This is a genomic window from Streptomyces sp. NPDC002181 (genome assembly GCF_042890485.1).
Taxonomy (GTDB): domain Bacteria; phylum Actinomycetota; class Actinomycetes; order Streptomycetales; family Streptomycetaceae; genus Streptomyces.
The window spans coordinates 1-55,790 of the sequence record NZ_JBIASC010000013.1; the positions used below are offsets into that span (position 1 = coordinate 1).

Below are 55,790 nucleotides of genomic sequence, written 5' to 3' on the forward strand. Positions count from 1 at the left end.
CACGGCATCGAGACCGGCGAGCACGCGGCCACACTCACCGCGGGCGAACCCGGCATCCTCCACGGCTCCCGCAGCTACGTCCTCCAGGACGAGGAGGGCCAGATCACCGAGCCGTACTCCATCTCGGCCGGCCTGGACTACCCGGGCATCGGCCCGGAGCACTCGTACCTCAAGGACAGCGGCCGCGGCGAGTACCGCGCGGTCACCGACGACGCCGCGATGCGGGCCCTGCGCCTGCTCTCCCGTACGGAGGGCATCATCCCGGCGATCGAGTCGGCGCACGCGCTCGCGGGCGCCCTCGACCTCGGCAAGGAGCTCGGCAAGGACGGGCTGATCGTGGTCAACCTGTCCGGCCGCGGCGACAAGGACATGGACACCGCCGCCCGCTACTTCCACCTCTACGACACCGACGCCTCCGAGGGGGACACCAAGTGAGCGGCAACATCGAACTCCTCTCCGCCACCCTCGCCAAGGCGAAGTCCGAGGACCGCGCGGCCCTCGTCGCCTACCTCCCGGCCGGGTTCCCGACCGTGGACGGCGGCATCGAGGCCGTCAAGGCCGTCATCGCGGGCGGCGCGGACGTGGTCGAGGTCGGGCTCCCGCACAGCGACCCCGTCCTGGACGGCGCGATCATCCAGACCGCCGACGACATCGCCCTGCGCGGCGGGGTCAAGATCGCCGACGTGCTGCGCACCGTGCGCGAGGCGCACGCGGCCACCGGGGCGCCGGTGCTGGTGATGACGTACTGGAACCCGATCGACCGCTACGGCGTGGAGCGGTTCGCCACCGAACTCGCCGAGGCGGGCGGCGCGGGCTGCATCCTGCCCGACCTCCCCGTCCAGGAATCCGCACTGTGGCGCGAACACGCCGACAAGCACGGTCTGGCGACCGTCTTCGTCGTCGCTCCGAGCAGCAAGGACGAGCGCCTGGCGACCATCACGGCCGCCGGTTCCGGCTTCGTGTACGCCGCCTCGCTGATGGGCGTCACCGGTACGCGCGAGTCGGTCGGCAACGAGGCCCAGGAGCTGGTCCGCCGGACCCGGGCCACCACCGAGCTGCCGGTCTGCGTGGGGCTGGGCGTCTCCAACGCCGTCCAGGCCAAGGAGGTCGCGGGCTTCGCCGACGGGGTGATCGTCGGCTCGGCCTTCGTGAAGCTGCTGCTGGACGCGCCGGACCTGCCGGCCGGGCTGGCGGCCGTGAAGGCGCTCGCCGGCGAACTCGCGGAGGGCGTCCGCAGGGGCTGACGCCCGCCGGGGCCGGTGCGTTCGATCGGCGGCGCGAACCCCTGAGCGGGTTCTGTAGTCCGATCGGGTGGAAGTGGGAGCGGGGAGGCACGCGAGTGCCTCCCCGCTTCGTTTGGCCGAACGTGAGCGAGAAGAACGACGGTGCGAACCGCGAAGCGAAACGATCGGCCCGCGAGCGGCTCCAGGTGGAGCGCGAGCGCGAGAAGAAGAGGGAGAAGCGGCGGCGGACCCTCATCGTGGCGTCGGCGGTGGTCGGCGTCCTCGGCCTGGCGGCCGTCGTCGGCCTGATCGCGGCCAACACCAACAAGGGCGACACGTCCGAGGCCGCGGGTCCGGTGACCGCCCCCTCGGGGGCCACGGGCAAGGACGCGCTCGCCATCCAGGCCGGCAAGCCGGAGGCCAAGTCCACGCTGACGGTGTGGGAGGACTTCCGCTGCCCCGCGTGCAAGGCCTTCGAGACCAACTACCGGGACACGATCCACGAGCTGGAGGCCAAGGGCCTGCTCAAGGTCGACTACCACCTGGTCACCCTGATCGACGGGAACATGGGGGGCAGCGGCTCGCTGAAGGGCGCCAACGCGGCCGCCTGCGCCCAGGACGCCGGGAAGTTCACCGCGTACCACGACGTCCTGTTCGAGAACCAGCCGCAGGAGACGGACGACGCGTACGGGAACAACGCGAAGCTGCTGGAGCTGGCGGGCAAGGTGGACGGGCTGGTCACCCCCGAGTTCCGCAAGTGCGTCGAGGACGGGACGCACAACAGCTGGGTGAACAAGTCCTTCGAGGCCTTCCGCGCCGGTAAGTTCCGGGGCACCCCGGCCGTGCTGCTGAACGGCAAGGACATCTTCGCCGACCAGGCCAACCCGGTGACCCCGCAGAAGCTCAAGGAGCAGGTGGAGGCCGCGGCGAAGGGCAGCGGCGGGAACTCCCCGGCTTCGCCGTCCGCCTCGCCCTCGCCCTCGGCTTCGCACTCCGCCTCGCCGAGCGCCGCCGCGAAGGGGTCGAAGGCCTCGGGTTCCCTCTCGTCCTCCGCCTCCTCGCCGTCCGCGGCGAAGTCCTCCTCCACCGCGGCGGGCTCACGGGCCGGCTCGGCCGGGGTCGCGAAGGGGGCCGGCGAGGACTGATCCCCCCGTCTCGATTTGGCGCCAGGTTGCCGGGCGGGTTGCGGTCCGTACCGCCCGGCAGGGTAGCGTCGGCTCTGCCATGAACCTTGCCTATATCCCCAGCCCCTCGACCGGCGTGATCCATCTCGGACCGATCCCGCTGCGCGGCTACGCGTTCTGCATCATCATCGGCGTCTTCGTCGCCGTCTGGCTCGGCAACAAGCGGTGGATCGCGCGCGGCGGAAAGCCGGGCACGGTCGCGGACATCGCCGTGTGGGCCGTGCCGTTCGGTCTGGTCGGCGGTCGCCTCTACCACGTGATCACCGACTACCAGCTGTACTTCGGCGAGGGCCGCAACTGGGTCGACGCCTTCAAGATCTGGGAGGGCGGCCTCGGCATCTGGGGCGCGATCGCGCTCGGCGCGGTGGGCGCCTGGATCGGCTGCCGCCTGCGCGGCATCCCGCTGCCGGCCTGGGCGGACGCCCTGGCACCCGGTATCGCGCTGGCCCAGGCCTGCGGCCGCTGGGGCAACTGGTTCAACCAGGAGCTGTACGGTCGGGCCACCGACCTGCCCTGGGCGGTCGAGATCAGCGACGGCCCCAACCGGGTCGCCGGGACCTACCACCCGACCTTCCTGTACGAGTCGCTGTGGTGCCTCGGCGTCGCCGCGCTCGTGATCTGGGCGGACCGCCGCTTCAAGCTCGGACACGGCCGGGCGTTCGCCCTGTACGTCGCCGCGTACTGCGTGGGCCGCGGCTGGATCGAGTACATGCGGGTCGACGAGGCCCACCACATCCTCGGTGTCCGGCTGAACGTGTGGACCTCGATCGTGGTCTTCATCCTGGCCGTGGTCTACCTCGTGCTGTCGGCGAAGCTGCGGCCGGGCCGCGAGGAGGTCGTGGAGCCGGACCGCGGGCCCGCGGCGTCCGACCCCGCGACCAAGGACGAGCCGAAGGACCCCGCGGACGGGGACTCCGAGCCGAAGGCCGATGCCGATGCCGAGGACGCCGCCGAGGCAGGGGCAGGGGCAGCAGCAGAGCCGGAGGCCGGGACCGGGGCCAAGGCCGGGGCCAAGGCCGAGGACGCCACCGAGGACGCCACCGAGGACGCCGTGACGGCGGACGCGGAGGCTCCGAAGACCGCCAAGAAGCTCTGACCGGGTCTTCCGGACGGAACGGGAGGGGCGCCGCGCACACCGCGCGGCGCCCCTCCCGTCGTTCGTACGGGCCTCACGAGAGGACGGGGGACTCCCGCCGGGCCAGGGCCACGACCCGTTCCGCGCCCGCCAGCACCGCCGGGTCCACGAAGCGGCCGTCCGGCAGGGCCACCGCCCCGGGGCTGCGGCGGGCCGCCGCCACGATCTCCTGGGCGGCGGTGACCTCCGCCGGTCCGGGCAGGTAGGCCCGCTCGATCACCGGCAGCTGGCGCGGGTGGATCGCCGCCCGGCCGAGGAAACCCAGCGCCCGGCCGCGCGTACAGGAGACGGCCAGTGCCTCCAGGTCCCGGATGTCGGGGAAGACCGACTGGGCGGGCGGAGCCAGCCCGGCCGCCCGGGCCGCGATCACCACGCGGGAGCGCGGCCAGTCCAGTCCCGCCTCCGCGCTGATGCCCAGATCGGCCCCGAGGTCGGACTCGCCGAGGGAGAGCCCGCGCAGGGCGGGGTGCGCGCGGGCGATCTCGTACGCGCGCTCCACGCCCAGCGCCGACTCCAGCATGGCGTGCAGGGCGACCCCGCCCGTGCGGTCGGCCACCGCGGCGATCTGCTCCGGGGCCGTGATCTTCGGCAGCCGCAGCCCCGCGAGGCCGTGCAGCCCGGTCAGGGCGGTGAGGTCGGCGCCGGCCCAGGGGGAGTCCAGGGCGTTGACGCGGACGAACACCGGGACCGGGGGCCGCTCGGCCAGCCGCTCCGCGGTGGCGGCGCGGGCGTACTCCTTGCGGGAGGCCGACACCGCGTCCTCCAGGTCGACGATGACGGCGTCGGCCCCGGAGTGCAGGGCCTTGGCGACCACCTCAGGGCGGTCGCCGGGTACGTAGAGCCAGGTCAGGATCACAGGGCCCCCTCCATCCGGAGTGCGCTGATCTCGGTCTCGGACAGGCCGAGTTCGGTGAGTACGGCTTCGGTGTCCGCGCCGTGCGGGCGGCCGGCCCAGCGGATCCCGCCGGGGGTCTCGGACAGCCGGAACAGGACGTTCTGCATCCGGAGCGGGCCCAGTTCGGGGTCCTCGACCTCGGTGACGGTGTCCAGGGCCGCGAACTGCGGATCGGCCATGACGTCCCGTACGTCGTAGACCAGGGCCACGGCGGCCTCGGCCTCCTCGAAGGCGGCGACCACGTCGTCGGCCTTGTGGCGGCCGATCCAGCCGCCGACCGCCTCGTCGAGGACGGGCGCGTGGGCGGCCCGGCCGGAGCCGCTCGCGAACCAGGGCTCGGCGATCAGCTCGGGCCGCCCGACGAGCCGCATCACGCGCTCCGCGATGGACTGGGCCGAGGTGGAGACCGCCAGCCAGCGGCCGTCGGCGCTGCGGTAGGTGTTGCGGGGGGCGTTGTTGGTGGAGCGGTTGCCGGTGCGCGGCTGGACGTAGCCGAGCTGGTCGTACCAGAGCGGGTGCGGGCCCAGGACGGTCAGGATCGGCTCGATGATGGCCAGGTCCACCACCTGCCCGTGGCCGGTGCGCTCGCGCCCGGCGAGCGCGGTCATCACGGCGTACGCGGTGGTCAGCGCGGCGATGGAGTCGGCGAGGCCGAAGGGCGGCAGGGTCGGCGGGCCGTCGGGCTCCCCGGTGATCGCGGCGAAGCCGCTCATCGCCTCCGCGAGGGTGCCGAAGCCGGGGCGGCGGGCGTAGGGTCCCTGCTGGCCGAAGGCCGTGACGCGGGCCAGGACCAGCCGCGGGTTGGCGGCGGACAGCTCGGGCCAGCCCAGCCCCCACTTCTCCAGGGTGCCCGGGCGGAAGTTCTCGATGACCACGTCGGCGGTGGCGGCCAGCCGCAGCAGCGTCTCCCGCCCGCCCGGGGTGGACAGGTCGAGGGTCATCGTCCGCTTGTTCCGGCCGAGGAGCTTCCACCACAGACCGATGCCGTCCTTGGCGGGGCCGTGGCCGCGCGAGGGGTCCGGGCGCACCGGGTGCTCGACCTTGACCACCTCGGCGCCGAAATCGCCGAGCAGGGTGGCGGCGAGCGGCCCGGCGAAGAGGGTGGCGAGGTCCAGGACGCGCAGCCCGTCGAGCGGGCCGCCGGTGGCGGCCGCGCCGGGGGAGGGCCGTGTCGCGTCGGCAGGGGTCACGAGGCGGCTCCCGCGGCCGGTTCGCCCGCGAGGTCGTTCCGGGCACCGGCACCAGCACCGGCACCGGACGCGGACGCGGACGCGGTGAAGGCTTCGGTCTCGGTACGGGTCGGCATCGAGTCCTGTGCGCCGGGCCGCTGGACGGAGAGCGCGGCCGCCGCCGAGGCCCAGCGCAGCGCCTCCGGCATCGGGCGGCCCTCCCCGAGGGCCACCGCGAGCGCGCCCACGAAGGTGTCCCCGGCGGCCGTGGTGTCCACGGCCCGCACCGGGAGCGCCGGCACCGACAGCGGCTCCCGCCCCCGCGCCGCGTACAGCACCCCTGCCGCGCCCAGGGTGAGCACCACCTCCGGTACCTCGCGCAGCAGTGCCTCGGCGGCTCCCAGCGGGTCGGTGAAGCCGGTCAGCGCCGCCGCCTCGTGCTCGTTGGGCACCAGGAGGTCCACCAGCTCCAGCAGTTCGCGCGGCAGCGGACGGGCCGGGGCCGGGGTGAGGACCGTACGGACCCCCTGGGCGCGGGCGGCCGCCGCGCCCGCGAGGACGGCCTCCATGGGGAGTTCGAGCTGGAGCAGCAGGAGGTCGACGGCGCCGATCCGGGCCGCGTCGCCCGCCTCCAGCCCGGTGACGGAGCCGTTGGCGCCGGGGATGACGACGATGCTGTTGGCGCCCTCGTCGTCGACGGTGATGTGGGCGGTGCCGCTGGCGCCCTCGACGGTGCGCAGGGCCGCCGTCTCGACCCCGGCGGCGGTGAGCGCGGAGCGCAGCCGTACGCCGAACTCGTCGGTGCCGACCGCGCCGATCATCACCACCTCCCCGCCGCTGCGGGCGGCGGCGACGGCCTGGTTGGCGCCCTTGCCGCCGGGGACGGTGCGGAACGCGCGGCCGGTGACGGTCTCCCCGAGGCGGGGGGCCCGGGGGACGTAGGCGACGAGGTCCATGTTGGTACTGCCGAGCACGGCGATGGCCGTCATGGGCGGGCTGCCTCCTGTGCGGTGAGCTGGGCGAGGGTGTCGAAGCCGATGCCGTCGAAACCGGGGACGGTGGTGGCGAGACGGTTCTTGAGGGGGGCGGACCAGCGGTGCGGGACGCCGTCCGGGTCGAGGAGCGCGGCCAGCGAGCCGGCGGTGGCGCCGTTGGAGTCGGTGTCCCAGCCGCCGGAGACCGCGCCGCAGACGGAGCGGGTGAAGTCCCCCTCGGCGTGGGTGAGGGCGGCGGCGATCAGGGCGGTGTTGGGGACGGCGTGGACCCAGTGGTAGTGGCCGTACCGCTCGTGGAGGTCGTCGACGACGCGGTCGAAGTCGGTGTGGAGCCCGGCGGCGCCGACGGCGTGGCGGACGGCTTCGGCGAGGCGCGAGCGGGGCGGTACGACGGCCAGCCCGGCGCGGAGCGCGGTGTGGACGTCGGCCCGGCCGCCGGCGGCCTCGGCGATGGCGGCGGCGGTGAACAGGGCGGCGTAGAGGCCGTTGCCGGTGTGGGAGAGGGCGGCGTCCCGGTATGCCTGGGCGGCGGCGGCGGCCGGGTCGCCGGGGTGGGTCCAGCCGTGGACGTCGGCCCGGATCAGGGCGCCGATCCACTCGCGGAAGGGGTTGTGGTGGGTGGCGGTGGCCGGGGGCTCCAGCCCGTGGAGGAGGTTGCGGTAGGCCAGGCGCTCGGCGGTGAACGTGCGGCCGGCGGGCAGCTCGTCGAGCCAGAGCCGGCCGACGTCGGCGGTGGTGAAGCGCTTGCCGTGGCGCTGGAGCAGCCTGAGCCCGAGGAGGGGGTAGTTGAGGTCGTCGTCCTCGGGCATGCCGTCGATGTTCTCAGCGAGGGAGGTGCCGGCGGAACGCCGGTTCCAGGGGTGCGCGGCCAGGAGCTCCGTGGGGACGCCGCGCTCGGTGAACCAGGTGCGCGGCGGCCAGTTCCCGGCCGCCCGGCCGAGCGCCCGGATCGCGTGCAGCGGCAGCTTCTCCACGGGTTTGCCGAGCAGGCACCCGACGGCCCGCCCCACCCACGCCGCCTCCAGCCGGCGGCACAGCTCCGCATCGATGCCGGTTGCCGGTGCCGGTGCCGGTGCCGGTGCCGGTGCCGTGGCCTTGGCCGTTGCCGGTGCCGTTGCGTCGCCTGCCGGGGACGCGGGCCAGGTCGCGGTGATCGCGGGCCAGGAGGCCGGTTCCGTCGCGGCCGAGGGGACCGGGAGGGAGGCGAGTTCGTCCAGGAGGCGGAGGGCCAGGGCGCGCAGTCGCGGCGGGGCCGGGGCGGGGGAGGCGCCGGCCCGGGCGGGAGCCGGGTGGCCGCCCGCCGCCGCCCAGGCCCGCGCCACCGGCCCGGCGTCCCGGCCGTCCTCCGCAGCCTGCCGCAGCTCGTGGCCGACCAGGTCCTCCGGCTGCGCCCAGGTCAGCCGTACGGTCCCGGACGGCCCGCCGCCCGGGGCCCGTGCGGGCGCCGGCCCCGCGGGGGCGGCGGGGGCGGCGGACGGGACGGGGGTCACCGCGGGCCGGCGATCGAGGCGAAGGCCGCTTCGTGGGCCCGGCGGCGGTCCCGGTCCCGGGCGAAGACCTCGCGGGCCACCGCCGCCAGTGCCGTCGCCGGGGCGTGCAGGTCGAGGCGGCTGGCCTCGGCGACCTCCTTGGCCCAGGCGGGCGGGACCGCCGAGGCGCCCGCGAGGGCTCCGGCGATCGCCCCGGCCATGGTGGCGATGGAGTCGCAGTCCCGGCCGTAGTTGACGGCCCCGAGCACCGAGCCCTCGTACGCCCCGTCGGAGACGACCAGCATGCCGAGCGCGATCGGCAGCTCCTCGATCGCGTGCAGGCGGGAGGGGCGGCGGGCGCCGAGCGAGGGGGAGCGGTAGTCCGGGCCGACCGAGTCGTACGGGGCCACCGCCGCGCGCAGCGGGGCCAGGGCCGATTCGAAGTCCCGGTGGCGCGCGGCCGCTTCGCAGACCGCGGCGATCGCCTCCCGGGTGCCGTCCTTGGCCAGCGCCAGGGCCGCGTCCACCACCGAGGACGCCGTGGCCCCCGGCCGGCAGGCCGCCGCCACCGCGGCCGCGAAGACGCCCGCCGCCTCCCGCCCGTACGAGGACTGGTGCGCCCCGGCGATGTCCAGGGCCTCCGCGTACGCGCCCGCCGGATTGCCGGCGTTGACGATGCCGACCGGCGCCATGTACATCGCCGCCCCGCAGTTGACGATGTTGCCGCTGCCCGCCTCGCGGGGGTCGACGTGCCCGTAGTGCAGGCGGCTCACGATCCATTTCTCCGCGAGGAAGATGCGCTGCAAGGGCAGTGCCTCCGCCTCCAGTTCGGGGATCCAGCGGGGGTTCGTCATCAGGTCGGGCACCAGGTGCTCGGCGACCGCGTACGCGTCGAGGTGGTCCCGTACGGCCTCGTAGACCCGTACCAGCGCGTGCGTCATGAGGGTGTCGTCGGTGACGTGGCCGTCGCCCTTGTGGTACGGCGCGATGGGGCGGGCCGTACGCCAGTCCTCGTGCCAGGGGCCGACGATGCCGTGCACGCGGCCGCCGTGCCGCTGCGCGATCTGGTCCGGGGACCAGCCCTCCACCGGGCCGCCGAGCGCGTCGCCGACGGCGGCCCCGACGAGGCAGCCGGCCGCCCGGTCTTCGAGAGTGAGCGTCATGTCCGAATCATCCCTTGGGTGAGGTGAGTTCCGTACGAGCGAGCAGCGCGGCGAGTTCGACGAGGTCGGTCCCGGCGAGGCGGGGCAGGGCGCAGCCGGAGAGGGTGCGGCAGGCCTCGCGCCAGGCGGCGGGGATCGAGTCGCCTCCGCCGAGAGCGCCGGTGAGCGCGCCGGCGAGGGCGGGGGCGGAGTCCGCGACGCGCGACAGGCAGGCGGCGGCCGGTACGGCCTCGGCTGCCCGGCCGCGGGCGGCGGTGGCGAGGGCGAGGGCGACGGGGACGGTCTCGGCGGCGGCGATGCCGTAGCTGTAGACGTGGTCCACGATCTCGTGTTCGAGGGTGGGGACGATGGCGAAGGCCCCGCCCTCGGCGTGGACGCGGGCGAGTTTGACGGCGTGGCGCGCGTTGCGGCCGATCTCGGTGGCCTCGGGGAGCCGGTCGAGGGCGGCGTCCACGGCGGTGTCGGTGTCGGCGCCGGCGAGGGCGGCCGCGATGGCGGCGGCCATGGCGCGGGCGCCGTGGACCCCGTCGCCGTCCTGGGTGTAGCGGGCGTCGAACTCGGCGAGGTCGGCGGCGGCCGCCGGGTCGCCGGGGTGGACGACGGCCAGGACGCAGGCGCGCACGCAGGCGGCGTCGTCGAAGTAGTGCGGGTTGTCGTGGCCGGTGGCGGGCGGGCGCAGGCCGGCGGCGAGGTTGCCGAGGCCGGCCCGTACGGAGATGCGGGCGCGCAGGGGCAGTACGGCGGACTCCACCTCGGGGGCGCGTTCCGCCGCCGCGGCGATCTCGCTGGCCAGGGCGTTCCAGGCCAGGTCGATGGCGGCCCGCATCCGGCGGGACCGGCTGAGGTCGCTGAGCAGCGCGCCGGCCGCGGTGAGCACGGATTCGGCGGCGAAGGCGGCCCATTCGGCGTCGTCGGAGGGGCCGAGGCGCAGGGGCTCCGGGGGCTGGTTGAGGGCGATGGGGACGGGGAGGGTCGTGGTCTGGTTGTGCTCGGCGAAGGTGTCGAGCTCGCGGGTGAGGCGGCGGGTCCACTCGGGCATGCGGCTGGCGCGGTGCCGGGCGGCGGGCCATCCGGCGGCGTCGCCCGCGGCGAGTCCGAGCAGCACCCCTTCGATCCGCCGGACGTCGGAGGGGGGCTGCGGGCCCTGGCCCGGGGGGAGGGGGGTCACCGGGATTCCGGAGTGAGGAGGTCCGCGATGTCGAGGACGTGATAGCCGCGCATCGAGGGGAGGCAGCTGCCGCGGACCGGGCCGATGGCCTTGGCCCATTCCTCAGGGATCGCGCCCACGCCGGACAGGGCGCCGGACAGGGCGCCCGCCACGGCCGCCGTGGTGTCGGCGTCGCGGCCCATGTTCACCGCCGTCAGGACCGAGGCGACGAAGTCGCCGCCGCAGCTGGCGAAGGCCCCGAACGCCAGGCCGACGGCCTCGGGGGCCAGGTCCGTCCACGGGTAGCCGCCGATCACCACCGCGGAGCGCACGGCCCGTTCGCCGCGCGGGGCCGCCGTCACCGCGCGGCGCAGGGAGCGGGCCGTCCAGGAGTCGGACGGGATCACGGACAGGGCCGCGGAGATGACGGAGGCGGGCGAGCCGCCCGCCATCGCCGCCGCGACCCCGGCCGCGACCGCCTGGCCGCCGTAGATGCCCTCGCCGTCGTGGCTGACCGAGCCGTCGATGGCGACGAGCCGCGCGGCCTCCGCCGGGCGGCCCGCCGCGAAGACCCCGAAGGGGGCCGCCCGCATGGCCAGCCCGTCCGACCATGCGTGCCGGTGCTGGGCGGAGATGGGGGCGGCCAGGCCCCGGCGGAGGTTCTCCAGCGTGCCGCGCTCGCTGAAGCCCGCCCCGCGGAAGGGCCCCTCGTCGAGGTCGGCGATCCAGTGGTGCCAGGCCCGCTCGACGTGGGAGACGGTCAGCGCCGACCCGTGGCGGGCCAGCAGCAGCCCGGAGAAGATCGCGTACTCGGTGTCGTCGGTGCCCGCCGGATCGTCCGAGACGAAGCCTTCGATGCGGCCCCATTTCGCCCGGATCTCCGAGGGCTTCATGTTCTCGGCGGGGGCGCCGAGCGCGTCACCCGTCGCGAGGCCCAGAAGAGCGCCCCTGGCCCGTTCGAGGAGGACCTGCGGATTGCATGCAATCAGCTTCATCGGCTCCATGGCGCGCCTCTCCCACTGTGGATGGGGCTCATCATGAGCCCTTGGGGGATTTGTGCCATGTCATGTGGTTTGTCGGTTGTCGCGAAACACCCCGCCCAGGCCCCCGTCACCCGGTCGCCGACCCGCGAAACCCCAGGTAAGTACGGCCTTCCTTGCTGGCGGGCGAAGGAAATCGTGCGTAGTTTCGAGGTGTTCCGGGGGTGTGGGTGCCTGCGCGTCGCGCATGGCCTGGTTCCGCGTACCCGCTCGTACAAAAGGGGAGGAATCCGTCATGTCCATCATCGACATCGAAGCACCGCTGCACACCGCGCACCGCGACAACCACACCCACCGTGACGTCAACGGAGGATGGCTGCGGCCGGCCGTCTTCGGTGCGATGGACGGACTCGTCTCCAACCTCGCGCTGATGACCGGCGTGGCCGGCGGCGCCGTCGCCCCGCAGACCATCGTGATCACCGGGCTGGCCGGCCTCGCGGCCGGAGCCTTCTCGATGGCGGCCGGGGAGTACACCTCCGTCGCCTCGCAGCGCGAGCTCGTCCTCGCCGAACTTGACATAGAACGGCAGCAGTTGCGCAAGCACCCCGTCGACGAGATGGAGGAGCTGGCCGAGCTGTACGTATCGCGCGGGGTCGAGCCGATGCTCGCCCGCGAGGTCGCCATGCAGCTGTCCCGGGACCCCGAGCAGGCGCTGGAGATCCACGCCCGCGAGGAGCTCGGGATCGACCCCGACGACCTGCCGTCGCCGATGGTCGCCGCGGTGTCCTCCTTCGGCTCGTTCGCGCTGGGCGCGCTGCTGCCCGTACTGCCGTACCTGCTCGGGGCCGCGTCCCTGTGGCCGGCGGTGCTGCTCGCGCTGGTGGGGCTCTTCGCCTGCGGAGCGGTCGTCTCCCGGGTCACCGCGCGGAGCTGGTGGTACAGCGGCCTGCGGCAGCTGGTGCTGGGCGGCGCGGCCGCGGGTGTGACGTACGTCCTGGGAACCTGGATCGGCGGAGCCGTAGGCTGACCGCGCAAGCGATGAGACACTATGCAGCCCACGGTATAAGTAGTCTGTTACTCGGCGGTTTCGATTGCCTGTCCGCCGGGCATCAGACCAGGGCGCCGCGCGCCGGGCAAAGATGCCCGTCCGCTGTGGAGCCTCCACTTTCTGCTGCGTGCGGTGTCCGCATGGTGAAACGACGTATCCGCTTCTCGGGATTGCAGTCATCATGTAACCTGCACGAAATTTCGCAGAGGGCCAACGTCGTCCCTCGGCTATGACACATATGCCGCTACGACGACGGGAGAGCCGATGCGTTCCGCATCCACGCACTCCGCGACCGGCCTCAGCACCACCGCCTGGTCGCCCATGGACGGTCGCCCCGCCCCCCAGGGCATGTACGACCCGCGCAACGAGCACGACGCCTGCGGCGTCGGCTTTGTGGCCAACCTCAGCGGCGAGGCCAGCCACACGCTGGTCGAGCAGGCGCTGACCGTATTGCGGAACCTTGAGCACCGCGGCGCCACCGGATCCGAGCCCGACTCGGGCGACGGCGCCGGAATCCTCTCCCAGGTCCCCGACGCGTTCCTGCGCGAGGTGGCCGGATTCGAGCTCCCCGAGGCCGGCGCGTACGCCGTCGGCATCGCCTTCCTCCCCGCCGACGGCACCGCACAGGCCGCCGCCGTGGAGCAGATCGAGGCCATCGCCGCCGAGGAGAACCTCACCGTCCTCGGCTGGCGCGAGGTCCCGGTCACCCCGGACCTGCTCGGCAACGGCGCCCGCGCCACCATGCCGGCCTTCTCCCAGATCTTCGTCTCCGGGAATGGCGGCAGCACGGGCATCGCGCTCGACCGCAAGGCGTTCGTGCTGCGCAAGCGCGCCGAGCGCGAGGCCGGCGTCTACTTCCCGTCGCTCTCCGCCCGCACCATCGTCTACAAGGGCATGCTGACCACCGGCCAGCTGGAGCCCTTCTTCCCGGACCTCTCCGACCGCCGCTTCGCCTCGACGCTGGCCCTGGTCCACTCGCGGTTCTCGACCAACACCTTCCCGTCCTGGCCGCTGGCCCACCCGTACCGCTTCGTCGCGCACAACGGCGAGATCAACACGGTCAAGGGCAACCGCAACTGGATGAAGGCCCGCGAGTCCCAGCTGGCCTCCGACGTCTTCGGCGACGGCGCGCTGGAGCGGATCTTCCCGATCTGCACCCCCGACGCCTCCGACTCGGCCTCCTTCGACGAGGTCCTGGAGCTCCTGCACCTCGGCGGCCGCTCGCTGCCCCACGCGGTGCTGATGATGATCCCGGAGGCGTGGGAGAACCACACCTCCATGGACCCGGCCCGCCGCGCGTTCTACCAGTACCACTCCACGCTGATGGAGCCGTGGGACGGCCCGGCCTGCGTCACGTTCACCGACGGCACCCAGGTCGGCGCGGTCCTCGACCGCAACGGCCTGCGCCCCGGCCGCTACTGGGTCACCGACGACGGCCTCGTCGTCCTCTCCTCCGAGGTCGGCGTCCTCGACATCGACCCGGCCAAGGTCGTCCGCAAGGGCCGCCTCCAGCCCGGCAAGATGTTCCTCGTCGACACCGCCCAGAAGCGGATCGTCGAGGACGACGAGATCAAGGCCGGTCTGGCCGCCGCCGCGCCCTACGCGGACTGGCTGGAGTCCGGCGAGATCGAGCTGACGGACCTGCCCGAGCGCGAGCACATCGTCCACACCCACGCCTCGGTCACCCGACGCCAGCAGACCTTCGGCTACACCGAGGAAGAGCTGCGCGTCATCCTCGCGCCGATGGCCCGCACCGCGGGCGAGCCGCTCGGCTCCATGGGCACGGACTCGCCGATCGCGGCCCTGTCCGAGCGCCCCCGGCTGCTCTTCGACTATTTCACGCAGCTCTTCGCGCAGGTCACCAACCCGCCGCTGGACGCCATCCGCGAGGAGCTCGTCACCTCGCTGCTGTCCTCGCTGGGCCCGCAGGGCAACCTGCTCGACCCGAACGCCGCGTCCTGCCGCAGCGTCACCCTGCCCTTCCCGGTGATCGACAACGACGAGCTGGCCAAGCTCATCCACGTCAACGCCGACGGCGACATGCCGGGCATGAAGGCCGCCACCCTCTCGGGCCTCTACCGGGTCTCCGGCGGCGGCGAGGCACTGGCCGCCCGCCTGGAGGAGATCCGCGGCGAGGTCGACGCGGCCATCGCGGGCGGCGCCCACCTCATCGTCCTCTCGGACCGCCACTCGGACGCCGAGCACGCGCCGATCCCCTCGCTGCTGCTCACCTCCGCCGTGCACCACCACCTCATCGCCACCAAGCAGCGCACCCAGGTGGGCCTGCTGGTCGAGGCCGGCGACGTCCGCGAGGTCCACCACGTCGCGCTGCTCATCGGCTACGGCGCCGCCGCGGTGAACCCGTACCTCGCCATGGAGTCCGTCGAGGACCTGCTGCGCGCCGGTACGTTCCTGTCCGGCCTGGAGCCGGAGCAGGCCATCAAGAACCTGATCTACGCGCTCGGCAAGGGCGTCCTGAAGGTCATGTCCAAGATGGGCATCTCCACCGTCGCCTCCTACCGCGGCGCCCAGGTCTTCGAGGCCGTCGGCCTGAACGAGGAGTTCGTCGGGGCGTACTTCCAGGGCACCGCCACCAAGATCGGCGGCGCCGGCCTGGACGTCATCGCCAAGGAGGTGGCCGCGCGCCACGCCAAGGCGTACCCGGCCTCCGGCATCGCGGCCACGCACCGCGCGCTGGAGATCGGCGGCGAGTACCAGTGGCGCCGCGAGGGCGAGCCGCACCTGTTCGACCCGGAGACGGTCTTCCGCCTCCAGCACGCCACCCGCAACCGCCGGTACGACATCTTCAAGAAGTACACGGACCGGGTGAACGAGCAGTCCGAGCGCCTCATGACGCTCCGCGGGCTCTTCGGCTTCAAGGGCGCCGAGGACGGGGGCCGCCCCTCGATCTCCATCGACGAGGTCGAGTCGGTCGCCGACATCGTCAAGCGCTTCTCCACCGGCGCCATGTCGTACGGCTCCATCTCGCGCGAGGCGCACGAGACCCTCGCCATCGCCATGAACCAGCTCGGCGGCAAGTCCAACACCGGTGAGGGCGGCGAGGACCCGGACCGCCTGTACGACCCGGCGCGGCGCTCGTCGATCAAGCAGGTCGCCTCCGGCCGCTTCGGCGTCACCAGCGAGTACCTGGTCAACGCGGACGACATCCAGATCAAGATGGCGCAGGGCGCCAAGCCCGGCGAGGGCGGCCAGCTGCCCGGCCACAAGGTCTACCCGTGGGTCGCCAAGACCCGGCACTCCACCCCGGGCGTCGGCCTGATCTCCCCGCCGCCGCACCACGACATCTACTCCATCGAGGACCTGGCTCAGCTGATCCACGACCTCAAGAACGCCAACCCGGTCGCCCGCATCCACGTGAAGCTGGTGTCGGAAGTCGGCGTCGGGACCGTCGCCGCGGGTGTCTCCAAGGCCCACGCGGACGTCGTCCTCATCTCCGGCCACGACGGCGGTACGGGCGCCTCGCCGCTCACCTCGCTCAAGCACGCGGGCGGCCCCTGGGAGCTCGGCCTCGCCGAGACCCAGCAGACCCTGCTGCTCAACGGGTTGCGCGACCGCATCGTCGTCCAGACCGACGGTCAGCTCAAGACCGGCCGCGACGTGGTCATCGCCGCGCTGCTCGGCGCCGAGGAGTTCGGTTTCGCGACCGCGCCGCTCGTCGTCTCCGGCTGCGTCATGATGCGCGTCTGCCACCTGGACACCTGCCCGGTCGGCATCGCCACGCAGAACCCGGTCCTGCGCGACCGCTTCTCCGGCAAGGCCGAGTTCGTCGTGAACTTCTTCGAGTTCATCGCCGAGGAGGTCCGCGAGATCCTGGCCGAGCTGGGCTTCCGTACGATCGAGGAGGCCGTCGGCCACGCCGAGCTCCTCGACACCAGCAAGGCCGTCACGCACTGGAAGGCGCAGGGCCTCGACCTGGAGCCCCTCTTCCACGTGCCGGCACTGCCCGAGGGCGCGGTCCGCCACGCCCTGATCGAGCAGGACCACGGTCTGGAGAAGGCCCTCGACAACGAGCTGATCAAGCTCGCCGCCGACGCGCTGAACGCCGAGACCGCCGAGGCCGCCCAGCCGGTCCGCGCCCAGGTCGCCATACGGAACATCAACCGGACCGTCGGCACCATGCTCGGCCACGCGGTCACGAAGAAGTTCGGCGGTGCGGGCCTGCCCGACAACACCATCGACCTGACCTTCACGGGCAGCGCGGGCCAGTCCTTCGGCGCCTTCCTGCCGCGCGGTGTGACGCTTCGCCTGGAGGGCGACGCCAACGACTACGTCGGCAAGGGCCTGTCGGGCGGCCGGGTCGTGGTCCGCCCGGACCGCGGCGCCGACCACCTCGCCGAGTACTCGACCATCGCCGGCAACACCATCGGCTACGGCGCCACCGGCGGCGAGATGTTCCTGCGCGGCCGCACCGGCGAGCGCTTCTGCGTCCGCAACTCCGGCGCCCTGGTCGTCTCGGAGGGCGTGGGCGACCACGGCTGCGAGTACATGACCGGCGGTACGGCCGTCGTCCTCGGCGAGACGGGCCGCAACTTCGCGGCCGGCATGTCGGGCGGCGTCGCGTACGTCATCGACCTGGACCCGGCCAACGTCAACGTCGGCAACACCGGGGCGGTCGAGACCGCCCTCTCCGACACCGACAAGCAGTGGCTGCACGATGTGGTGCGCCGCCACGAGGAGGAGACCGGCTCGACCGTGGCCGCGAAGCTCCTGGCTGACTGGTCCGTTTCCGCGGACCGCTTCAGCAAGATCATCCCGACCACGTACAAGGCAGTGCTCGCCGCCAAGGACGCCGCTGAGCTGGCCGGACTCTCCGAGTCCGAGACCACGGAGAAGATGATGGAGGCGGCGACCCATGGCTGACCCGAAGGGCTTCCTCACCACCGGGCGCGAGACGGCCTGTTCCCGTCCGGTCGCCGACCGGCTGAAGGACTGGAACGAGGTCTACGTTCCGGGCTCGCTGCTCCCGATCATCAGCAAGCAGGCCGGCCGCTGCATGGACTGCGGCATCCCGTTCTGCCACAACGGGTGCCCGCTCGGGAACCTGATCCCGGAGTGGAACGACTTCGCGTACCGCGAGGACTGGTCGGCGGCGTCGGAGCGGCTGCACGCCACGAACAACTTTCCGGAGTTCACCGGGCGGCTGTGCCCGGCTCCGTGCGAGTCGGCGTGCGTGCTCGGCATCAACCAGCCGGCCGTCACCATCAAGAACGTCGAAGTCTCGATCATCGACAAGGCGTGGGACAACGGCAACGTCACCCCGCAGCCGCCGGAGCGGCTGTCGGGCAAGACCGCCGCCGTCATCGGCTCGGGCCCGGCCGGTCTGGCCGCGGCCCAGCAGCTGACCCGGGCCGGCCACACCGTGGTCGTGTACGAGCGCGCGGACCGCATCGGCGGCCTGCTGCGCTACGGCATCCCCGAGTTCAAGATGGAGAAGGTGCACATCAACCGGCGCATCGAGCAGATGCGCGCGGAGGGCACCAAGTTCCGCACCGGCATCGAGATCGGGCGCGACCTGTCCGCGACCGACCTGCGCAAGCGGTTCGACGCGGTCGTCATCGCGGCCGGCGCGACGGTCTCCCGCGACCTCCCGGTCCCGGGACGCGAGCTGCGCGGCATCCACTTCGCGATGGAGTACCTCCCCCTCGCGAACAAGGTCCAGGAGGGCGACTTCGTGGCTCCGCCGATCACGGCGGAGGGCAAGCACGTGGTCGTCATCGGCGGCGGCGACACGGGCGCGGACTGCGTGGGCACGGCCCACCGCCAGGGCGCGCTCTCGGTGACGCAGCTGGAGATCATGCCGCGTCCCTCGGAGGACCGTCCGGCCGCGCAGCCGTGGCCGACCTTCCCCATGCTCTACAAGGTCACCTCGGCGCACGAGGAGGGCGGCGAGCGGATCTACTCCGTCTCCACCACCCACTTCGAGGGCGACGAGGACGGCAACGTCCAGGCCCTGCACCTGGTCGAGGTGGAGTTCAAGGACGGCAAGCTGGAGCAGAAGCCGGGCACCGAGCGGGTCCTCCCGGCCCAGCTGGTCACCCTGGCGATGGGCTTCACCGGCACCGACCAGGCCAACGGCCTGGTGTCCCAGTTCGGCCTGGAGCTGGACGAGCGCGGCAACGTGGCGCGCGACGCGGCGTACACGACCAACGTGGACGGCGTGTTCGTGGCCGGCGACGCCGGCCGCGGCCAGTCGCTGATCGTCTGGGCGATCGCGGAGGGCCGCTCGGCGGCCCGAGGCGTCGACCGCTACCTGACGGGCACGAGCGCCCTCCCGTACCCCGTCAAGCCGACGGACCGCTCCCTGATGGTGTAACGGCCACCCCCTCCCCCTCGGGGGAGGACCCCTTCCTGCGGGGAGGACCCCTCATACGGTCCGTACAAAGGTGTGCGGAACTCTGACACAGCGCCCGCCATGTCCCCGACCAGGGATGGCGGGCGCTGTGGCGTTCCGGGGGTCAGGCTTCGGGCGTGAACTCGTACCGGAGCTCGTAGAGGTGCCCGGCCTTCACCATCACGGTGACTTCGACGGGGCGGTCGCCGTCGCCGTACACCGTCCGTAGGGTGCGCAGGATCGGCAGCTCACCGGGGAGGCGCAGGGCCGTGTACTGATCCTGCGTCGCGCCACGCGCGCGGAGACCCGGTCCACGCTGCGCCGCGGCGGGAAGCCGAGTTCCGTCAGCAGGGTCGGTGTGCCGCCCCGGATCCGCCGCGGCTCGGCCAAGGCGGTGCCGCGGGCGATGTCCAGGGGGTAGTACGAGGCCACCAGCTCCGCCGGTTCACCGTCGATGGTGATCAGCTGGCGGCGGCGTACGGCAGTCCCGCCGGGCGCCGTACCAAGAGCCTCGGCGACATCACCACAGACCGGTACCTCTTCGACGGACAGCACGGTGCTGCGTACCGATGACGGGCGGTTCGAGGCGTTGGCGAGCCATGGGTACTCCTCCCCGGTGGCTGCCGGCGTGAGGGATCGGGCCGGGTGGACGGTCCGCTGCCGCGTCTCCCGTACGGTCACCGCGGCACCGGCCCGCCCGACCGCGAGCCCCTCGTCCTTCAGCAGGTGCACGGCCTTCTGGATGGTGGCGTTGGAGGCGTCGAAGCGGTCCTTCAGCTGCGCGGTCGACGGCAGTCTCGTACCCGCCGCCAGCTCGCCGCTCAGGATCTCCTCGCGCAGGTCGGCGGCGATGCGGGCATGGAGCGGTCTCGGGTCGAGCGCGCCGGATTCGTGGCTGGGCAAGGTCATCCGATCCTGATCTCGTACCGGAGCTGATGGAGTCCGGCGGGCATGACCATGATGTCCGCCTGGATGGCACGGTCCGCCGAGTCGTAAGTGGTGCGGGCGAGTTGCAGAACCGGTTCGGCCGGAGCGAGGTGCAGCTGTGCGCGCTCCTCGTCGTCGGGCATCCGCGCCGTCACGTTTTCGACGACGCGTACGCCTGCATGCCCCAGGGCGGCCAGGAGGGTGACGGCTCCGCCGCGAATCTTCGCCGTTCCGGCGAGGGCGGTGCCGACGGCGATGTCCGGGGGGTAGTAGGTGTCCGTCAACTCGCTCGGCTCCTGGTCGAGTTCGATGATCCTTCGGCGTGCCACGACCGTGCTTCCGGCCGCCAGGCCGAGCATGAGGGCGACGGCGATGGGGGCTGCCACCTCTCCGGCGTGAAGGACGCGCTGGCCGCCCCGACGTCCGGCCTCCGCGGCCTCGTCCGTCCACGCGTCCGGTGCGTCGGCCGGACGGGCGGCCAGGTACGGCATCGACTTGCTGGTCCACTGACTGCCGCTCACGGTGCCTCCCGCGCCCGAATTCCACTCCGTCGCCTCCACGTTATGCGACAGATGCTGCCGCACCCACCCTCCCAAACCTTGCTGCTTTTTGCGAATAGCGATACGGTCCGTGTGGCCTTGGAAGCTCAGAGTGAAGGCGGTGGGCCTGTGCCCTCGTTCAGGGAGCAGCGATTTCCCCGGGCTCGCGGTTCGGCGCGTGCGGTCCGGCAGTTCGTCGGCGACACGCTTGCCGGTTGGGGTGTGTCCGACCGGCGGGATGACATGCGCCTGTGCGCTTCCGAGATGGCGGCGAACGCCGTACTGCACGGCGCCCCGCCCGGACGTGAGTTCGCGGTACGGCTGACGCGGGAGCAGGACGGGGTGTGGATCGAGGTGCGAGACAGCGGCCCGGGCCGTCCGGTGTTGTGGCAGCCCGGTTCCGAGGCGGAGCGGGGGCGTGGCCTCTGGCTGGTCGGCGTACTCGCTGACGAGTTCGAAGTCCGCGAGGAGGTGGTGGGCAAGACGGTCAGGGCCGGCTTCAAGCTGGCGCCCGGGTGAAGGGGGGCGGCGCAGCGCCCGCCATGTCCCCGACCAGGGATGGCGGGCGCTGTGGCGTTCCGGGGTTATTCGGGCTGGGTGACCGTGGCGCCCCAGTGGGTGGTCGGGGTCGAGGCCGTCACCCAGGCTCCGAAGCCGCCCTTGAGGCCCGTGCCGAGGGGGACGGTGACCCGGGCCGGGCCGGCCTCGGGGCAGTCGATCGTGAAGGGGGCCGGGTCGCGGTCCGGGTGGTTGTCGAGGTGGAAGGCCACCTCGACGGTGCCGCCGCCTGCGCAGCCGAACGTGATGAACGTGTCCAGGTGCGGGGAGAGACCGCCCGAGACGAAGCCGCTGGAGCCGGCCTGGTCGGCGATCCAGATCAGGCCGTCGGGGCCCGGATAGCCGATGATCTCGTCCGCCGGCGCGGCCTGGGCCGGGCTCGCCGCCAGGATCAGGGCGAGAGCCGGGGCCAGGGCCGCCAAGGCGGTCGCGCGCTTCTTCATGTCGTCCCCCAGATCGTCGTGTCGTCCGTTCGTCGGACAGTCGCGACGCTATCCAGCGCTACTGACATCCGCCTGAGTACGCGTACTCACCCGCAAGACCCCCTGCGGACTCCGGCCGTACGGGTCGACCGCGCGCCTGACGGGCCCGGGCCCGTTTCACTCGTGCAGGTGACGCGCGCCGACCGGCCCGGCGGGGGCGGACTGGGCCGGACGGGCCAACTCTGCTCGGGGAGCGCGCAGTTCGCGGGGCCGGAGTCTGGTACCCATCTGGATCATGGTCCCCATCCGAACCCTGCTGAGCGGCCTGCTCGGCGCCGCCGCCCTGCTGGTCCCCGTCCATCCCTCCACCGCCGCCGAGGACGGCCGGACCGTCGAGTACCGGGGGATGCGGGTCGCCGTGCCCGGGGAGTGGCGGATCGTCGACCTGGAGCGGGACGCCGGCGCCTGCCTGCGGCTGGACCTGCCGACGCTGTACCTCGGGCACGCCGGTACGCAGGGCGAGTGCAGCGGGCGGGCCGTGCGGCGGCGGGCCGACACCCTGCACCTGGAGCCCCTCGACGGAGCACCGGCGCGGGCCGACATCCCGACGCTGCGGGTCGGCGGGCCGGGCGGGATCCCCGCAGCCCCCGCGGAGGCGGGGGGCAGCCGCGAGGTGCGGTACGCCCTGCGCGCGGCCGGGGTGATGGCCACCGTCTCGTACGGGGGCGCCTCCGATGCCGTTCGGAACGTGCTCGCGCGGGCCGCCGCCGGCGGCGCCCCCGGCCGCAGCAGCAGCCGCAGCCTCCCCGCCGAGCCCGCCTCCGCCGTCGCCGGTCCGAAGCCGGTCCGGGCCCAGCAGCCCCTCACCGGCGCCGGCTTCGACACCTGCACCGCCCCGGCCCAGGGCGCCATGGACAAGTGGCGGGGCGCCTCCCCCTTCGGCGCCGTCGGCATCTACATCGGCGGCCGCGCCCGGGCCTGCGCCCAGCCCCGGCTCACCGCCGACTGGGTCCGGCGGCAGGCCGGGGCCGGCTGGCACCTGATGCCGCTCTGGGTCGGACCGCAGCCCTGGAACAACCCGGCCACCGGCCTGTCCACCGACCCCTCCCGGGCGAACCAGGAGGGCTTCGAGGCCGCCGAGGGCGCCGTCGGGGCCGCCCGGTCCCTGGGCCTGGCCGAGGGCGCGGTGCTCTACAACGACCTGGAGAACTACACCGACCGCACCACCTGGGACCCGCCGGTCGTCGCGTACCTCACCGCCTGGACGGTCCGCCTGCACGAGCTCGGCTACCGCGCCGGCGCCTACGTGGCCGCGAGCTCCGGGGCCAAGGCCCTGAACGAGCACCACGACCAGGCCCCCGAGGCCATGCCCGACGTGCTGTGGGTGGCCTCCTGGAACGGCAAGGCCTCGGTCGCCGACACCGACACCGGCCTGCCCGCCGGCACGCACCGCTGGGCCGGCCGCCGCCGCGCCCACCAGTACCGCGGCGACCACGACGCCACGTACGCCGGGGTCACGATCAACATCGACCGCAGCTGGGTCGACGTCGACCCCGAGACCCTGGGCGGTCCGGCGTCCCTGCGCGGCCCGGCGTCCCTGGGCGCCCCCGCCCGGGCGCGGCGCCCCCTCTTCAGCTAGCCGGGTCCTCGCGCGGGGGTTCGTCGTCGTTGCCCCGGCGCAGGGTGTGGAGGCCCCGGGCAGGGCTCCAGGTGCGGACCACCAGGTCGTCGCCGTCGATGCCGGTGTGGACCACCTCCGTCAGGTCCGCGTGGAAGAGGTGGAAGGGGTGCGGGGTCTCCGTCTCCTCCGCGTACCGGTGCAGCTCGGGCGGGTCCAGCAGCTCGATCGCGCGCCCGGAGATCCGTACGTCCCCGTCCGGCATCTCCTCGCCCGCCCCGGGGTTGGTGTGCAGGGCGAAGCGCGGGTCGCGCTGGAGGTCCTTGGCCTTCATCGAGCCCGGCATCATCCCGAGCCACAGCTCGCCGCCGCGGATGTCGACGTTCAGCCCGGTCAGCCGAGGGGAGCCGTCCCTGCGCAGCGTGCCGAGGACGTGGTGCGGGTACAGCGCGAATCGGGCCCGTACGATCGCCGCGAATTCCGGTTCCCGATTCTCGAACGATGCCCAGTTGTTCGTGGTCGTCATACGCCCATCAAAGCGCCTGGCACCCGCACCGGCCGCTCAGGCGCGCACGATCCGCTCAGGCGCGCACGATGCCGGCCGCGCGGGCCGACGCCAGCCAGGACGGGAACTCCATGACCAGCCGGTCGAACAGCACCGGGTCCGGGACCTCGCGCGGGTCCGGGCCCGCGTGGAAGTAGCCCGCGTTGTCCACCACCCGCCGCTGCGGCACGGGCAGTTCGTCCAGCCGCCGCAGGAAGTCGAACTGGGTGCTGTGCGTCCGGCCGAAGCCGACGAACTGCCAGAACAGCGGGAGCCGGGCCGCCTTGCACAGGTACCGTTCCGCCGCGGTCTTGTCGATCGGCCCGCCGTCCGTCTGGAAGACGACCAGCGCCGGATCCGCCGCCCCCGAGTCCAGGTAGTGGTCGATCACGGCCTCCATGGCCGCGTCGTACGCCGTCTTGCCCATGTGGCCCAGGCGGGAGGCGATCTCGGCGATCCGCCCCTGGTGCCCGGCGAGCGGTATCTCCTCCACCGCGTCGACCCCGGTCGAGAAGAACACCGCCGGCACGCGGCCGTCGTCGTCGAGGTGGGCCGACAGGCCCAGTACCCGGTCGGCGAAGGCCTGCACGGTGCCGTCGCGGTAGTACGGGCGCATCGACCCCGAGTAGTCCAGGACCAGGTACACCGCTGCGCGCACGCCCTCCAGGCCGTGCTTGCGCAGCGAGATCCCGGCGCTCTTGTAGAGGCTCACGAGCGCCGGAGCGGTCGCTTCCATCGTGCGGAGGTCGATCGCGCTGCCCGTCATGGCCCGAGGGTACGTCAGCTACCGGCCTGCGGGGCCGCGATCCTCCAGGCCCGCGAGGTCGTCGAGCATCGCGGCCGCGAGGGCGCTCTCGGAGGCGTAGTAGCGCTCCGCCCACCTGAGGGTGAGCGCCGGGTAGGCCGAGGCCGGTTCGTCGGGCGCGTCCGCGGCGTCGGCCACCGCGGCCAGGCGCATCCCCTCCGCGAACTCCTGCTGCCTCAGCAGCAGTTCGCGCATCTGGTCGGGCTCCAGCAGGTGGCCCAGCCACAGCCGCAGCATCGGCCCGTGCTTGAGGACGGGCGGGTCGGCAGGGGTCTCGCGGGCCCATGCGCGAGCGGCCGCCATGCCCGCCTCGGTGATCCGGTACACCCGCTTGTCGCGGGTGCCGGTCTCCTGGGCGACCAGTCTCGACGAGGCGTAACCGGCCTTCTCCAGGCGCCCCAGCTCGCTGTAGATCTGGCTGAAGGAGGGGCTCCAGTAGAAGAAGCGCAGCGACCGGTCCGACCACTTCTTCAGGTCGTAGCCGGAGAGTTCCTTCCCGAAGGAGAGCAGCCCGAGCACCGCCCAGCCGGTCGCCGGGAGCGGGCGCCTGTTCGTCTCGTCTGCCACGCGGCGCAGTCTACGACCCGGTTTCCGGGCCCTCGCGCGCTTCCCTTCCTTCCTTTCCGTATGACTGATAGGGGTATTCCTATTAGGCGTATCGCGTACGGGGAGGAGTGGCGGATGGTCTCGCTGGACGGGAAGGTCGTCGTCATCACGGGCGCCGGGCGCGGGCAGGGTGCGGCCGAGGCCCGCCTGTGCGCGGAGGCCGGCGCGCGGGTGGTCGTCACGGACGTACGGGAGGAGGAGGGCCGGGCGGTCGCGTCCTCGCTGGGGGACCAGGGCCTGTACGTACGGCACGACGTGGCCGAAGAGGAGGGCTGGGCCGAGGTCGTGCGGGAGGCCGTACGGACCTTCGGCACGATATCCGCGCTGGTCAACAACGCGGCGCTGTGGCGCACGGCGCACGTGGAGCGGCAGCGGCGCGAGGAGTTCGAGGCGCTGCTGCGGGTGAACCTGCTGGGGCCCTTCCTCGGCATCCAGGCGGTGGCGCCGGTGCTGCGGGCGGCCGGTGGCGGGTCGGTCGTGAACGTCTCCTCCACGGCCGGGCTGGTCGGCATCCCCGGCCACGCGGCGTACGGGTCCACCAAGTTCGGGCTGCGCGGACTGACCCGGTCGGCGGCGCTGGACCTGGCGGGGGACCGGATCCGGGTCAACTCGGTGCATCCGGGGGCGATCGACACGCCGATGGTGGCGGAGTTCGCCGGCCGGGACTGGTCGCACGTACCGCTGGGGCGGATGGGGCGGCCGGAGGAGGTCGGGGAGCTGGTCCTGTTCCTCTGCTCGGACGCCTCCTCGTACGTGACGGGGACGGAGTTCGCGGTGGACGGGGGGATGACGGCGCGATGAGCGAGGACCTCGCGGGCCGCGGCACGGGGGGCGACCCGCTGTCGCCCGGGGCCCGGGCGCTGTGCGACGCGATGACGGCGGCGTTCCCGGGCCCGGGGGACGTGGCGGCCCTGCGGGCGGCCGCGGCCGGCGGCCGGTCGGCGGGACCGGAGGTGGCCTCGGTCCGGGACACCGAGGCCTGCGGGGTCCCGGTCCGGGTCTACGACCCGGCGCCGGGCTCGACGGGCCGGCCGCTGGCGGTGTTCTTCCACGGCGGCGGCTGGGTGATGTGCGGGCTCGCCACGCACGACGCGACGTGCCGCTCGCTGGCCGCCGGGTCGGGCGCGGTGGTGGTCTCCGCCGACTACCGCCTCGCCCCCGAACACCCCTGGCCGGCGGCGCCGGACGACGCGCTGAACGTACTGCTGTGGGCCCGGGCGCAGGCGCTCGCGCTGGGCTGCGATCCGGACCGGGTGGCGGTGGCGGGGGATTCCAGCGGGGGCAACCTGGCGGCGGTGACCGCCCTGCGGGCCCCGGAACTGGTGGCGGGCCAGCTGCTGGTGTACCCGCCGCTGGACGCGGCCATGGCGACGGAGTCCACCGCCGCGTACGCCGAGGGCCACTTCCACACCGCGGCCCACATGGCCTGGTACTGGGAGCAGTACGGCGGAGACCCGGCGCACCCGCACGTCTCGCCGCTGCGCGCCCCCGACCTCTCGGGGCTCCCGCGCACGCTGCTGGTGCTGGCGGACTGCGATCCGCTGCGGGACGAGGGCTTGGCGTACGCGCGCCGGCTGGGTGCGGCGGGGGTGGAGTGCGCGGTGCACCTGTACCCGGGGGTCTTCCACGGGTTCCTGGGCCTGCCGCTCCCGGCCGGCCGGGAGGCCCTCGCCGCCGCCGCGGCCTGGCTGCGCGCCACCTGTCAGGTCATGCCTTTCGGATCGCGGCGGCCAGTTCCCGTTCGGCGGCCGCCCGGAAGCCGTGGGGCGGGCGGCCGGTGAGGCGCCGGACGGTGTCGGTCGTACGGTCCTCCGCTCCTTCGGCGATGGCCCGGTCCATGCCGGCCAGCATCGCCGCGAACTCCGGCGGGATGGCCGCGGCGAGCGCGTCCCGTACGGCCTCGTACGTCAGGTGGTGGTGGACCACCGGGCGGCCGGTGACCTCCGTGAGGATCGCGGCGACGTCGTCGTGGCTGAGCGCCTCGGGCCCGGTGAGGACCAGGTCGGTGTTGGGTGCGCGGTCGTCGGTGAGGGCCCGTACGGCGACGGCGGCGATGTCCTCGGCGTCGACGAATCCGACCCGGCCCGTCCCGGCCGCGGTGCGCAGGGCGCCTTCGGCGCGGATGGAGTCGGCGTGGGCGTGCGTGCCGGTGAAGTTCTGCATGAACCAGGAGGGCCGCAGCACCGCCCACTCCTCGAACAGGCCGGGCAGGGCCTGGTGCACCACACCCACGGCCGGGCCGCCCGCGGGGATGGCGGAGGAGCTGAGGAGTACGGCGCGGCGCAGGCCGGCGGCGCGCGCCCGTTCCAGGAAGGGCAGCATGACGGCGGCCGGGTCCGGGTCTCCGACGGGCGGGACGAGGTAGACGCGGTCGGCTCCGGCGAGGGCTTCGTCGTGCGTGGCGGGGTCGTACCAGTCGAAGCGGACCGGCTCGGCGCCCGGGAGCGGGGCGGCCGAGCGGCCGGCGGCCCTGACGCGCCGGCCGGCGGCGATCAGCTGCGCGGCGGTACGGCTGCCGGTGGTGCCGGTGGCGCCGATGACGAGGGTGGTGCCGGGCGTGGCACCGGGCGTGGTGCCGGGCATCAGGCGGCGCTCCGGGTGTCGTCCGCCGCGAAGTCCAGCCCCGGTTCGCGGACGGCGAGGGGGTTCCAGTAGTCGCGGTAGGAGGCGAACCGCCCGTCCCGGACGGTCACGACGGCGATGTACGTCATGTCGAAGGGGCTCCCGGTCGCGACGACGCGTCCCACGCCGCGCATCTCGGCCACGATCGTCGCGGGGTCGGCGGTCTCGTGGATGCGCAGGTCGGGGAAGTCGTGCAGGTCGATGTGGTCGGGGTAGTCGCGCATGTACGCGGCGATGGCCGCCCGCCCCTCCAGGCGCCCGGGCCAGCCGGGGGGAGCGAAGGGGAACTCCATGGAGCCGTGCTCGGACCACAGGCCGACCCAGGAGGCGATGTCCTTGTCGAGGAGCAGGCGCAGGCCGTGGCGGTAGAGCTCCGCGGGGGAGGAGGGGGCGGGCACCGGTGGGGGCGAGGTGCTTTCGGGCATGGCGGCTCTCCGTTCACGGCTATTCGGACCGATGGTCCGTTTCTCTTGCCCGAAGATACGGACCGTCGGTCCGTATTGCAACAGGAGGGGGTGTCGGCGGCCGGAGTGCGGCGGGCATGATGTGCTCATGTCGATGTTGCTCCGCAACCTGCTCGTCCTGGCAGTGGAGTTCGGCGCCGCGCTGCTGCTGCGCGAGCCGGGCGCCCCGTGGATCCCGGTGCTGCTGGCCGTCTTCGTCGTCGGCTCGGGCGTCCTGCACGGCACCGACGCCGAGTTCACGCCCCGCTTCCTCGTCGCGCTGGTCGCGGTGGGCGTCGCCGAACTGGGCAGCCGGGCCTGGGCCTCGCCGGACGCCCTCTCCACGGCCGGCACGGGCGCCGCGATCCTGCTCGCCGTCCAGACGCTGATCCTGGTCCGCTACTCCCTGCGCCGCCCCCGCCCCCGCCGCCGCCCCGCCTGAGCGAAACCCGCTGGTCGGCCGGGTGTCGCCGCGTCTAAGGTCGGGCCCCATGTCCACGACGAACCCGACCCCGAGGCCGACCCCGACGTCGACCCCGAACGCGAACACCACCACGCTCTGGCGCCCGGCGGGCCCCGTGGAGCTCGACCTCGTCCGCGCCCTCGACTGGCGGGCCTGGCCGCCGCGGCTGCCGGAGCAGCCGATCTTCTACCCCGTCCTGAACGAGGACTACGCGATCCGCATCGCCCGCGACTGGAACGTGAAGCACGACGGCGCCGGCTTCGTGACGCGCTTCGAGGTCGACACCGCTTTCCTGGCCCGCTACCCGGTCCGGCAGGCGGGCGGGGAGACGATCCTGGAGCTGTGGGTGCCGGCGGAGGAGCTGGACGAGTTCAACGCGCACATCGTGGGCCGGATCGAGGTCGTGCGCGAGTACCGCTGAACCGGGCGCCCCCGGAGGGCCGCCGGGGCCTGGCCCCAGGGGCCGTGATCGAAAACAATGGCGCCATGACTTCCACGCCCGAGCCCCGCATCCGTGCCCGGTCCTTCGACGGCGCCGCCGCGCTGTACTCCGCGAACCGGCCCGGATATCCGGGGGAGTTGTTCGACGCCGTGGAGGAGCTCGCCGGGCGCGGGCTGCGCGGCGCCAGGGTGGCCGACGTGGGGGCCGGGACCGGGATCGCCACCGGGCTGCTGCGGGCCCGCGGGGCGGAGGTCGTCGCCGTCGAACCCGGCGACGGCATGGCAGCCGAATTCCGCCGGGCGAACCCGGGGATCCCGCTCGTGCGCGGGGACGGCGACCGGCTGCCCCTCGTCACCGCCGGGTTCGACTTCCTCACGTACGCCCAGGCCTGGCACTGGACCGACCCCGCCCGCTCGGTCCCCGAGGCCCGCCGCGTGCTGCGGCCCGGCGGGGCGCTCGCGCTCTGGTGGAACGACATGGACTCCGCCGTCCCCTGGATCGCCGAGCAGGACGAGCGGATCCGGGACCTGTTCGGCGCCGACGGGGTCGGCCACCGGACCCTGCCCCCCGGGCTCGGCCTCACCCTGCGCGAGATCCGCTGGTCGCGGCGGATCCCGCTCGGCGTCCACCTCGCCAACCACGCCAGCCACTCCGCCTTCCTGATGCTCGGCCCGGCCGGCACACGGGAGTTCCTCGACGCGGAACGGGCCCGGCTGAGCACCCTGTTCCCCGACGGGACGGTCGAGGAGCGCTACGTCGTCACCCTCGCCCTGGCCGTCATCTGAGCCGCTCCCCCGTCGCCCCCCACCGGCGTTCCCGCAGCACCGCCGCCCGGCACTGTGCCGGCGAGCCCCACGCTTCGCGCAGCGGCCGCGCCTTGCGCAGCCACAGGGAGAGGTCGAGTTCCTCCGTGTAGCCGACGGCCCCGTGGAGCTGCAGCGCCGTCATGGCCGACGCGTACGCCGCCCCGCCCGCCGCCAGCTTCGCCGCCGCGACCTCCCACGGCGCCAGGCCCAGCGCGGCCGCCCACACCAGCGGCCGCGCGAACTCCAGGGCCAGCAGCGTGTCCGCCAGCCGGTGCTTCACCGCCTGGAAGCTCCCGATCGGCGCGCCGAACTGCGTGCGCTGCTTCACGTACGCCACCGTGCTCGCCAGCAGGGCCTCGCCCACCCCCAGACACTGGGCCGCCGTCAGCAGCCGCGCCCAGCCCAGGGCGGTCTCCGCCGCCGCGAGGACCCGGGGGCCGGAGGCCAGCAGCTCCCCGCCCGGCGCGGGCCGGGACAGCCGGCGCGCCGGGTCCGTGGAGCCCAGCGGTTCGCCGGGGCCGCCCGCCAGCCGGAGCTCGCCCGCGGCCGAGACCGTGAAGCAGTACGCCGCCGCGTCCGCGTCCAGGGCGTACGGACCCCCGCCCGGCAAGGTCAGCGTGGCCAGGGCATCGCCCGCCGCCAGCCCCGGCAGGAAGCGTTTCGCCGGCCCCGCGTCCCCCTCCCCTTCCCTCCCTTCCTCTCCGGGCCGCGCCAGCTCCGACAGCAGCACGGACGCGGCCGCCGTCTCCACCACCGGTCCCGGCACCCCCGCACGCCCCAGCTCCACGAAGCCGAGCGCCAGCTCCGCCGGCAGCGGGCCAAGCCCTCCCAGGTCGCTGTACGCCTCGTCCGCCGCGAGCGCGAACAGGCCCGTCCCCGCGAGCCGCGACCACAGCGCCCTCCCCGGCCCGTGGTCCCCCGCGCCCCAGGCCCGTACGGCCGCAGGGACCTCCGAGGCGCCGAGCAGGCCGTGCAGCGTACGGGCGAACTCCGACTGCTCGCCGGTCGGCAGGAAGCGCATCAGCGGCGGCCCTTCGGGAGGCCGAGCAGCCGCTCGGCGATGATGTCGCGCTGGATCTCGTTCGTGCCCGCGTAGATCGGCCCGGCCAGCGAGAAGACCCAGGGCTCCGCCCACACGCCCTCCGCCAGCTCCGCGTCCGGGCCCAGCAGGTCCAGCGCCGTCTCGTGCAGGGCGATGTCGTACTCCGACCAGAACACCTTGTTCAGACTGGACTCGGCGCCGATCCGCTCTCCCGCCGCGAACCGCGATGCGGCCGCCCACGTGAACAGCTCGTACGCCCGCGCGCCGACCACCGCGTCCGCCACCCGGTCCCGCACCGCGGTGTCCGCCGGATCGCCCTCGGCCCGCCACAGCGCGCACAGCCGGTCCGCCGCCGCCAGGAACCGTCCCGGCGAGCGCAGCGTCAGCCCGCGCTCGTTGCCCGTCGTCGACATGGCGATCCGCCAGCCCTGCCCCGGCTCCCCGATCACGTCCGCGTCCGGTACGAAGACCTCGTCGAGGAAGAGCTCCGCGAAGGCGGGCTTCCCGTCGAGGCGGCCGACGGGCCGCACCGTCACCCCGGGCGCCCGCAGGTCGAACATCAGGTACGTCAGCCCCTGGTGCGCCTTCGGGGCCCCCGGATCCGTCCGGAAGATGCCGAAGGCCCGGTCCGCGAAGGCCGCCCGCGAGGACCAGGTCTTCTGCCCCGACAGCAGCCAGCCGCCCCCGGTGCGCACCGCCCGCGACTTCAGCGAGGCCAGGTCGGAGCCCGACTCCGGCTCCGACCAGGCCTGCGCCCAGATCACCTCGCCGCTCGCCATCGGCGGCAGCACCCGGGCCCGCTGCTCGGCGCTCCCGTGGTCGAAGAGGGTCGGCGCGAGGAGGCTGATGCCGTTCTGCGAGACCCGGCCGGGGGCGCCCGCCGCCCAGTACTCCTCCTCGAAGACCAGCCACCGCTCGATGTCCACGCCCCGGCCCCCGTACTCGGCGGGCCACGACACCGCCGACCAGCGGTCCGCGTGCAGCCGGGCCTCCCAGGCGCGGTGCGCGGCGAAGCCCTCGGCCGTCTCCAGGGAGGGGAGGGGGTGTTCGGGAACGTGTGCGGCGAGCCAGGCGCGGGCCTCGGCCCGGAACTCCGCCACCCCCGGTGCGTGGGTCAGGTCCATCAGCTGTCCGCCTCCGTCGTACGGGCCCGCTCGACACTTCCCTAACAAGTGTTTGGTAGGTTAACGTACGGCCATGAGCATGAACACCCCCAAGGCCCCCGACTACGTGCCGGGTCACGGGCTGCTCCAAGGCCGTACGGCCGTCATCACCGCCGCCGCCGGAGCCGGGATCGGCGGGGCCACCGCCCGCCGCTTCCTGGAGGAGGGCGCCCGCATCGTCATCGGCGACGCGCACGCCCGCCGCCTGAAGGAGACCGAACAGGCCCTCGCCGCCGAGTTCGGCGCCGGCCGCGTCACCTCCCTGCCCTGCGACGTCACCGACGAGGACCAGGTCGGGGCCCTGTTCGCGCTCGCCGAGCAGACCCACGGCGCCCTGGACCTCGTCGTCAACAACGCCGGCCTCGGCGGCACCGCCGCCCTCGTCGACATGACCGACGAACAGTGGGGCAAGGTCCTCGACGTCACCCTGAACGGAACCTTCCGCTGCACCCGCGCCGCCCTGCGCTCCTTCAAGGCCTCCGGCCGGGGCGGGGTCGTCGTCAACAACGCCTCCGTCGTCGGCTGGCGCGCCCAGACCGGCCAGGCCCACTACGCCGCCGCCAAGGCCGGGGTGATGGCGCTGACCCGCTGCGCCGCGCTGGAGGCGGCCGGGTTCGGCGTACGGGTCAACGCGGTCGCCCCGAGCCTGGCCATGCACCCGCACCTGGTGAAGGTGACCAGCGAGGAGCTGCTGACCGAGCTGACGGCCCGCGAGGCCTTCGGCCGGTACGCCGAGCCCTGGGAGGTCGCCAACGTCATCGTGTTCCTGGCCAGCGGCTACTCGTCGTACATGACGGGCGAGACCGTCTCGGTCAGCAGCCAGCATCCGTAGCCCCAGAATGGGCCCGTGCCAACGAACAAGCCGAAAGCCACACCGCCGGCCAAGAAGCCCCAGGTGAGCGCCTCGCCCGAACGCCGCCGCGAGCTCCTCGACACCGCCGCCGAGGTCTTCGCCGCGCAGGGCTACAACGCCACCACCGTCCGCAAGATCGCCGACGCCGCCGGCATGCTCGCCGGCAGCCTCTACTACCACTTCGATTCCAAGGAATCGATGCTCGACGAGATCCTCTCGGCCTTCCTCACCGAGCTCTGGCAGGGCTACGACACCGTCCTCGCCGCCGGCCTCGGCCCCCGGGAGACCATCGAGGCCCTCGTCACCGAGTCCTTCCGGGAGATCGACCGGCACCGCGCCGCCGTCGCGATCTACCAGAAGGAATCCCGGCACCTGTCCGCGCAGCCCCGCTTCCACTACCTCTCCGACTCGCAGCAGAAGTTCGAGAAGGCCTGGCTGGGGACGCTGGAGCGCGGGGTCGCCGCCAAGGTCTTCCGGGCCGACCTCGACATCCGCCTCACCTACCGCTTCGTCCGCGACACGGTGTGGGTGGCGGCGTCCTGGTACCGGCCGGGAGGACAGCACAGCCCCGAGGAGATCGCCCGCCAGTACCTGTCGATGGTGCTGGACGGGATCGCCGTACGCAGCTGACCCCCGAAGGAGCACCCGTCATGCCCGAGGCCTACATAGTCGACGCCGTACGCACCCCCGTGGGCCGGCGCGGAGGAGGCCTCTCGGGCGTCCACCCGGCCGACCTGGGCGCGCACGTCCTGAAGGCGCTGGTGGAACGGTCCGGGGTGGACCCGGCCGCCGTCGAGGACGTGGTCTTCGGCTGCCTGGACACCGTGGGCCCGCAGGCCGGGGACATCGCGCGGACGGCCTGGCTGGCGGCGGGGCTGCCCGAGGAGGTGCCGGGGGTCACGGTCGACCGCCAGTGCGGCTCCTCGCAGCAGGCCGTCCACTTCGCCGCGCAGGGCGTGCTCTCCGGGACCCAGGACCTGGTCGTCGCGGGCGGCACCCAGAACATGTCGATGATCCCGATCGCCTTCGCCTCGCGGCAGGCGGCGGAACCGCTCGGCCTCACGCAGGGCCCGTACGCGGGCAGCGAGGGCTGGCGGGCCCGGTACGGGGACGCGCCGGTCAACCAGTTCCACGGCGCACAGCTCATCGCGGGGAAGTGGGGGATCTCGCGCCGCGACATGGAGGAGTTCGCGCTCCGCTCGCACCAGAGGGCGATCCGGGCCCTCGACGAGGGCCGTTTCGCGCGCGAGACGGTGGCGTACGGGGACGTGCGCGCCGACGAGGGCCCGCGCCGGGACACCACCCTGGAGAAGATGGCGGGGCTGAAGCCCGTGGTCGAGGGCGGCACGATCACCGCGGCCGTCTCCTCGCAGGTCTCCGACGGGGCCGCGGCCATGCTGATCGCCTCCGAGCGGGCGGTGGCCGAGCACGGCCTGCGGCCGCGGGCCCGCATCCACCACCTGTCGGTACGGGGCGAGGACCCGATCCGGATGCTCTCGGCCCCGATCCCGGCGACGGCGTACGCGCTGAAGAAGACCGGCATGTCGCTGGACGACATCGACCTGGTGGAGATCAACGAGGCCTTCGCCCCCGTCGTCCTGGCCTGGCTGAAGGAAACCGGCGCCGACCCCGAACGGGTGAACGTCAACGGAGGGGCCATCGCGTTGGGCCATCCGCTGGGCGCCACGGGGGTGAAACTGATGACCACCCTGCTCCACGAACTGGAACGCACGGGCGGCCGTTTCGGCCTCCAGACCATGTGCGAGGGCGGCGGCCAGGCCAACGTCACGATCATCGAGAGGCTGTAGCCGCAAGGGATCCGGGGGTCCCGCCCCCGGATCCGCCCGGCCGACGCGCAGGCGGGGCTGGGTGCCGGCGCCGAGGTGTGCTAGCTTGGTGAGCGTTGCAGTTGTGGTACCCATGAACTTTATGTGCGCCTGACGGGAATGCTCCGCAGGCGCTTTTATTGTTTTGCCGGACTCTCCGGATGGGGCCCTTTGCCGCCTATTCAGGAGATTTAAAATGGCACTTGGCACCGTGAAGTGGTTCAACTCGGAAAAGGGCTTCGGCTTCATCGAGCAGGACGGTGGCGGCCCGGACGTCTTCGCCCACTACTCGAACATCGCCACCCAGGGCTTCCGTGAGCTCACCGAGGGTCAGCGCGTCTCGTTCGACGTGACCCAGGGCCAGAAGGGCCCCCAGGCGGAGAACATCCTCCCCGCCTAATTGCTTCAGCTTGCCGGGGTCCGCACCGCAAGGTGCGGGCCCCGGCTTGTCTGCTGTTTCGCACCTTTGCTTTACCTTGCCGGTTTCAGGAGGGCTTTCTCGCATGACCAGCTCCAGCTCCGCACGCCCCAGCCGCCGCCCCACCCGGGGTCGAGGTGCGGCTCAGGGACGTCCGAAGGCTGGCGCGGGACGGCAGAAGTCCGCCCCCGTCGCCAGGCCCCAAGAATTCACCATGCCCGAGCCGCTGACCCCGGCGCTGGCGCCGGTCGCCGCGTTCGAGGACATGGGCATGCCCGAGGCGCTGCTGAAGACCCTCGCCGCCCAGGGCGTCACCGAGCCGTTCCCGATCCAGGCCGCGACGCTGCCGAACTCGCTCGCCGGCCGTGACCTGCTCGGCCGCGGCCGCACCGGCTCCGGCAAGACGCTGGCCTTCGGCCTGGCGCTGCTGGCCCGCACCGCCGGCCGCCGCGCGCAGCCGAAGCAGCCGCTGGCGCTGGTCCTCGTACCGACCCGCGAGCTCGCGCAGCAGGTCACCGACGCCCTGGCGCCCTACGCCACGGCCGTCAACCTGCGCACCACGACCGTCGTCGGCGGCATGTCGATCAACCGGCAGTCCGGCGCCCTGCGCCGCGGCGCCGAGGTGCTCGTCGCCACCCCCGGCCGTCTGAAGGACCTCATCGACCGCGGTGACGCCGACCTCTCCCAGGTCGCCATCACGGTTCTCGACGAGGCCGACCAGATGACCGACATGGGCTTCATGCCGCAGGTCACCGCCCTGCTCAAGCAGGTCCAGCCCGAGGGCCAGACCATGCTGTTCTCGGCGACCCTCGACAAGAACATCGACAAGCTCGTCAAGATGTTCCTGCACGACCCGGTCGCCTTCTCCGTCGACCCGTCCGCCGGCGCGGTCAGCACGATGGAGCACCACGTCCTGTACGTCATGGACGAGACCGACAAGAAGGCCGTGGCCACGCGCATAGCCGCTCGCGACGGCCGGGTGATCATGTTCGTGGACACCAAGCGCGGTGTCGACCGCCTGGTCAAGAAGCTCCTCGCGGACGGCGTCCGCGCCTCCGGCCTGCACGGCGGCCGCTCGCAGCCGCAGCGCAACCGGACCCTGGACTGGTTCAAGACCGGTGAGGTCACCGCGCTGATCGCCACCAACGTGGCCGCGCGCGGCATCCACATCGACGACCTCGACCTGGTCGTCAACATCGACCCGCCGACCGACCACAAGGACTACCTGCACCGCGGCGGCCGTACCGCGCGCGCCGGCGAGTCCGGCAGCGTGGTCACCCTCGTGCTGCCCGACCAGAAGCGGGACATGTCCCGCCTGATGTCGGACGCCGGGATCTCCCCGCGCACCGCGCAGATCAAGTCCTCCGACGAGGAGCTGTCCCGCCTCACCGGCGCCAAGGAGCCCTCGGGCATCCCCGTGGTGCTGGAAGTGCCGCAGCAGCCGGCCCCGGCCAAGGCTCGCGGCGGCTCGGGCTCCGGCTCCGGCTCCTCGCGCCGCCGTTCGAGCGGCCCGCGCACCGGCTCCGCCACGGGCGGCGCCCCGGCGGCCGGCGGCCGCGGCCGCCGCTCCGGCGGCGCGGGCTCCGGCCAGGCCCCGGCGGCCTCCGGCTCGGGCCAGTCCCGGCGCGGCCAGGGCGGCTCCGGCGGCTCGGGCAACGGCGGCCAGGCCCGGCGCGGCGCAGGCACCGCCTCCGCCGGCGGCGCGGCCGCGGCCTCGTCGCGCAGCCGGGTGGGCTCCGCGGGCCAGGGGCGCCGCCGGGCGGTCTGATCCCCGTACACGCGATGACGCCGGGCAGCACCTGTGGGTGCTGCCCGGCGTCGTGCTGTCGCCCGCGGGGCGGGACGGTTCAGCGGACCAGCTTGTCCTGGAGCTTCGCGAGGGTCCACAGGTCCAGGCCCAGGCCGTCCGTGAGGTAGCCGTGGAAGCCGCCGTAGTCCGCGTCCATCTGCGCGGTCGCCGCGTCCAGGTAGTCCTGGCGGACCTCCTGCAGCGGGATCAGCAGGTCCGGGTTCTGCATCCGCCCGGACTGCTTCAGGCCCGCCCGCACCTGGGCGTCGTACGCGGCGCGGAAGGTGTTCGACGCGAGGTAGTCGCTCGTGGCGGTGGGCTCGGGGACGGCCAGGGCGCGCAGCAGGACGTAACTCATCCAGCCGGTACGGTCCTTGCCCGAGGTGCAGTGGTACAGCAGCGGGCCCTGCTTGCCGTCCGCGATCTCCCGCAGCGTCGTCGCGAACTGCGCCCGGTTCTCGGGGCTGCTCACGAAGGTGCGGTAGATGTCGCGCATGTAGGCCTCGGCGCGGCCGCCTCCGAGCATCCGCTCCTGCGTGGCGGGGTCGCCGCTGGATATCGCGCCGAGGAGGGTTCCGTACAGGCCGAGGTCGCTGACGGGGCGTGAGGTGGCGGTGAGTCCGGCGGGCAGCCGGTCGGCGCCGTCGTACTGGAGCTCCATGGGGATGCGGAAGTCGACGGCCTTCGTGAGGCCGAGACCGGAGAGGGCGGTGATGTCCGCCGGGGTCAGCTTGCCGAGCGCATCGGAGCGGTAGACCAGTCCCTGGCGGACCCGGCCGCCGGTCCAGGTGCGGTAGCCGCCCAGGTCGCGGACGTTGACCGCGCCCTGGAGGGGGATCTGGCGAATCGTTTCCGCCTGCTGGTGGTACCGGCCGGCGGTGGTGCTGTGCGCCGCCGGCGCGGCGTGTGCGGCGGCGGGCAGGGTCCCGATGGCGAGGGCGGACGCGAGCACCGCGATCGCCAGGCGGATTCGGGCACGGCTCATCTGGCGGCTCCTGGAGCGGGGAAGGAGGTCACCCTGGTGGTGGCAGGGCGTCGAGCGACCGCAGGTGCGCGAGCACACCGTGGGCCTCGGCCATGACGCGGGCGACGAGCTCCGCACACGAAGGGAGATCGTCGATCACCCCCGCGACCTGGCCCGATGCCATGACGCCGAGGTCCGTACGGCCCTCGACCATGGACGCCTTGAGGAGCATGGGGGTGTTCGCGGCGAGCAGGACCTGGCTCCAGGACAGGTCCTTGCCGTGTTTCATCGCGAGCCCGTCGCGCACCATCTGGGGCCAGGACAGACCCGACAGCCCGCGGAACGCGGCCGCGTGCCGGACCGCCCGGGCCAGCGCCCGCGCACGGCCCGACCGCTCCAGGGAGGCGACGAGCTCGGTGCGGAGCATCCGGTGCGGGAGCCCGTCCACGGCCGTCGTGACGGTGACGTCCTTGACGCCGGCCTCCAGGTACCGGGCCTTCACCGCGTCGGGGACGGTGGAGTCCGAGGTCAGCAGGAAACGGGTGCCCATGGCGATGCCCGCGGCCCCGTACGACAGGGCGGCGACCAGCCCGCGCCCGTCGTGGAAGCCGCCCGCCGCCACCACCGGGATGTCCACGGCGTCGACCACCTGGGGCAGCAGGACGGTCGTGGCCACGTCCCCGGTGTGCCCGCCGCCCTCGCCGCCCTGCACGATCACCGCGTCGGCGCCCCAGGCCGCGACCTTCTCGGCGTGCCGGCGGGCCCCGATCGAGGGGATCACCACCACGCCCGCGTCCTTGAGCCGGGCGATCAGCTCCTTCGAGGGGGCGAGCGCGAACGAGGCCACCCGTACGCCCTCTTCGATGATCAGCCGGACCCGCTCCGCGGCGTCCCCCGCGTCCGCGCGAAGGTTCACCCCGAACGGGGCGTCCGTACGGGAGCGGACCTCGCGGACCGCCGCGCGCAGCTCGTCCACCGTCATCGTCGCCGAGGCCAGGATGCCGAGCGCACCCGCGTTGGCGGCGCCCGAGACCAGGCGCGGGCCGGCCACCCAGCCCATGCCGGTCTGCACGATCGGATGCTCGACCCCGACCAGTTTCGTGAATGCCGTCTTCAGGGGCATCGCCGTCGTCATCGCCTCAGGCCCGCACTTCCCGGTCGCGCAGCCCCTTCGGGTCGATCACCTCGCGGATCAGCCGCAGCTCCCCGGCGGTCGGCTCCCGGGTGTACGGGACCTCGCCGGGCACCGCCAGGGCGAACCCGGTGGCCTCCCGGACCTGTTCGACGGTGACGCCCGGGTGGAGGGAGGCCAGCCGCATCGAGCGGTCCGGGCCGGCGAAGTCGAAGACGCCGAGATCGCTGACCACCCGGGGGAGCCGGTGGAAGCGGGTCACCCCGGCCGCCTCCGCCCGGTCGTGGCCCACCCCGCTCACCATGTCGACCCGCTCGACGAACACCCGCGTCGAATGCCGCGGGATCCAGTAACTCACCGGATTGTTCAGCGTGTTGACGGGCGCACCGCGCACCCCGAGGAGCTGGCGCGAGGGCCGCGCCCAGTCGCCGATGCAGGAGATGTTCTGGTTGCCGAAGCGGTCGATCTGGCTGGCGCCCATCATCACGTGCCGACGCCCGCCGGTGACCATCGTGAGGTGGCGCCGGTAGGGGAGCCAGCCCTCCGTCTCCCCGTCCAGACCGACGAGCAGCGCCTCGCCGTCGGTCAGCAGGAGGTCGGGGGAGAAGGTCCGCTTCGCCAGCCGGGCCCCGAACGACGGGATCAGGCCCATCGGGCTGGCCAGCACCTCTCCGTTGCCGCGCCACGCCTCGGCGCATGCGATGACGCAGTACTCCGCCCGCGAGACGTCCGCCCGCGAGACGTCCGTACCCGTTGCGGACGTGCCCGCCGTTCCGGCCGTGTCCGCCGTACCCGATGCGCTCACCGCTGCTCCTCGTGCCAGGCCTGGACGGCCGACTGGTAGGCGTGCTCGCTGCCGCCGGAGAGGAAGCGGGCGGAGAACTCCGGCCAGGGGGTGGCCGCGTACAGCTTCTGGAAGGCCTCGTCGCGCCCGTAGTCGGGGGCGCAGGAGGTGAAGTGCGCGCCGTTCGGGGTCTCCACGACGCCCGTGACGGAGTGCCGGCTGACCAGCAGGGACTGCGGGGGGCCGGCCTTGGAGAGCTCCGCGGTCTCCACGAGCTGCTCGCAGGAGACGTACGCGGCGTCGGCGGCCTCGCAGAACAGGTCGTCGAAGTACGGGTCCGGGCCCAGGTACTGGGCGTTGCCGAGGCGGTCGGCGCGGTTGAGGTGGACGAGGGCGGCGTCCATCCGCAGGGCGGGGACGGCGACGAGCTCCTCGCCGTCGGCGTAGGGGGAGGTGACGGTCCGCAGCTCCGGGTTGACCCGCATGACGTCGGAGCCGAGGCCGGCGCGGACGGGGAGGAAGGGCAGCCGGTTCGCGGCGGCGTGCAGGCCCCACATGAACATGGCCTCGTCGTACTCGGTGAAGGCGAAGGCACCGCTCTCGCGGGCGGCCCGGAAGTGCGGCTCCAGCGGGATCGAGTCGAGGGTGGCGAAGGGGGCGACGAGGCGGCGGATCCGGCCGGCGGCCGCGAGCACGCCGACGTCGGGGCCGCCGTACGAGACCACCGTGAGATCGGTGATCCCCGAGCGGAGCAGTGCCCGCACCAGGGCCATGGGCTTGCGCCGCGAGCCCCAGCCGCCGATGCCCAGCGTCATTCCGCTGCGCAGCTGCCCGGCCACCTCGTCGGGGGTCATCGTCTTGTCGGTCATGAGCGCTCCTTCCCTGTGGTCCCTGCGGTCCCTGCGCTCCCCGCGGCCGCGGGCTCTCCGAAGGTGTCGCGGACCCGGTCGGCGACCCCGCTGAGGTTCGCCTCGAAGGTGAACCCCTGCTCGAAGCGGTAGCTGCGCCGCACGTCGACCGGGTCGATGCCGTTGATGGCCGCCTTGGCCAGCCGGATCAGGTAGCCGTCCTTGCGCGCGATCTCGGCGGCCAGCTCCAGGGCCGCGTCCCGCAGCTCCGCGCGCGGCACCACCTTCCACACCGAGCCGTGCGCGTGCAGTTCGGCGGCGCTCGCGGTGCGGGAGGTGTAGTAGAGGGCGCGCATCAGGTGCTGCGGGACGAGCCGGGACAGATGGGTGGCGGCGCCGAGCGCGCCCCGGTCGAGCTCGGGGAGTCCGAAGGACGCGTCCTCGCTGGCCACGATCGCGTCGGCGTTGCCGACGAGGCCGATGCCGCCGCCCAGGCAGAACCCGTGCACGGCCGCGACGACGGGCACCTCGCACTCGTACACGGCGGCGAAGGCCTCGTAACAGCCGCGGTTGGCCCCGATGAGCGCGTCGTGTCCGGTGTCGCGCTGCATCTCCTTGATGTCGACGCCGGCGTTGAAGCCGCGCCCCTCGGCGGCCAGTACGACGCACCGGGTCCCGGGGTCGCGGCCGGCGGCGCGCAGGGCGTCGGCGAGCTCGTACCAGCCCCGTACGGGAAGGGCGTTGACGGGAGGGAAGTCGACCGTGACAAGTGCGATGCCCTTGCCGGGGCTTGAGGTGGAGACACCCATGAGAGGATCAGCTACCTTTCCACCAAACATTTGTTAGGTGAGGAAGGTAGCAGCCTATGGAGCTCGACGGGAGGGTTGTCGTCGTCACCGGGGGAACCCGCGGCGTCGGCGCCGGCATCGCCCGGTCGTTCCTCGAAGCGGGCGCGGAGGTCGTCGTCTGCGCCCGCCGCCCGCCCCGGGAGCCGGTCGTCGCGGACGGCCGTACCGCCTCGTTCGCCGCACTGGACCTGCGCGATCCGGTCGCCGTCGAGGAGTTCTTCGGGTCCGTCGAGCGCCGGTACGAACGGCTCGACTGCCTGGTCAACAACGCGGGCGGGACCCCGTACCGGCTGCTGGGGGAGGGCGAGGCGGAGCGGCACGCACGGGTCGTCGAGCTGAACCTGCTCGCGCCGATGACGGCCTCGCTGGCCGCGTACCCGCGGCTGCGCGAGACCCGGGGATCGGTGGTGATGATCGGCAGCGTGAGCGGGACCCGGCCATCGCCCGGGACGGCCGCGTACGGGGCGGCGAAGGCGGGGCTGGAGAACCTGGCCCGGTCCATGGCCGTGGAGTGGGCGCCCGAGGTGCGGGTGAACTCGCTGGTCCTGGGGATGGTGCGGACCGAACTGGCCCACCTCCACTACGGGGACGAGGCGGGGATCGCGGCCGTCGGGGCGACCGTTCCGCTGGGCAGGCTGGCCGATCCCTCGGACGTCGGGGCGGCTGCGGTGTTTCTTGCCTCCGGCCGGGCGGGGTATGTGAGCGGGGCGAGCCTGCTCGTGCACGGAGGCGGGGAGCGCCCGGCGTTTCTGGATGCGGCAACGGTCAACAAGGAGAGCTGAGATGGGACTTGCCGAGGGTCGTGTGGTCATCGTGACGGGCGCCGGTCGGGGGCTGGGCCGGGCCCACGCGCTGGCGTTCGCGGCGGAGGGGGCCAAGGTCGTGGTCAACGACCTCGGGGTGGGCCTCGACGGGCAGCCGGGGGAGGACAGCCCGGCCGGGCAGGTGGTCGCGGAGATCCGGGCGCTGGGCGGCCAGGCGGTGGCCCACGGCAAGGACATCGCCTCCCCGGAGGGGGCGTCCTCCCTGGTCGGGGCGGCGCTGACGGCGTTCGGCCGGCTGGACACGCTGGTCAACAACGCCGGGTTCCTGCGGGACCGGATGCTGGTGAACCTGGAGGAGGCGGACTGGGACGCGGTGATGCGGGTGCACCTGAAGGGGCACTTCCTGCCGCTGAAGTACGCGGCGGCGCACTGGCGGGCGGAGGCCAAGGCGGGCCGGGCGGTGGCGGCGCGGGTGGTCAACACCTCCTCGGGGGCCGGGCTGCTGGGCTCGGTCGGGCAGGGCAACTACAGCGCGGCCAAGGCCGGGATCCTCGGCATGACGCTGGTCGCGGCGGCGGAGATGGCCCGCTACGGGGTCCAGGTCAACGCGATCGCCCCGGCGGCGCGGACCCGGATGACGGAGCAGACGTTCGCCGAGAGCATGGCGGAGCCGGGCGCGGGCGCCTTCGACGCGATGGCCCCGGAGAACGTGTCGCCGCTGGTGGTGTGGCTGGGCTCGGACGCCTCGGCGGGGGTCACGGGCAGGGTCTTCGAGGCGGAGGGCGGCCGGATCACGGTGATGGAGGGCTGGCGCCCGGGCCCGACGGCCGACCGCGGAGCCCGCTGGACGCCGACCGAGGCGGGCGAGGCGGCGACGAAACTCCTCGCGGAATCCGAACCCCCGCACCCGGTCTACGGGGCGGAGTAGCCGCTCGCGCGGGCGCGGCCGGCCCGGGCCCGCACGGTCCCGGTCACGGGAACGGCCCCGGCCCCCTGGCGGGGGGGTCGGGGCCGTTCCTTCACTCGTGCGATGGGATAGGACTACCCACGCCGGTCGCGCTTTGAACCGCTCTCAGCCCCACAACTTGTCCCTTCTCGGCCCGGCGGCCGGTCTTCCGGCCCGCGCCGCGCCCGTCCGGCGCCGGCCCGTGCCCGTCCGGCGCCCGCGCCGCGCCCGTCCGGCGCCCGCGCCGCGCCCGTCCGGCGCCCGCGCCGCGCCCGTCCGGCGCCCGCGCCGCGCCCGTCCGGCGCCCGTCCGGCGGCCGGCCCCCGCTCAGGTGTCGCAGTCCAGCACCGTGCGGCACAGCCCGCACCGGGCGCGCACCGGCCCGCGCACGGGAAGCCGCAGCCGCTGCCCGCACACCGGGCAAGGGAAGCTCACGCGCGCGCCCCCCGCCGGATCCCGTTCGAAGCGGTACGGGGCCCCCGGCGCGGCGGTGCCCGCCCGCCGGTCCCGGGCGTAACGCCGCCTCCCGGCCCGGTCCGCGGCCGCCAGGGGGGCCATGCGCAGCTCCCGCTCGGCGAGCGCGCGGCCGCGCACGTACGCCTCGTACGCCTGGGGGCTGGTGAACCGGGCCGACAGGTCCTCGCCGAGCAGCAGGTCGCGCCGGGCGAGGACGTAGCCGAACTCCTCGGGGGTGAGGTAGCCGAGCTTCTGGTGGGTGAGCTCGTCCTCGCGGTAGGCGTCGAGGAGCAGCCAGCCGGCCCCGAGGTAGGCGGCCGCGGTGTCGGTGAGGATCTCGTTGTCGGCGGTGGCGGGGAAGCGCAGGTCCAGCCGGTGCAGCAGGACGTGCGTGACCTCGTGGGCGAGGGCTGCGGCCAGATCGCGGCGGTGGGTGCGGAAGCGGTCGTTGACCTCGATGAAGTATTCGGGTCCCGCGGTCAGTTCGACGGTGGCCGCCTCTTCCATCGTCCGGAAGCAGACCACCATCCGGGCGTCGGGCAGCCGCAGCGCGCGCACGATCGCGGAGGCCACGCGGTGCGCTCCGAGGTGGAGGTCCTCGTCGGCGCCGAAGGCGGCGTCGGCGGGGGAGAAGCCGGTGTCGTAGGTGCGGATCCCCTCGTACGAGAGCCGTCGGAAGAGGGCGGTGATCGCGCCGCGGACGGTGTCGAGATGCGGAAATCCGTGCTCGACGGGACTGGCGCGCCGACCGTTTCGCGTCATGACGCCCCCGGGGCCGCACATTGTCCGAAAAGGCGTTCTTGATGTCCGGTCGGAAAGGGGTGTGACATGTACGTGTCATTCACCCGATGACGCGCACGGCCCAACCCCCCACGAAAGGCAGTGTGTTGACCTTGTCCACCCTTGCCGCACTCCTCAAGCGCACCCTCGCCGTCGGCGCCGTGGCGCTCGCCGCCGTCAGCCTCCAGCCCGGCGCGGCCAACGCCTCCCAGGCCCCCGTCGTCGGCGGCACCCGCGCCGCCCAGGGCGAGTTCCCCTTCATGGTCCGCCTCTCCATGGGCTGCGGCGGAGCCCTCTACACCCAGCAGATCGTCCTCACCGCGGCCCACTGCGTGAACGGCTCCGGCAACAACACCTCCATCACCGCCACCGCCGGAGTCGTCGACCTCAACAGCTCCAGCGCCATCAAGGTCAAGTCCACCAAGGTCCTCCAGGCCCCCGGCTACAACGGCAAGGGCAAGGACTGGGCCCTCATCAAGCTCGCCAAGCCGATCAACCTGCCCACCCTCAAGATCGCCGACACCAAGGCCTTCGACAACGGCACCTTCACCGTCGCCGGCTGGGGAGCCACCCGCGAGGGCGGCGGCCAGCAGCGGTACCTCATGAAGGCCACCGTGCCGTTCGTCTCCGACGCCAGCTGTCAGAGCGCGTACGGCAGCGACCTCGTCCCCGGCGACGAGATCTGCGCCGGTCTGCCCCAGGGCGGCGTCGACACCTGCCAGGGCGACTCCGGCGGCCCGATGTTCCGCCGCGACAACAACAACGCCTGGATCCAGGTCGGCATCGTCAGCTGGGGCGAGGGCTGCGCCCGGCCCAACTTCCCCGGCGTCTACTCCGAGGTCTCCACCTTCGCCACGGCCATCAAGAACGCGGCCGCGACCCTCTGAACCCCGGGCCTCGTCCTTCCGGCCGAGCCCACCCGGGCCGGAAGGACGAGGCCCCGGGCCCCGCACGTCCGTAAGGTCGGCCGCAGCGGCCCGCGGCCGCCGCCCCGCCGGCCCGGCCCCGCCCGGTTGCGGGCCGACGCACCCGCCGGTCCCATGGGAGGGCACAGGCAGCGGGCGACAGTGGGGCAGGCAGCGCATGGCGATCAAAGTGGTCATCGCCGACGACCAGGAGATGGTCAGGACCGGATTCCGGATGATCCTCGAGAGCCAGCCGGACATCGAGGTCGTCGCCGACGCCCCCGACGGCGAGGCCGCACTCGCGGCCGTCGCCGCACACCGGCCGGACGTCCTCCTCCTCGACATCCGCATGCCGAAGCTGGACGGGCTCGAAGTCACCCGGCGACTCGCCGACCGGGACGGTCCGCGCATCGTGATCGTCACCACCTTCGACCTCGACGAGTACGTCCACGCCGCGCTCCACGGAGGAGCATCGGGCTTCCTCCTGAAAGACGCCAGCCCCGCGATGCTGGTTGAGGCCGTCCGCGCGGCGGCCGTCGGCGACTCCCTCGTCTCGCCCGCCATCACCGTACGGCTGCTGCGCGAAATGGCCCCCCGGGCCTCCGCCGCCCAGGCCGCCCGCCGCCCCGCCGAGCCCCTGACCGAGCGCGAACAGGACGTCGTACGGTGCGTGGCCCGCGGCCGCACGAACGCCGAGATCGCGGGCGAACTGTTCGTCTCCCTGTCCACGGTCAAAACCCACCTGGCCAACGTCCAGACCAAACTCGACGCCCGCAACCGCGTGGAGATCGCCGCCTGGGCCTGGGAATCCGGCCTGGTCGCACCCCCGACGTGAGCCCGCTCGCCTCCTGGGCCCGGCGCCACCCCCACACCGCCGACGGGATCCGGCTCACCCTCTCCCTGGTCCTGCTCGCCCTCGTCACCTTCGAGGGCGTCGTCCTCGCCCGCCAGCCCAGCCTCCCGCACGCCGCCGTATGGGTCTCCGGCATCCTCGTCTGCCTCAGCGCCGCGCCCTGGCCCCGCATCCCCCTGCTCGCCCGCGCCTGGTTCGCCGCCGCCGTCACCTGGACCGTCACCCTCCTGCTGATCTTCGGCGACCACCCCCTGGTCGTCTGGGGCGGCGGCGAGGCCATCGCCCTCCTCGTGCTCCTCTCCCAGGTACTGCTGCGCGCCCCCGTCCGCACCGCCGCCGTCCTCGGCCCCCTCCTCGGCCTCGGCTGCATGGCCGTACCCGTCCGCGACACCGACCCCGGCCGGTTCACGCTCCTGTTCTCCGTCCTGACCGTCGTCGTCGGCGCGTACTCGCTCCTGCTGCGCGTGCAGTCCGGCCAGCGGTTGCGCGAGCTGGCCGCCGTACGAACGGCGGAGCGCCTGGAGCTGGCCCGAGAGCTCCACGACCTCGTGGCCCACCACGTCACCGGCATCGTGGTGGAGGCCCGCGCCGCCCGCTTCACGCAGGTCCCGGCCGAGCGGGCCGCCGAAATCTTCGGCCGCATCGAGACCGCCGGGGACGAGGCCCTCGGCTCCATGCGCCGCCTCGTCAAGATCCTCCGCGAGAACGAGGACCGCTCACCGGGCGGCGCCGGCCGCCCCGGCACCGCCCCCGTCGCCGGCCTCGCCGACATCCGCACGCTCACGGAGCGGTTCTCCGCCACCGGGCCGCCCGTCGCCCTGTACGTGGAGGAAGGGCTGGCGCAGCGGCTCCCCGGCGACGTCGCCGCCACCGCCCACCGCATCGTCCTCGAAGCCCTCACCAACACGGCCAAACACGCCGCGACCGCCACCGCCGTCCGCGTCGGCCTGCGCACCGTCCCCGCCGGCCTGGAGATCCGCATCGCCGACGACGGGGGCCGCCCGGCCCGCCTCTCCGAAACCGCCCGCGGCGGCGGCTACGGCCTCGTCGGCATGGCCGAACGCGCCGAGGCCCTGGGCGGCTCCCTCACCGCCGGCCCCGCCCCGGAAGGAGGATGGCTGGTCACGGCCGTCCTCCCGCTGTAGCCCGCGCCCCCTCCCTCCGGCAGTCAAGACAGGCGTCTCACGGACCGACCGCCCGAGGTACCGGCGGCCGACGCCACGTATTCTCGGGATCATGAACATCAGCGACCTCGACAACGGCACCGGCACGGGAGCGGCCGACGACGCGGCGAAGGGAGCCGCAGGCATCGACGAGTCCGTCGCCGCCGAGCTGGCCCGGCTGCGCGACAGCATCGACAACATCGACGCGGCCGTGGTCCACATGCTCGCCGAGCGCTTCAAGTGCACCCAGCAGGTCGGCCACCTCAAGGCCAATCACCAGCTGCCCCCGGCCGACCCGACCCGCGAGGCCAACCAGATCGCACGGCTGCGCCAGCTCGCAGAGAGCGCCAAACTCGACCCCGCGTTCGCCGAGAAGCTCCTCAACTTCATCATCGCCGAGGTCATCCGCCACCACGAGACGATCGCCGCCGGCGAGGAGTAAGGGGAGCTCCGCCGATCGGGCCGGGCCCGCGGCGGCCGATCCGGCCCGATCGAGACGGCACCTCCCGGGCCGAGAGCGGACGGGGAGGCTGCGACCGGGGCCCGCCCGTCGGGCAGCATGGCCCCATGCCCGCACTGACGCGCAACGAAGCGCAGCTCCGAGCCCAGCTCATCGACGTCCAGCACTACGCCGTCACCCTCGACCTCACCGGCGGCGAAGACACCTTCGAGTCCACGACCGTCATCCGGTTCACCGCCCGCACCGCCCCGGACACCCCCGCGGGCACCTCCGTGGACACCTTCGTGGAGCTGAAACCGGACGAACTGCACTCCGCCGAACTCGACGGCAGCCCCCTCGATCCCGCCGACCTCGCCGACAACCGCCTCGCCCTCACCGGCCTCGGCGAAGGCCCCCACGAGCTGCGCCTGGCCACCCGCATGCGCTACTCCCGCACCGGCGAGGGCCTGCACCGCTTCACCGACCCCGCGGACGGTGAGACGTACGTCTACACGCAGATGTTCATGGACGACATCCAGCGCGTCTTCCCGGCCTTCGACCAGCCCGACCTCAAGGCCGTCTTCGAGTTCACCGTCACCGCCCCCGCCCACTGGACCGTCCTCGCCAACGGCATCACCGAACGCACCGGCGACCGCGACACGGACGGCGCCGGCATCTGGAAGTCCGCCCCCACCCCCGTCATCTCCACCTACCTCGCCGCCGTCGCCGCCGGCCCCTGGCACAGCATCCGCACCGAACACGCCGGACTGCCCTTCGGCATCCACTGCCGCCGCTCGCTGGCCCCCCACCTCGACGCCGACGCCGACGAAATCCTCTCCATCACCACCGACTGCTACGACCGCTACCACCAGAAGTTCTCCGAGCCCTACCCCTTCGACTCCTACGACCAGGCCTTCGTCCCCGAGTTCAACGCCGGCGCCATGGAGAACCCGGGCCTGGTCACCTTCCGCGACGAGTTCGTCTTCCGCTCCGCCGTCACCGACACCGAACGCCAGACCCGCGCCATGGTCATCGCCCACGAAATGGCCCACATGTGGTTCGGCGACCTCGTCACCCTCCGCTGGTGGGACGACATCTGGCTGAACGAGTCCTTCGCCGAGTACATGGGCTACCAGACCCTCACCGAAGCCACCCGCTTCACCGGCACCTGGACCGAATTCGGCGTCACCCGCAAATCCTGGGGCTACGACGCCGACCAGCGCCCCACCACCCACCCCGTCGCCCCCGACCCCGACGCCGTGCCCGACACTGCCAGCGCCCTCCTCAACTTCGACGGCATCTCCTACGCCAAGGGCGCCTCCGCCCTGCGCCAACTCGTCGCCTGGCTCGGCGAGAAGGACTTCCTCGCCGGCATCAACACCCACTTCAGCCGCCACAAGTTCGCCAACGCCTCCCTCGCCGACTTCGTCGACTCCCTCGCCGCCCACACCGACCGCGACGTCCACGCCTGGGCCGAGATCTGGCTGCGCACCACCGGCATCGACACCCTCAGCCCCCGCGTCGAGGAGAGCCACGGCGGCTGGACCCTCACCGTCGACCACCGGGGCACCCGCCCCCACCACATCGGCGTCGGCCTCTACGAGCGGGAACCCGACGCCACCCTGGAGCCCCGCGAACTCCTCACCGTCGACGTCCCCTCCGACGAGATCCTCTCCTTCAGCGGCCCCCGCCCGGCCCTGCTCCTCCTCAACGACGGCGACTTCGGCTACGCCAAGGTCCGCCTCGACGAAACCTCCGTCGAGACCGCCCTGCGCCAACTGTCCGCCATCCCGGGCGCCCTCACCCGGGCCGTGGTCTGGAACTCCCTGCGCGACATGGTCCGCGACGGCGAACTCGAACCCGCCGCCTACCTGGCCACCGCCGAGGCGCACCTGCCCGAGGAAGCCGACCTGGCCATCGTCCAGGGCGTCCTCGCCTTCGCCCGCCTCCACATCGCCGACCGCTACCTCGCCCCCGAGGACCGCACCGAAGCCCTCGCCACCCTCACCTCCCTCGCCCGCGCCCTGCTGCGGCGCACCGAGGACGGATCCGACCCCGGGCTGCGGCTCTCCGCCGTACGCGCCCACATCGACGCCGCCACCCAGCCCGACACCCTCACCGCCTGGCTGGAGGACGACACCGTGCCCGGCGGCCCCGAACTCGACCCCGAGCTGCGCTGGCGCATCCTCGCCCGGCTGTCCGTCCTCGGAGCCGTGGGGGAGCGCGAGATCGACGCGGCGCTCGCCGCCGACCCCAGCGCCACCGGCCAGGAGGGCGCCGCCCGCTGCCGGGCCGCGCTCCCGACCGCAGAGGCCAAGGCCGCCGCCTGGGAGCGCCTCTTCCGCGACGACTCCCTCTCCAACTACCTCTTCAGCGCCACCGCCCAGGGCTTCTGGCAGCCCGAACAGGCCGAACTCGTAAGGGAGTACGTACCGCGCTTCTACACCGAGGCCATCGCCCTCGGAGCCCGCCGCGGCCCCGCGATCGCCGAAGCCGCCGGACGCTACGCCTTCCCCGGCCACGCCGTCGACGAGGACAACCTCGGGGCCGGGCAGGCCGCCCTCGACGACCCCGCCCTCGTCCCCGCCCTGCGCCGCAAGCTGGTCGACCAGCTCGACGACCTGGCCCGGGCCCTGCGCGTCCGCGACCGCGCCCGCGCCTGACGAGATCCCGCTCCACCCGGCCGCCGTCCCCGCCCCCACCGGCGGGGACGGCGGCCGGCCGCGTTCCCGGGAGCCGCCGACGGCCGCCGACGGCCACCGACCGCCGCCGCACGAGGAACGACAAGTGGACAAACCACGGCGGTTACCCCACTCGGGTCTGATCGTTGTACAGGTCGGGCCCCCAGGCTGTCACCGCAGCAGCGCCCGCCGCCAGGCACCCCACGACAGGGCCGGCCCCCTGCCGCAGACCCGTTCCCGTGAGGACACCGCATGACCGCGCCGCCCGGCACCCCGCCCCCACCCCCCGCGCCGCCCGAACCCCCCGCGCACCCGCTCGCCGGCGGCCGCCCCGGCCCCGAAGCCCTGCGGCCCCTCCTCGACACCGTCCTCGAAGCCCTGCACAGCGGAGCCGGGGAGCGCCGCGGGCCGATCCCGGCCGGCGGCCCCGACGCCCTCGCGGCCCGCGTCACCGCCGCGCTGGGCGACGTACTCCCCGAAAAGGGCCACGGGGACCACGAGGCGCTGCGGACCCTCGTCCACACCCTCGCCGCGGGCGCCGCCGACCCCGCCGACCCCCTGTGCGCCGCCCACCTGCACGGCCCGCCCCTCGCCGTCGCGGCCGCCGCCGACCTCGCCGCCTCCGCCCTGAACCCCTCCCTCGACTCCTGGGACCAGGCCCCCGCCGCCTCCACGATCGAAGCCCTCCTCACCCGGGCCCTCGCCCGCGAGTTCTACGACACCCCCCGCCCCGACGCCCTCGTCACCACCGGCGGCACCGAAGCCAACCAACTCGCCCTGCTCCTCGCCCGCGAACGCCACGGACCGGGCCTGACCGTCCTCCACGGCGCCAACGCCCACCACTCCGTCCCCCGCGCCGCCTGGCTCCTCGGCCTGCCCACCACCACCTCCCTGCCCACCCCCACCGGCACCCTCGACCCGGCCCGCCTCGCCGAGGCCCTCGCCGCCACCACCGGACCGGTCCTCGTCACCGCGACCGCCGGCACCACCGACGCCGGGCTCATCGACCCCCTCGAACCCATCGCCGACCTGTGCGAGCGCCACGGCGCCGACCTCCACATCGACGCCGCGTACGGCGGCCTCCTCGCCCTCAGCCCCCGCCACCGCCCCCGCCTCGCAGGCCTGGCCCGCGCCCGCTCCCTCACCATCGACCTGCACAAACTCGGCTGGCAGCCCGTGGCCGCGGGCCTCCTCGCCGTCCCCGACACCGCCCTGCTGGCCCCCCTCGCCCACCAGGCCGACTACCTCAACGCCCCCGACGACACCGAAGCGGGCCTGCCCGACCTCCTCGGCCGCTCCCTGCGCACCACCCGCCGCCCCGACGCTCTCAAGATCGCGGTCACCCTGCGCTCACTGGGCCGCGACGGCCTCGCCCGGCTCATCGACCGCACCTGCGAACTCGCCCACCACCTCGCCCGCCTCCTCGACGCACACCCCCGCTTCGAACTCCACGCACCCCCCACCATCAGCACCGTCCTCTTCCGCCCCACCGACACGGACGACACCGACCTCGCCGCCCTGCGCCGCACCCTCCTGCACGCGGGCCACGCCGTACTCGGCCGCGCCACCGCCGACGGCCGCCTCTGGCTCAAGGCCACCCTGCTCAACCCCCACACCACCCCACGGGACCTGGACCTCCTCGTCACCCTCCTGGAAGGCAGCAGCCACCGATGACCGCCCAGCTCGATGCACCCCACGACCTCGTCGGAATCGGCATCGGCCCCTTCAACCTGTCCCTCGCAGCCCTCGCCCAGGGCCTCCCGGACCAGGGAGCCGGCGAACTCGCCACCGCCTTCTACGACCAGCGCCACGACTTCCGCTGGCACCCCGGGCTGCTCATCGACGGGACCACCCTCCAAGTCCCCTTCCTCGCCGACCTCGTCACCCTCGCCAACCCCACCAGCCCCTGGACCTTCCTCAACTACCTCCGGCACAAGGAAAGGCTCTTCCCCTTCTACTTCGCCGAGCAGTTCCACATCCAGCGCGCCGAGTACGACGCCTACTGCCGCTGGGTCGCCGGACGCCTGCCCGGACTCCACTTCGGCCACCAGGTCGACGCCGTCCGCTGGAACCCCGAACGCGACCTCTTCGAAGTCGACTACACCCAGCTCGACACCGACGGCGAAGCCGTGGCCCTCGGCCGCACCCACACCCGCAACCTCGCCCTCGGCATCGGCACCGCCCCCTACGTCCCCGAACCGCTGCGCCCCCTCGCCGACGCCCCGACCGTCCCCGTCATCCACTCCGCCGACTACCTCGACAACCGGCAGCGCATCCTCGGCGCCGAACACGTCACGGTCATCGGATCCGGCCAGTCCGGAGCCGAGGTCTTCCTCGACCTGCTCCGCTCCCGCCCCGCCGGCCGCGAACGCCTCACCTGGCTCGCCCGTACGCCGTCCTTCGCGCCCATGGAGTACTCGAAGCTCGGCCTCGAACACTTCACGCCCGACTACACCCGCTACTTCCACGCCCTGCCCGAACCCGTACGCGACCAGCTCGTCCCCGCGCAGTGGCAGCTCCACAAGGGCATCGACGCCGGCACCATCGCCGCCATCCACGAGGAGCTCTACCGGCGCACCCTCGACGGAGGCTGGCCCGACACGGTCCTGACCCCCGGCGTCAGCGTCCGCACCGCCGGCCGCGTCGCCACCACCAAGGTCGAGCTCCACCTCGACCACGCCCAGCAGGGCACCCGCTCCCGGCTCACCACCGACGCGGTCGTCCTCGCCACCGGCTACCGCGAGCGCCCGCTCACCAACCTCCTCGCCGGCCTCGACCCCTACCTGCGCAAGGACTCCTCCGGCCGGCCCCGGATCGACGAACGCCACCGCATGCTCCTCGACCCCAGCGTCACCGGCAGCATTTTCGTCCAGAACGGCGAACGCCACAGCCACGGCGTCGGAGCCCCCGACCTCGGACTCGCCGCCTGGCGCAGCGCCGCCATCCTGAACACCCTCACCGGCAAGGAGCCCTACCCGCAGCCCGCCCGCACGGCCTTCACCACCTTCGGCCTCGAACAGCGGGAGCACACCCGCCCCCGCCCGGCGGGCGAACTCCGCCCCCTCGTCGACCACCCCTGAGCGGGCCCGCCGTCCGGTGACCGAACCCCGCCCCCGCACGCCGCGAGGCCGCCACTCGGGGCGGGAACGTTGCCGGTACAACCATCAGCACAGGCCGAACGTCTCTTCTGCCGAAGAAACGTTTCCAGGGGGTTTTGTCTGTGAAGTTTTCCCGGATCGCCGCAGCGGTGACCACCGCCGCCCTTGCTCCGGCCGTCCTCATGGCCTCACCGGCGCTCGCCGCCGGCTCCGAGGCCCCGGCCGCCGGCAAGCAGCCGGCGCCCACCGCACCCGACCAGGCCGTGCCCGACCACACCGCGCCCGACCAGGCCGAAGAGGACCGAAAGACCATCCTCGCGATCATCGCCGACCCGATGGCCAGCGAGTACATGCAGAACGCCGGCCGCAAGGCCATCGCCGACGGCCCGCAGGCCATGCGGAAGTTCATCGAAGTCGACCAGCACAAGATCCGCATGGACGACTACCGCATCGCGATCCTCCGCCTCCTCCCGGACGCCGGACCCGGCCTGAAGACGGGCATCAACAAGGTCCTCGACGACGGCGACACCATCGAAAAGCTGCGCCACTTCTACGACGTCACCCAGCACGAGCTGCGCGACGACGACAACAAGGTCGAGATCTCCCGACTGATCGGCACCGGCGGCCCGGCCGTGAAGGAAGCCGGCAAGAAGGCGCTGAAGGGCACCCCCGCCGACCGCACCCGGTTCCTGAAGACCGGCCGCTTCCTCGCCCAGGCCTCGGACGACCTGGTCGAGCTGGCCCGCATCGACGAAAGCTGGGACGGCCCGATCCTCAGCGAGGCGATCAGCAAGCTCATGAACGGATCGCCCACCCCGGCCGAGCTGCGCCACTTCCTGGAAGTGACCCAGTACGAGCTGCGCGACCAGGACAACCGCGTCACCATCGCCAAGATCATCGACGGCGGCGGTCCGGAACTCGTCAAGGCCGGCCGCGCCGCGCTCGCGGGCACCGCCGCGGACCGGGCCGAGTTCCTCAAGACGGGCCAGCACGAGGCCCGCGCCAAGGACAAGGCCGCCAAGGACAAGGAGAAGCCCACCCCCGGCAAGGACGGCAAGGACGGCAAGGACGGCCAGGAACAGGGCGACGGTTCCGGTACGGGCTCCGGTACCGGCGCCACGACCACCGGCAACACCGCCACCACCGCCCAGGGCCGGAGCGGCGCCCCCCTCGCCACCACCGGCGCGGGCGACCACACGACCCTGATCGCGGGCGGCGCGGGCACCGCCCTCATCGCCGGCGCCGGACTGCTGCTCGCCGCCCGGATGCGCCGCGCCGGCGCCGAAGGCTGACCGGACCCGCACCACCGGGGCGGCCGGCCGCGACACACACGGCCGGCCACCCCGCCCGGGCCAGGGGGCGTCGTCCCTAGAACACGGCAACCCCCGCACGGGTCAGCTTCCAGTCCACGGAAGCGAACTGCGCCGGGTCGATCGTGCCCTTCGCCTTCACCCACTGGATGATCGTGTTGCGGATCTCCTCCGAGTTCGCCCACAGCTGCTTGGCCTGCGGCACGTGCGGGAAGTTCCCCCCGCCCGACGCCCGGTAGTTGTTCACCGCCAGCACGAACCGCGCCGCCGGATCCACCGGCTTGCCCTGGAACGACAGCCCGGAGATCCGCGAACCGGCCGGCTGCGCCACGTCGATGTCGTACGTCACCCCGTACACGGCGTCGTAGTTGTAGTCCGGGATGTTCTCGGCGTTCGTCAGCTTCGCCGGGTCCACCGGCGCGCCCGCCGCCGTCTGCACGTAGTACCGCGCCGAGAACTCCAGGTAGTCCTTCAGCTGCGCACCCGTCAGCAGCCGCGCCTCAAGGGTGTTCTCGAACGGGTACAGGCCCGCCGCGTCCTTGATCGTCACCTGCCCGGCCGGTATCGCGGCCGTCCGGGAGAAGCACGACGCCTGCGACAGCACCGGCAGCGCCGCCCACTCCGTACCGGCCAGCGCACCCTTCACCGTCTCCGCCTGCACGTGGCTGATCAGGTCGATGATCGCGACGTCCTTGACCGGGCCCTCCGCCGAGGACATCGCCTGCGTCGACGTGCCGATCACCTGATTGACGTACGCCACGACCTTGCGGTGCTCGTCCGAGAGCAGCCGGGTGATCTTCGGGTCCTCGGCGACCGTGTTGGAGTTCAGCACCTGCGCCGACACCTTCGCCACCGACCAGCAGCCCTTCGACCAGGTCAGTTCGAAGTCGAACAGCGTCAGGCGCTGCCCCCACTTCAGCGGCTCCGACAGGACCACGTCCTTGCCGGTCGCCTTGTTCTTCACCCGGTACTCGGGGATCTCCGTGTGCGCGTGCCCGACCAGGATCGCGTCGATCCCCGGCACCTGCTCCGCCACCAGACCCGCCGCGTTCTCGATGTACGGCAGCTGGTCGCCGTACGAGGACGTGCCGCTCGAACCGGAGTGCGCGGACACGATCACCACGTCGGCGCCCATGGAGCGCAGCTTGGGCACGTACTTCGCCGCCTGCTCCT

The 55,790-nt window shown here is 73.4% G+C and carries 51 protein-coding genes and 2 pseudogenes (1 of these 53 running past the window's edge); 29 read left to right on the forward strand and 24 right to left on the reverse strand.

The features are described from left to right. The 4 genes and pseudogenes from ACFYXV_RS27015 to lgt form a co-directional block, all read left to right on the forward strand. The coding region (locus ACFYXV_RS27015) for a pyridoxal-phosphate dependent enzyme (protein ID WP_389384248.1) at positions 1–435 on the forward strand (435 nt) is incomplete at its 5' end. Then, complete coding sequence (trpA, locus tag ACFYXV_RS27020) at positions 432–1,244, forward strand: tryptophan synthase subunit alpha (protein ID WP_389384249.1); 813 nt, start codon at positions 432–434, stop codon at positions 1,242–1,244. The genes ACFYXV_RS27015 and trpA, both read left to right, overlap by 4 nt. A 122-nt stretch (positions 1,245–1,366) precedes the next feature. Continuing rightward, positions 1,367–2,158, forward strand: a pseudogene (locus tag ACFYXV_RS27025) (thioredoxin domain-containing protein); the annotation flags it as partial. 289 nt (positions 2,159–2,447) lie between these two features. Continuing rightward, positions 2,448–3,503, forward strand: coding sequence for a prolipoprotein diacylglyceryl transferase (lgt, locus tag ACFYXV_RS27030; protein ID WP_389384250.1), 1,056 nt, complete (start codon positions 2,448–2,450; stop codon positions 3,501–3,503). Positions 3,504–3,576: 73 nt separating this feature from the next. Here lgt and ACFYXV_RS27035 read toward each other — a convergent pair whose 3' ends face one another. The 7 genes from ACFYXV_RS27035 to ACFYXV_RS27065 form a co-directional block, all read right to left on the reverse strand. Beyond that, entirely contained in the window at positions 3,577–4,398 is an 822-nt protein-coding gene (locus tag ACFYXV_RS27035) for an HpcH/HpaI aldolase/citrate lyase family protein (protein WP_383345664.1), read from the reverse strand. Further along, complete coding sequence (locus ACFYXV_RS27040) at positions 4,395–5,627, reverse strand: CaiB/BaiF CoA transferase family protein (protein WP_385476674.1); 1,233 nt, start codon at positions 5,625–5,627, stop codon at positions 4,395–4,397. The genes ACFYXV_RS27035 and ACFYXV_RS27040 overlap by 4 nt, the downstream gene beginning before the upstream one ends. Then, positions 5,624–6,595, reverse strand: a complete 972-nt coding sequence (gene rbsK / locus ACFYXV_RS27045; RefSeq protein WP_389384251.1) for a ribokinase — start codon at positions 6,593–6,595, stop codon at positions 5,624–5,626. Before rbsK ends, ACFYXV_RS27040 begins: the two co-directional genes overlap by 4 nt. After that, on the reverse strand, positions 6,592–8,001 hold the full coding sequence (locus tag ACFYXV_RS27050) for an ADP-ribosylglycohydrolase family protein (protein WP_389384329.1): 1,410 nt from the start codon (positions 7,999–8,001) through the stop codon (positions 6,592–6,594). Before ACFYXV_RS27050 ends, rbsK begins: the two co-directional genes overlap by 4 nt. 86 nt (positions 8,002–8,087) lie before the next feature. Further along, positions 8,088–9,233, reverse strand: a complete 1,146-nt coding sequence (locus ACFYXV_RS27055; protein ID WP_385476668.1) for an ADP-ribosylglycohydrolase family protein — start codon at positions 9,231–9,233, stop codon at positions 8,088–8,090. A gap of 7 nt (positions 9,234–9,240) precedes the next feature. Continuing rightward, positions 9,241–10,500, reverse strand: a complete 1,260-nt coding sequence (locus ACFYXV_RS27060; RefSeq protein ID WP_389384252.1) for an ADP-ribosylglycohydrolase family protein — start codon at positions 10,498–10,500, stop codon at positions 9,241–9,243. Continuing rightward, positions 10,398–11,375, reverse strand: coding sequence for an ADP-ribosylglycohydrolase family protein (locus tag ACFYXV_RS27065; protein ID WP_385476662.1), 978 nt, complete (start codon positions 11,373–11,375; stop codon positions 10,398–10,400). The genes ACFYXV_RS27060 and ACFYXV_RS27065 overlap by 103 nt, the downstream gene beginning before the upstream one ends. 280 nt (positions 11,376–11,655) lie before the next feature. Between ACFYXV_RS27065 and ACFYXV_RS27070 the strand changes: the two genes are divergently transcribed. The 3 genes from ACFYXV_RS27070 to ACFYXV_RS27080 all read left to right on the forward strand — a co-directional run bounded on the left by ACFYXV_RS27070 (position 11,656) and on the right by ACFYXV_RS27080 (position 18,742). Then, positions 11,656–12,387, forward strand: a complete 732-nt coding sequence (locus ACFYXV_RS27070) for a VIT1/CCC1 transporter family protein (protein WP_383345646.1) — start codon at positions 11,656–11,658, stop codon at positions 12,385–12,387. A 342-nt stretch (positions 12,388–12,729) separates the two neighbouring features. Then, positions 12,730–17,289 carry a glutamate synthase large subunit gene (gene gltB, locus ACFYXV_RS27075; protein ID WP_389384330.1) on the forward strand — a complete coding sequence of 1,520 codons (4,560 nt, stop codon included), beginning with the start codon at positions 12,730–12,732 and terminating at the stop codon, positions 17,287–17,289. Beyond that, the gene (locus ACFYXV_RS27080; protein WP_385476659.1) at positions 17,282–18,742 is read left to right on the forward strand and encodes a glutamate synthase subunit beta; all 1,461 of its coding nucleotides are present in this window, start codon (positions 17,282–17,284) and stop codon (positions 18,740–18,742) included. The genes gltB and ACFYXV_RS27080 overlap by 8 nt, the downstream gene beginning before the upstream one ends. A 142-nt stretch (positions 18,743–18,884) precedes the next feature. Here ACFYXV_RS27080 and ACFYXV_RS27085 read toward each other — a convergent pair. Together ACFYXV_RS27085 and ACFYXV_RS27090 are read right to left on the reverse strand one after the other, a co-directional pair. Beyond that, positions 18,885–19,669 (reverse strand): annotated as a pseudogene (locus ACFYXV_RS27085) (GntR family transcriptional regulator). Beyond that, on the reverse strand, positions 19,666–20,208 hold the full coding sequence (locus tag ACFYXV_RS27090) for a GntR family transcriptional regulator (protein WP_385476586.1): 543 nt from the start codon (positions 20,206–20,208) through the stop codon (positions 19,666–19,668). The pseudogene ACFYXV_RS27085 and the gene ACFYXV_RS27090 overlap by 4 nt, the downstream one beginning before the upstream one ends. 51 nt (positions 20,209–20,259) lie before the next feature. Between ACFYXV_RS27090 and ACFYXV_RS27095 the strand changes: the two genes are divergently transcribed. Beyond that, positions 20,260–20,745 carry an ATP-binding protein gene (locus tag ACFYXV_RS27095; protein ID WP_389384331.1) on the forward strand — a complete coding sequence of 162 codons (486 nt, stop codon included), beginning with the start codon at positions 20,260–20,262 and terminating at the stop codon, positions 20,743–20,745. Between the two features lie 65 nt (positions 20,746–20,810). Here ACFYXV_RS27095 and ACFYXV_RS27100 read toward each other — a convergent pair whose 3' ends face one another. Then, positions 20,811–21,227, reverse strand: a complete 417-nt coding sequence (locus ACFYXV_RS27100) for a hypothetical protein (RefSeq protein ID WP_389384253.1) — start codon at positions 21,225–21,227, stop codon at positions 20,811–20,813. A gap of 274 nt (positions 21,228–21,501) precedes the next feature. Here ACFYXV_RS27100 and ACFYXV_RS27105 point away from each other — a divergent pair, with 274 nt between their 5' ends. Further along, positions 21,502–22,845, forward strand: coding sequence for a DUF1906 domain-containing protein (locus tag ACFYXV_RS27105; protein WP_389384254.1), 1,344 nt, complete (start codon positions 21,502–21,504; stop codon positions 22,843–22,845). Here ACFYXV_RS27105 and ACFYXV_RS27110 read toward each other — a convergent pair. From ACFYXV_RS27110 to ACFYXV_RS27120, 3 genes are read right to left on the reverse strand one after another with little or no spacing between them, the layout of a single operon-like run. Then, complete coding sequence (locus ACFYXV_RS27110; protein WP_385476577.1) at positions 22,838–23,350, reverse strand: pyridoxamine 5'-phosphate oxidase family protein; 513 nt, start codon at positions 23,348–23,350, stop codon at positions 22,838–22,840. The genes ACFYXV_RS27105 and ACFYXV_RS27110 overlap by 8 nt on opposite strands. Before the next feature lie 55 nt (positions 23,351–23,405). Further along, positions 23,406–24,134: a VWA domain-containing protein gene (locus ACFYXV_RS27115; RefSeq protein ID WP_383345623.1), complete on the reverse strand. Its 729-nt coding sequence runs from the start codon at positions 24,132–24,134 to the stop codon at positions 23,406–23,408. Between the two features lie 18 nt (positions 24,135–24,152). Next, positions 24,153–24,749, reverse strand: a complete 597-nt coding sequence (locus ACFYXV_RS27120; RefSeq protein ID WP_389384332.1) for a PadR family transcriptional regulator — start codon at positions 24,747–24,749, stop codon at positions 24,153–24,155. A gap of 105 nt (positions 24,750–24,854) precedes the next feature. Between ACFYXV_RS27120 and ACFYXV_RS27125 the strand changes: the two genes are divergently transcribed. Then, a complete protein-coding gene (locus tag ACFYXV_RS27125; RefSeq protein ID WP_389384255.1) occupies positions 24,855–25,580 on the forward strand; it encodes an SDR family NAD(P)-dependent oxidoreductase in 726 nt (241 codons plus the stop codon). Continuing rightward, entirely contained in the window at positions 25,577–26,560 is a 984-nt protein-coding gene (locus ACFYXV_RS27130) for an alpha/beta hydrolase (RefSeq protein WP_389384256.1), read from the forward strand. Before ACFYXV_RS27125 ends, ACFYXV_RS27130 begins: the two co-directional genes overlap by 4 nt. Here the strand turns inward: ACFYXV_RS27130 and ACFYXV_RS27135 are convergent. Then, the gene (locus ACFYXV_RS27135) at positions 26,487–27,362 is read right to left on the reverse strand and encodes an NAD(P)H-binding protein (protein ID WP_389384257.1); all 876 of its coding nucleotides are present in this window, start codon (positions 27,360–27,362) and stop codon (positions 26,487–26,489) included. The two genes, ACFYXV_RS27130 and ACFYXV_RS27135, sit on opposite strands and share 74 nt — an antisense overlap. Next, positions 27,362–27,799, reverse strand: coding sequence for a nuclear transport factor 2 family protein (locus tag ACFYXV_RS27140; protein ID WP_385476593.1), 438 nt, complete (start codon positions 27,797–27,799; stop codon positions 27,362–27,364). Before ACFYXV_RS27140 ends, ACFYXV_RS27135 begins: the two co-directional genes overlap by 1 nt. Positions 27,800–27,953: 154 nt before the next feature. On the opposite strand from ACFYXV_RS27140, the gene ACFYXV_RS27145 reads away from it, so the two are divergent. The 3 genes from ACFYXV_RS27145 to ACFYXV_RS27155 all read left to right on the forward strand — a co-directional run bounded on the left by ACFYXV_RS27145 (position 27,954) and on the right by ACFYXV_RS27155 (position 29,534). After that, entirely contained in the window at positions 27,954–28,286 is a 333-nt protein-coding gene (locus ACFYXV_RS27145) for a hypothetical protein (protein WP_389384258.1), read from the forward strand. Between the two features lie 49 nt (positions 28,287–28,335). Next, positions 28,336–28,728 (forward strand): hypothetical protein, encoded by a 393-nt coding sequence (locus ACFYXV_RS27150; RefSeq protein ID WP_389384259.1) that lies wholly within the window; start codon positions 28,336–28,338, stop codon positions 28,726–28,728. A 65-nt stretch (positions 28,729–28,793) separates the two neighbouring features. Further along, entirely contained in the window at positions 28,794–29,534 is a 741-nt protein-coding gene (locus ACFYXV_RS27155) for a class I SAM-dependent methyltransferase (RefSeq protein WP_389384260.1), read from the forward strand. On the opposite strand, the gene ACFYXV_RS27160 is transcribed toward ACFYXV_RS27155, so the two are convergent. Both ACFYXV_RS27160 and ACFYXV_RS27165 read right to left on the reverse strand, forming a co-directional pair. Then, the gene (locus tag ACFYXV_RS27160; protein WP_389384261.1) at positions 29,527–30,576 is read right to left on the reverse strand and encodes an acyl-CoA dehydrogenase family protein; all 1,050 of its coding nucleotides are present in this window, start codon (positions 30,574–30,576) and stop codon (positions 29,527–29,529) included. The genes ACFYXV_RS27155 and ACFYXV_RS27160 overlap by 8 nt on opposite strands. After that, positions 30,576–31,721 carry an acyl-CoA dehydrogenase family protein gene (locus ACFYXV_RS27165; RefSeq protein ID WP_389384262.1) on the reverse strand — a complete coding sequence of 382 codons (1,146 nt, stop codon included), beginning with the start codon at positions 31,719–31,721 and terminating at the stop codon, positions 30,576–30,578. Before ACFYXV_RS27165 ends, ACFYXV_RS27160 begins: the two co-directional genes overlap by 1 nt. 79 nt (positions 31,722–31,800) lie before the next feature. Between ACFYXV_RS27165 and ACFYXV_RS27170 the strand changes: the two genes are divergently transcribed. The 5 genes from ACFYXV_RS27170 (at position 31,801) to ACFYXV_RS27190 (ending at position 36,625) form a co-directional block, all read left to right on the forward strand. Then, a complete protein-coding gene (locus tag ACFYXV_RS27170) occupies positions 31,801–32,592 on the forward strand; it encodes an SDR family oxidoreductase (protein WP_383345831.1) in 792 nt (263 codons plus the stop codon). A gap of 15 nt (positions 32,593–32,607) precedes the next feature. Next, positions 32,608–33,243, forward strand: a complete 636-nt coding sequence (locus tag ACFYXV_RS27175) for a TetR/AcrR family transcriptional regulator (protein WP_327131659.1) — start codon at positions 32,608–32,610, stop codon at positions 33,241–33,243. Positions 33,244–33,263: 20 nt separating this feature from the next. Next, the gene (locus ACFYXV_RS27180) at positions 33,264–34,421 is read left to right on the forward strand and encodes an acetyl-CoA C-acetyltransferase (RefSeq protein ID WP_389384263.1); all 1,158 of its coding nucleotides are present in this window, start codon (positions 33,264–33,266) and stop codon (positions 34,419–34,421) included. A gap of 214 nt (positions 34,422–34,635) precedes the next feature. Further along, positions 34,636–34,839, forward strand: a complete 204-nt coding sequence (locus tag ACFYXV_RS27185) for a cold-shock protein (protein WP_008743912.1) — start codon at positions 34,636–34,638, stop codon at positions 34,837–34,839. Between the two features lie 103 nt (positions 34,840–34,942). Beyond that, positions 34,943–36,625: a DEAD/DEAH box helicase gene (locus ACFYXV_RS27190; RefSeq protein ID WP_389384264.1), complete on the forward strand. Its 1,683-nt coding sequence runs from the start codon at positions 34,943–34,945 to the stop codon at positions 36,623–36,625. A gap of 79 nt (positions 36,626–36,704) precedes the next feature. Here ACFYXV_RS27190 and ACFYXV_RS27195 read toward each other — a convergent pair whose 3' ends face one another. From ACFYXV_RS27195 to ACFYXV_RS27215, 5 genes are all read right to left on the reverse strand, one after another. After that, positions 36,705–37,631, reverse strand: coding sequence for a tyrosine-protein phosphatase (locus tag ACFYXV_RS27195; protein WP_389384265.1), 927 nt, complete (start codon positions 37,629–37,631; stop codon positions 36,705–36,707). A 28-nt stretch (positions 37,632–37,659) separates the two neighbouring features. Beyond that, on the reverse strand, positions 37,660–38,733 hold the full coding sequence (locus ACFYXV_RS27200; protein WP_389384266.1) for an NAD(P)H-dependent flavin oxidoreductase: 1,074 nt from the start codon (positions 38,731–38,733) through the stop codon (positions 37,660–37,662). A 16-nt stretch (positions 38,734–38,749) separates the two neighbouring features. Next, a complete protein-coding gene (locus tag ACFYXV_RS27205; protein WP_385476916.1) occupies positions 38,750–39,445 on the reverse strand; it encodes a CoA-transferase subunit beta in 696 nt (231 codons plus the stop codon). A 98-nt stretch (positions 39,446–39,543) separates the two neighbouring features. After that, positions 39,544–40,395, reverse strand: a complete 852-nt coding sequence (locus ACFYXV_RS27210; RefSeq protein WP_383501104.1) for a CoA transferase subunit A — start codon at positions 40,393–40,395, stop codon at positions 39,544–39,546. Beyond that, positions 40,392–41,183, reverse strand: a complete 792-nt coding sequence (locus ACFYXV_RS27215; protein ID WP_389384267.1) for an enoyl-CoA hydratase family protein — start codon at positions 41,181–41,183, stop codon at positions 40,392–40,394. Before ACFYXV_RS27215 ends, ACFYXV_RS27210 begins: the two co-directional genes overlap by 4 nt. Before the next feature lie 56 nt (positions 41,184–41,239). Between ACFYXV_RS27215 and ACFYXV_RS27220 the strand changes: the two genes are divergently transcribed. Both ACFYXV_RS27220 and ACFYXV_RS27225 read left to right on the forward strand, forming a co-directional pair. Continuing rightward, positions 41,240–42,004 (forward strand): SDR family oxidoreductase, encoded by a 765-nt coding sequence (locus tag ACFYXV_RS27220; RefSeq protein ID WP_383350713.1) that lies wholly within the window; start codon positions 41,240–41,242, stop codon positions 42,002–42,004. Position 42,005: 1 nt separating this feature from the next. Next, positions 42,006–42,914: an SDR family oxidoreductase gene (locus tag ACFYXV_RS27225; RefSeq protein WP_383350715.1), complete on the forward strand. Its 909-nt coding sequence runs from the start codon at positions 42,006–42,008 to the stop codon at positions 42,912–42,914. A 345-nt stretch (positions 42,915–43,259) separates the two neighbouring features. Here ACFYXV_RS27225 and ACFYXV_RS27230 read toward each other — a convergent pair whose 3' ends face one another. Further along, positions 43,260–44,150 (reverse strand): hypothetical protein, encoded by an 891-nt coding sequence (locus tag ACFYXV_RS27230; RefSeq protein WP_385476902.1) that lies wholly within the window; start codon positions 44,148–44,150, stop codon positions 43,260–43,262. A gap of 86 nt (positions 44,151–44,236) precedes the next feature. Here ACFYXV_RS27230 and ACFYXV_RS27235 point away from each other — a divergent pair, with 86 nt between their 5' ends. The 8 genes from ACFYXV_RS27235 to ACFYXV_RS27270 all read left to right on the forward strand — a co-directional run bounded on the left by ACFYXV_RS27235 (position 44,237) and on the right by ACFYXV_RS27270 (position 54,599). Continuing rightward, positions 44,237–45,055 (forward strand): serine protease, encoded by an 819-nt coding sequence (locus ACFYXV_RS27235; RefSeq protein WP_385476905.1) that lies wholly within the window; start codon positions 44,237–44,239, stop codon positions 45,053–45,055. A 196-nt stretch (positions 45,056–45,251) separates the two neighbouring features. After that, positions 45,252–45,908, forward strand: coding sequence for a response regulator (locus ACFYXV_RS27240; RefSeq protein ID WP_389384268.1), 657 nt, complete (start codon positions 45,252–45,254; stop codon positions 45,906–45,908). After that, positions 45,905–47,071, forward strand: coding sequence for a sensor histidine kinase (locus tag ACFYXV_RS27245; protein WP_389384269.1), 1,167 nt, complete (start codon positions 45,905–45,907; stop codon positions 47,069–47,071). The genes ACFYXV_RS27240 and ACFYXV_RS27245 overlap by 4 nt, the downstream gene beginning before the upstream one ends. 91 nt (positions 47,072–47,162) lie before the next feature. Beyond that, on the forward strand, positions 47,163–47,531 hold the full coding sequence (locus ACFYXV_RS27250; protein ID WP_383350725.1) for a chorismate mutase: 369 nt from the start codon (positions 47,163–47,165) through the stop codon (positions 47,529–47,531). A 125-nt stretch (positions 47,532–47,656) separates the two neighbouring features. After that, complete coding sequence (pepN, locus tag ACFYXV_RS27255; RefSeq protein WP_389384270.1) at positions 47,657–50,191, forward strand: aminopeptidase N; 2,535 nt, start codon at positions 47,657–47,659, stop codon at positions 50,189–50,191. Between the two features lie 270 nt (positions 50,192–50,461). Beyond that, complete coding sequence (locus ACFYXV_RS27260) at positions 50,462–51,883, forward strand: pyridoxal phosphate-dependent decarboxylase family protein (RefSeq protein WP_389384271.1); 1,422 nt, start codon at positions 50,462–50,464, stop codon at positions 51,881–51,883. Continuing rightward, positions 51,880–53,289: a lysine N(6)-hydroxylase/L-ornithine N(5)-oxygenase family protein gene (locus ACFYXV_RS27265; RefSeq protein ID WP_385475347.1), complete on the forward strand. Its 1,410-nt coding sequence runs from the start codon at positions 51,880–51,882 to the stop codon at positions 53,287–53,289. Before ACFYXV_RS27260 ends, ACFYXV_RS27265 begins: the two co-directional genes overlap by 4 nt. Positions 53,290–53,429: 140 nt before the next feature. Continuing rightward, positions 53,430–54,599 (forward strand): ALF repeat-containing protein, encoded by a 1,170-nt coding sequence (locus ACFYXV_RS27270; RefSeq protein WP_389384272.1) that lies wholly within the window; start codon positions 53,430–53,432, stop codon positions 54,597–54,599. 76 nt (positions 54,600–54,675) lie between these two features. On the opposite strand, the gene ACFYXV_RS27275 is transcribed toward ACFYXV_RS27270, so the two are convergent. Continuing rightward, a protein-coding gene (locus ACFYXV_RS27275) for a bifunctional metallophosphatase/5'-nucleotidase (RefSeq protein ID WP_389384273.1) crosses the window boundary here: on the reverse strand, positions 54,676–55,790 show its 3' portion. It continues 697 nt past the right edge of the window; 1,115 of the gene's 1,812 nt are visible here — the last part of the coding sequence; the start codon falls outside the window, past its right edge — the gene reads right to left on this strand; the stop codon is at positions 54,676–54,678.

Bases quoted from the DNA above. Each gene is read 5' to 3' on its own strand.
- lgt (WP_389384250.1), top strand. From the start codon at position 2,448: ATGAACCTTGCCTATATCCCCAGCCCCTCGACCGGCGTGATCCATCTC.
- rbsK (WP_389384251.1), bottom strand. From the start codon at position 6,595: ATGACGGCCATCGCCGTGCTCGGCAGTACCAACATGGACCTCGTCGCC.
- ACFYXV_RS27055 (WP_385476668.1), bottom strand. From the start codon at position 9,233: ATGACGCTCACTCTCGAAGACCGGGCGGCCGGCTGCCTCGTCGGGGCC.
- ACFYXV_RS27060 (WP_389384252.1), bottom strand. From the start codon at position 10,500: ATGGGCCAAGGCCATCGGCCCGGTCCGCGGCAGCTGCCTCCCCTCGAT.
- ACFYXV_RS27065 (WP_385476662.1), bottom strand. From the start codon at position 11,375: ATGAAGCTGATTGCATGCAATCCGCAGGTCCTCCTCGAACGGGCCAGG.
- ACFYXV_RS27070 (WP_383345646.1), top strand. From the start codon at position 11,656: ATGTCCATCATCGACATCGAAGCACCGCTGCACACCGCGCACCGCGAC.
- gltB (WP_389384330.1), top strand. From the start codon at position 12,730: ATGGACGGTCGCCCCGCCCCCCAGGGCATGTACGACCCGCGCAACGAG.
- ACFYXV_RS27080 (WP_385476659.1), top strand. From the start codon at position 17,282: ATGGCTGACCCGAAGGGCTTCCTCACCACCGGGCGCGAGACGGCCTGT.
- ACFYXV_RS27095 (WP_389384331.1), top strand. From the start codon at position 20,260: ATGCTGCCGCACCCACCCTCCCAAACCTTGCTGCTTTTTGCGAATAGC.
- ACFYXV_RS27100 (WP_389384253.1), bottom strand. From the start codon at position 21,227: ATGAAGAAGCGCGCGACCGCCTTGGCGGCCCTGGCCCCGGCTCTCGCC.
- ACFYXV_RS27105 (WP_389384254.1), top strand. From the start codon at position 21,502: ATGGTCCCCATCCGAACCCTGCTGAGCGGCCTGCTCGGCGCCGCCGCC.
- ACFYXV_RS27110 (WP_385476577.1), bottom strand. From the start codon at position 23,350: ATGACGACCACGAACAACTGGGCATCGTTCGAGAATCGGGAACCGGAA.
- ACFYXV_RS27115 (WP_383345623.1), bottom strand. From the start codon at position 24,134: ATGACGGGCAGCGCGATCGACCTCCGCACGATGGAAGCGACCGCTCCG.
- ACFYXV_RS27125 (WP_389384255.1), top strand. From the start codon at position 24,855: ATGGTCTCGCTGGACGGGAAGGTCGTCGTCATCACGGGCGCCGGGCGC.
- ACFYXV_RS27130 (WP_389384256.1), top strand. From the start codon at position 25,577: ATGAGCGAGGACCTCGCGGGCCGCGGCACGGGGGGCGACCCGCTGTCG.
- ACFYXV_RS27135 (WP_389384257.1), bottom strand. From the start codon at position 27,362: ATGCCCGGCACCACGCCCGGTGCCACGCCCGGCACCACCCTCGTCATC.
- ACFYXV_RS27145 (WP_389384258.1), top strand. From the start codon at position 27,954: ATGTCGATGTTGCTCCGCAACCTGCTCGTCCTGGCAGTGGAGTTCGGC.
- ACFYXV_RS27150 (WP_389384259.1), top strand. From the start codon at position 28,336: ATGTCCACGACGAACCCGACCCCGAGGCCGACCCCGACGTCGACCCCG.
- ACFYXV_RS27155 (WP_389384260.1), top strand. From the start codon at position 28,794: ATGACTTCCACGCCCGAGCCCCGCATCCGTGCCCGGTCCTTCGACGGC.
- ACFYXV_RS27160 (WP_389384261.1), bottom strand. From the start codon at position 30,576: ATGCGCTTCCTGCCGACCGGCGAGCAGTCGGAGTTCGCCCGTACGCTG.
- ACFYXV_RS27165 (WP_389384262.1), bottom strand. From the start codon at position 31,721: ATGGACCTGACCCACGCACCGGGGGTGGCGGAGTTCCGGGCCGAGGCC.
- ACFYXV_RS27170 (WP_383345831.1), top strand. From the start codon at position 31,801: ATGAACACCCCCAAGGCCCCCGACTACGTGCCGGGTCACGGGCTGCTC.
- ACFYXV_RS27180 (WP_389384263.1), top strand. From the start codon at position 33,264: ATGCCCGAGGCCTACATAGTCGACGCCGTACGCACCCCCGTGGGCCGG.
- ACFYXV_RS27185 (WP_008743912.1), top strand. From the start codon at position 34,636: ATGGCACTTGGCACCGTGAAGTGGTTCAACTCGGAAAAGGGCTTCGGC.
- ACFYXV_RS27190 (WP_389384264.1), top strand. From the start codon at position 34,943: ATGACCAGCTCCAGCTCCGCACGCCCCAGCCGCCGCCCCACCCGGGGT.
- ACFYXV_RS27195 (WP_389384265.1), bottom strand. From the start codon at position 37,631: ATGAGCCGTGCCCGAATCCGCCTGGCGATCGCGGTGCTCGCGTCCGCC.
- ACFYXV_RS27200 (WP_389384266.1), bottom strand. From the start codon at position 38,733: ATGCCCCTGAAGACGGCATTCACGAAACTGGTCGGGGTCGAGCATCCG.
- ACFYXV_RS27210 (WP_383501104.1), bottom strand. From the start codon at position 40,395: ATGACCGACAAGACGATGACCCCCGACGAGGTGGCCGGGCAGCTGCGC.
- ACFYXV_RS27215 (WP_389384267.1), bottom strand. From the start codon at position 41,183: ATGGGTGTCTCCACCTCAAGCCCCGGCAAGGGCATCGCACTTGTCACG.
- ACFYXV_RS27220 (WP_383350713.1), top strand. From the start codon at position 41,240: ATGGAGCTCGACGGGAGGGTTGTCGTCGTCACCGGGGGAACCCGCGGC.
- ACFYXV_RS27225 (WP_383350715.1), top strand. From the start codon at position 42,006: ATGGGACTTGCCGAGGGTCGTGTGGTCATCGTGACGGGCGCCGGTCGG.
- ACFYXV_RS27230 (WP_385476902.1), bottom strand. From the start codon at position 44,150: ATGACGCGAAACGGTCGGCGCGCCAGTCCCGTCGAGCACGGATTTCCG.
- ACFYXV_RS27235 (WP_385476905.1), top strand. From the start codon at position 44,237: ATGACGCGCACGGCCCAACCCCCCACGAAAGGCAGTGTGTTGACCTTG.
- ACFYXV_RS27240 (WP_389384268.1), top strand. From the start codon at position 45,252: ATGGCGATCAAAGTGGTCATCGCCGACGACCAGGAGATGGTCAGGACC.
- ACFYXV_RS27250 (WP_383350725.1), top strand. From the start codon at position 47,163: ATGAACATCAGCGACCTCGACAACGGCACCGGCACGGGAGCGGCCGAC.
- pepN (WP_389384270.1), top strand. From the start codon at position 47,657: ATGCCCGCACTGACGCGCAACGAAGCGCAGCTCCGAGCCCAGCTCATC.
- ACFYXV_RS27260 (WP_389384271.1), top strand. From the start codon at position 50,462: ATGACCGCGCCGCCCGGCACCCCGCCCCCACCCCCCGCGCCGCCCGAA.
- ACFYXV_RS27265 (WP_385475347.1), top strand. From the start codon at position 51,880: ATGACCGCCCAGCTCGATGCACCCCACGACCTCGTCGGAATCGGCATC.